The organism is Brevibacillus sp. MS2.2, from assembly GCF_013284345.1.
Classification (GTDB): domain Bacteria; phylum Bacillota; class Bacilli; order Brevibacillales; family Brevibacillaceae; genus Brevibacillus; species Brevibacillus brevis_C.
In genome coordinates this window covers 1-43,441 of record NZ_JABSUZ010000043.1, presented here as the reverse complement: position 1 = coordinate 43,441, position 43,441 = coordinate 1, and the positions used below count along the sequence as shown (strand labels likewise).

Below are 43,441 nucleotides of genomic sequence, written 5' to 3'. Positions count from 1 at the left end.
AATTTTTCCATTCGTCCAAATGATCGGGACCTTGACGTAGGCGTATTTCGCTCCGTTAACATCGAAGACACCGTCACTCGCTTTTCGATCAAAGATGGGCTTCGGTGCCGGGATTGGCTGCGTGCTGTCTACTTCCTGCGTGACGATGGCCCGCGATTGCTGATCGATAATCCGGATCATCCCGTTCGACGGCAAATACGGCTGCAAGAGCGTGGCCGGGTCGAAACTTTCTACACCGATCTGATTGAGTCCACTCTGGATGTGCAGGACTTCTCGTTGCAGACGATCCAGCTCTCCGTCTGTTGTCACTTTGTAGAACATGAAGTAAATGAAGCTGTTGACCATGAGCAACAAAAGCAAGAGTGCGACCGTGGAGAACAAATGAATTTTATTTTTGATTTTCATAATCTACCCCTTCAGCATATAACCAACGCCTCGAACTGTATGCAAAAGCGGGGTTTCATACCCTTGGTCCACCTTTTTACGCAAGTAACGGATATACACGTCAACGACATTTGTGTCTCCGAAATAATCAAATCCCCATACATGTGTAAGAATCTGTTCACGATTCAGAACTTGATTTTTATTCTGCATCAGATAAAGCAATAAATCGAATTCACGCGGTGTCAGCTCGATCTGACTGGAGCCTCTCGTCACTTCCCGCGATTTTTCATCCAGACTTAAATCCGCTACCTCTACTTTGGAGCTGGCTTCCACTTTCTTTGTCATTTGGGACAAGCGGAGGCAGGAACGGATGCGCGCCAGCAGCTCTTCGATTTCAAAAGGTTTCGTGATGTAGTCGTTCGCGCCTTGATCGAGTCCATTTACTTTGTCTACGACAGCATTTCTGGCCGTCAACAAAATGACTGGCGTCGCGGAGTCCTTTACCCGAATCCGACGAAGCACTTCTATACCTGACAAGCCTGGCAGCAGTACATCGAGCAAAATCAGGTTCCATCCGCCTTGATTGTATTGTTCCAGCGCCTCGAGCCCTGTTTTGGCGATCTCGCTTTCGTATCCTTCGTATTCCAGCTCTAATTGAATCACACGAGCAATTTTCTCTTCATCTTCCACAATTAATATTCGCTCCGACATGTAATCCTCCTAAACCTTGCATCCATTATCCAGATGAGTTTAGCAAATATTGGCTGTGGATCAAAGAGTAATCCGTACGAAAGATATAATTTTTTACTTATATTGATAACCCCACCCACTGCCAGTACGCGTAATAAAAGACAACCATCAGGATCGCGTGGGCCGCACCAGCATACAAGCTCAACCGCAGCAAATCCTTAGGCAAAAAGGTCTCCTTTCCGCTTTCCTGGAACATGAGCAATGCTTTGGAGCTGACAGGGAAGGTCAGGCAGTAGTTCATGCCGACGATTCCTACGAACAACACGGTCACTTCATTTAAATCGAGGCTACTCGCAAAGTAGAGAAGCGGCGGAACCAGAATGACGGCTCTCGTTGTATGCGATGTAATGTACAGATGGGAGGTCAGTGTGAGCAAAGTAATGACCACAATGATCAACAGCGACGATTCCCCTTCCAGTTGCTCGGTAATCGTGAACAGCTTTTTCATGATCCACTCTGCTGCGCCGCTCTCCAACAACGACTTTCCGAGTGCAATGGCTGCTCCTACAAACAGAATCAGGTTCCATGAGACAGACTGAACGCCATCCTTCCACTTCATGACGCCTACATTCGGGAGTGTCAAAAGAAAGGCGCCGACGACTGTCGTGGTAGCAATCTCGATTCCGTGAAAACGCTCTGTCAGCCAGAAAATGACCATCGCCCCGATCACAGCAAACGTATATTTTTCGTTGCGGGACAAGGTGAGAGAAAGCTTTTTGCTTGCGAGTGGGCGCTGCATCTCTTCTTTGGTGAGAAACAGAGCCAGCACAATCCGGCATGTAACGATACTGGCCACTACTCCGAACGGCAGTCCCCACAACAGCCACTCTGCGAAGCTAATCCCTTCCCCATTGAACTCCTTCAGCATATCGAGGGCGATAAAATGGGAACCCGCTCCGATCATGGTGGAGCTCGTCGTTACTAAAATAATCGTCGGAATCAGGATCGCCATGGCTTTCGTAATTTGCTTGTTCCCGATTTCTGAGGTCAGCGAGTGGAAAACAGGCAGAAGCACCGCTGCACGCCCAGAAGTAGACGGGATAAAGAATCCGAGAAATTGAACGACGACCGTCAAGAGCCAAAACAAGCTTTTGACATTCTTTGCCTTGCTTACGACCAGATCTGTGAGTTTGCCTGCCAAGCCTGTCACTTGAAGAGCGCCACCGAGAATGAATGAGCCAATCATTAACCAAATAACATCGGAGGCAAGCGAGTCGAACAAAATTTCCTGGTCAGCCGTACCTGTCACGACGAGGAGTAATACGGAGCCAATCGCTACATAGGCGGAGTTCAGCGAGGTGGTCGTCCACAGAATCACGGCGACACAGAAGCAGAACAAGCTCCATTTGGCTTCAAATGTCAGGGAGGACGGCAGCATAAGCAGTAATTCCACGAACATAATCAGGACAATCGGAAGGACCCAGGCAGGTCTTTCCTTTGCAACAGTCTGTGCAATCACGATACTTGCTCCTTCTCCATTAAACGATTTGCGAGTTGTAGGCCGACCATGATGGTTCTCATGGAGCTTTCCGAGCAATCGGTCAGCCATTTCTGCGCATGCATGAACGCTTCTTCCAACGTAGACGGCATCGGCAAAATACTTGTGTACGCATCAATTCCGTGCTCATAATTGAGTCGGGCACCTTTCCCAACAGTCCCCACCAAAGCCACTACTGGCAGGGCATGCTTCTTCGCTCTCTTTGCCACTTCCACTGGAATTTTTCCTCGCGGTGTTTGAAAATCAATACTGCCTTCCGCCGTAAATACAAGGTCTGTCTCTTGAAGCATCCGATCCAAATCAATGTACTTCATGATAATGTCGTAGCGTGGATACAGATTCGCACCCGTCAGCGCATGCAAACCAGCACCCAAGCCACCCGATGCACCACTGCCCGGCATTTCTCTGACATCGATACCGAAATCCCGCTCGATGATAGCCGCGAATTGTTCGAGTGCTTCTTCCAGCTCAACGACCTGCTCAGGCGTTGCTCCCTTTTGCGGGCCAAACACGCGAGCGACTCCGTTTTCCCCACACAGCTTGTTAAACCAGTTGCAAGCCACATCGATTTGCACCTGCTTGAGTCTTTTGTCCATGCCGGAAACATCGATTTTCGTTACGTTTGCCAACGAGATTCCGCCTTCAATACGGATTTCCCGACCGCTTGCATCCAAAAATTTAGCGCCAAGTGCTTGCGCCATGCCTGCCCCGCCATCGGAAGTACCGGAATCGCCGCAGCCTAGCAAAATACGATCTGCCCCCATGTCCAGCGCCGCTTTGATCAATTCACCGACGCCATGTGTCGTCGTTTTACGCGGGTCACGCAAGCTTCTTGGAACCAGTCGTAGTCCCGCTGCTGCCGCCATCTCAATCACAGCCGTTTGACCTGTCGTCTTTGATCCGAATATCCCGAAATGGGAAGGAACCTTTTCTCCTACGGGGCCCGTTACTTCCCTATCGATAATCGAACCATTCGAAATTTTCACAATCGCTTTTGTAAAGCCTTCTCCCCCGTCTACCATTGGCAGTGTCTGTACTTGGGAGAGCGGGAGTACGCGCAGGATTCCTTCTTTCATGCACTCTGCTGCTTGCTCGGCATCTAAACTTTCCTTAAAGCCTGAAGGCACAACGAGTATACGCATAAAAACAACATCCCTTCTCTTTATTTGAATTTGCTTTCGCATTAGTCTCACTTGAGTAAGACCAATACTAAGCTTCAAAAAAGAGAAGGGAATAATAGGAAGATGAGAAATTGATGAGAGAAAAGCGAGAAGAACGTTACGATTCTAAGCGTTTCGTTTTCTGCGCAGTTGATAATAGGTCACAGCCAATGCGAGCGCCAGTACCGTCCCCTTGATAATATCGTAAGCGTAGTACGGCAAATTGAGCATCGTCATCCCGTTAAGCAGCACCCCGATTAGGATCGCTCCCACAAATGTACCGAATACATTTGGCTTTCCTGCACCGAAAACGGAGAAGCCTACGAAAGCAGCCGCTACTGCATCCATCAGCATGGAGCCGCCACTACTCACCTGCCCGGTGCCGATCCGCGCTGCCAAGAGCATCCCGCCCAAGCCTGCAAAAAGAGCGGAGAGCACATAAGCCAGGGTACGATAGCGATTTACAGGAATCCCCGACAGACGGGCTGCTTCCAAATTACCGCCTGTCATGTACAGCATCCGCCCCTGTCTCGTATAGGTCAGGTACACATGCGTAATTGCGACAAGTAAAAAGGTCAGGATAACCGGAACCGGTACGGAGAGAATTTCTCCTTGGCCCAGCCACAGGAACCATTCCTGAAATTTTCCTGGAGCCTGTGAGCCGTCCTGCATCGGCATGTTTGCATAGATCGAGTAGCCTTGGGAATACGTCATATGAATGCCGTTAACGATGTAGAGCATCGCCAGAGTAGCCAGCAAATCAGGAATGCGGATTTTCACGACCAGGAAGGCGTTGACCAGCCCGACGAGCAAGCTGAGTACAACGGGAACAACCAAAGTCGTGAAGACTCCTTGTTCGTACCAAACCATCATCGAAGCAGAAACGACCGTGGTCAATGAAACCGTCGATCCTACAGACAAGTCAAAGCCTCCAACAATCAGCGAGAACGTAACGCCAATCGCGACAAATGTCACAATCGAGATGGAGCGAAGAATGTCCGTCAAGTTGTCGTACGTGAAGAAATACGGGTTGGTCAAACTGAATAACAACATGACAATGACAATAACTGCAACCGTTCCGTATTTATAAACAAAATCAAATAAGCTAAACTTTTTATCTGCCACGTTACTCACCTCCGCTTGCGTAGTACATAATCAGCTCTTGTGTTGCTTCCTCGCGACTCAATTCCTTCACGATCCTGCCCTCGAACATGACGAGAATCCGGTCAGCGATCCCGATAACTTCCTGAAACTCACAGGAGAAATACAGGACGCCCTTTTTCTGCTCGGCGAGATTTCCGATCAGGCGGTAAATATCGCTTTTCGCGCCGATATCCACCCCTTTTGTCGGCTCGTCAAACATAAAGAGGTGAGCGTTTGTGTCCAGCCATTTGCCGATAGCGACTTTTTGCTGGTTTCCGCCGCTGAGAAAACCAACCAATTGCTTGATATCGGCTGTTTTTACACCAAGACGCTGCACGAGCTCTCTTGCACTAGCCGCTTCCGCCCCTCTTTTGATAAAACCGAGCCAGGACTTCTTTTTCAATGAGGCGACAGACAGGTTGTTCTGTACCGACTCCTCTACGAAAATTCCTTCTTTGCGCCTTTCCTCCGGGACGAGCACGATTCCTGCATCGACGGCTTCCTTTGGCGAGCGCAGTTGGACACGTGTTCCATGCAATCGAACGGCTCCAGCCTTTGCCTCATCTGCACCGAAGAGCAATCGGGCGAGCTCAGTCTTTCCTGCCCCAACCAGACCGACGACACCCACGATCTCTCCCTCGCGAACCTGCAAGTCGACTCCGTGTACTTTGCCGCCAGCCACACCTGACGCCTCAAAAATCGTTTCGCCAATCGGCACTGCAAGCTTTGGGAACTCCTCGTCAAAGCTTTTGCCCAGCATGTTCGCGATCACTTCGTCCATATTGGTCTTCGCCGTGTCTGTGGTCACGACATGCTGTCCATCGCGCATAATGGTGATCCGATCACAGATTTCAAAGATTTCCGGCAACCTGTGGGAGATATAAATGATTCCGACCCCAGCTTTTTTCAACTGCGCAATGATTTGAAACAGCCGCTCGCTCTCCTTCGTGCTCAACGGCGCTGTCGGTTCATCGAAAATGACGTACTTCGCCTTTTGAACGGTCGCCCGTGCAATCAAAATCAATTGCTTTTCTGATAGCGTACATTCTTCAACGAGCATCCTCACTGGAATAGAGAAGCCGAAGTTTTTTAAAATCTGCTCTGATTCGTTGTACAAGCTCTGCCAGTTGATCAGTCCCTTGGTTTTCGCCTGGACGAGTTGATCGAGTAAAATATTCTCAGCGACGCTTAAATACGGGATCAAGGCGGTGTCCACTTCCTGATATACACATTGAATGCCCTGTGCTTTGGCGTCCTGCGGCGAATTGATCGTCACGACCTGTCCATCGATGGTGATCGTACCGCCATCTGCCTGATACGCTCCCGTGAGGATTTTCATCAGGGTACTCTTTCCCGCGCCATTGGCACCGAGGAGAGCGTGAACCTCTCCTGCGCGCACCTCGAAATCGACGGATCGCAGAGCAGGAACCCCAGAAAACTGCTTCGCCATCCCTTTCATCTGCAATGTGGACATTTTTCACACCTCCTGTTTACCTGCGTATTCCAACCTCTATAAGGAAAAATCCCGTTGACGGATACAGCTCAACGGGAAAAGCCAATTTGGTTCTTACTTGCCCCACTCTTGTACATATTGGGACAGGTCGCCCATCGTTACTTTTTTATCCTTCGGCAGGTCTTCCTGTTTCACCAGCACTGGATTCAGCTTCACGTTATCTGGTACTTGCTCGCCTTTGATTTTTTGGAACACGGTTTGCGCATGAATGCGTCCGATATTGGATGGGTCTACCGCTGCCGTCGCTGTCCACGGAGAGTTTTCCGCCTGGATCATTTGCAGATCCTCATCGCTCAAATCGATGGAGTATACTTTGATTTCCGTACGGCCTGCTTGCTGAATGGCACGTGTCGCCCCTTTGGCAAATTCATCCCAAGCCGCCCATACTGCTGTGATGTCGCCTTTGTTCGGATACTTTTTCAAGATCGCTTCCATCTGCGTTTGTGTATCGAGTGCCGTATTGTTGGTAGCAGAACCGAATGCCGCAATCTCTTTTATGTCCGGGTATTTCTTCTGGAAAGCTTCATACGTGACTTGGCGTTTTTCCATCGGCGCAAAGCCAGCTACCCAAATTTTTACGATGCTGCCTTTGCCGTTTGTATCTGCCGCCAGCTTCTCCAGGCTCAGCTCTGCCAATTTGTTGTCATCCTGCGCCACTACTGGCACGCCTGGAATGTTGATGTCTGTATCAAACAGAACGACCGGGATTTTTCTATCCACGGCTTTTTGCGTGCCCTGCTGCAACGCTTCTGCCGTACCATGGTCGATCAGAATGCCATCAAACTTTTGATTCACAGCCGCATCGAGGTTGGACGCCATTTTTGCCAGATCGGTATCTGCGTTGAATACAGTCAACTCGCCGCCATTTTTCTCCACCTCTGTCTTCACGCCATTAATGTATTGAGCGGAGAACGTCCCTACGTTTTGGCGCATGATCAATGCGATTCTCTTTGCGTTCTCTCCGCCCTGCTGGTTCGTGCTGCCGGTTCCGGTGCTTGTTCCTCCGCCGCATGCCGTCACGAGTACAGACGCAGCCACAACAAGTGAAGTCAGTAATCCCAGTTTCTTTTTCATCACAAATGTTCCCCCTTTTTCTTTTTGACAACAGATGACAAAAGCAAAAAATCCTCTTTCACAGAGAAAGAGGACAAAAATCGACAAGATTCTCGCCTCTTATCTGTCAGGTATTCTACCTGTTGGAGTTAGCACCTTGGCTCGAAAGAACGCATTCTCTCGTGCTAGGTTGCCGGGCTTCATAGGGCCATTCCCTCAGCCTTCTCTTGATAAGAGTAGTTTCTATTTTCAAAACGTTTGTATAAGTATATACAGAATATAATCTGGCAATTACCTATCTGTCAACTGGGTTTACCGAAAGAATTTTCTTGATAAATATTCCAGTTTCTTATGTAACATCAAGAGGGATTTTGTTGTGTCTTGTCGAATTATCGTAGATTGATACAAGCCTAGCAAATATTTGCGATGGGGATGCTACATGAGTCTATTAAAAGAAGTCATTCTTCAATGGTTTTTCGCCATTATCCCGTTTGTGTTTTTCAACATCTATTACCGTGACAAAATGAGGAACTACAGCCGTTCCTTTATTGTCATCACCAGCTCAGCCTGCATGTTTCTCGCGATGACCTTCGCCCCGAGCGTCACGAATGGCATGTTTTTTGATATCCGACACATCATCATTCTTTTCGGACTGGTTTATGGCGGAATCGAGATTGCCTTGCTCCTTCTGATTGAAGCCTTGGTTTATCGGTACTACCTAGGTGGCGAAGGAACATGGGTTGCCATGCTGATCCTTACAGTCAATTTTGTCTTGTCACTCTTTTTGTATCGACACTATAAAGCCAGTTATCGGAAAACACTGTATCTTTTTATGACGAGTGCGATTTTTTCAACGGTTGCTTTAGGGACTACTTATTACTTTTTTCCCACGTATGTAACTCAACACCTCGTTTACTACACCATAGTGATTCCTATTCAAAACTTTTTCGGCCTCTGGTTATTAATGTCGCTTTTCAGCAAATGCGTTTCGGATAAGGAGCTGTTTATTCGCCACGCGCAAAATGAAAAAATCCAGACGATGAGCCATGTTGCTGCATCGCTTGCACACGAGGTTCGCAATCCGCTGACAGCTGTCAAAGGCTTCTTGAAACTAATACAGGAACGTCCGGAAAATTTGGTAAAAGTCGATCAATACATTCGCATCAGTCTCGACGAAATCCAACGGACAGAAGCCATTTTGACCGAGTACCTTGCGATTTCCAAGCCACTCAAGGAACGGCATGAGATCATTAATGTGAGCGAACATCTCCATGCCATCCGCGAAGTGATGCTCCCCTTTGCCAATATGCATAACGTGGAGCTTACGCTGCAAGACTTTGAGAGACCTGTAACGATCAAGGCCAATCCAGACGAGTTCAAGCAAGTGTTGGTGAATTTCATCAAAAATGCCATCGAGGCGTGCTCGGATATTTCGGACGGAAAAGTCTCCCTGGACTTGCTCATCGAGCGAAACAAAGCCGTTTTGGTCATCAAGGATAACGGTATCGGTATGGATGCAGGACAGATCAGCCGCCTCGGAACGATTTACTTTTCTACGAAGACAACTGGGACCGGTCTTGGATTGACGTATTCCTATCATGTCATTCATGCGATTGGCGGAACGGTCAATGTATCAAGCAAACCACGAGTAGGAACCAAGTTCACCATTATGCTCCCGTATAAGGCACAGTAACTTCATGCAGGTTTTGCAGAGGAACTGTGCCTTTTTCCATTCGATCGATAATGATGCAACAGGGGGGAGTCTCCCCCTGGTGTCTCTCTTTCCCGGACGTCTGGGAAGATCGAGTTTTTTTATGCCGTTTGATGATTAAAAAACCCACGCCCATATCAGATCAATAGCCACAAAAGCTGTTACCACCATGAGCAATTTCGAAAAGCTAATCTTGCCTTCTTTATCCGTATCTTTTCGATAAGGTGGTTGAAATCCCAATATGTTTAAAAACCCATTTATGTAGGAAAACAAAATCGTAACTAGCCCTACGAGGATTGATTCCAATAGATTAGCCCCTTCCGTTACTCTTTGTTACACTCCCTTTGTAGAAATGACATTTTTTTCTACGTACTATCTTCACGGTTGGTTTCATCGAAATAAAAAAAGGCCAGTCAAGCCTTTGGCAGGCCGCCTAGCCGTTGCGAGGTTTTGTGAGCGACATCCTTTACCCGTTCAATCAAATACTGGAGCCGTTCTTCCTTCAAATCATACGTGACAATTCCAATGCTTAATGCCCCGATTACCTTTTGGGTGTAATCAATCACAGGTGCTGCGACGGACGCCGTATTTTCCGTCCGCTCCGCAAAACTGACCGCATGACCGGCTGCTCTGATCTCCTGGAGCTTCTCCATAAAAGCAGGCACCTGCTCTTCACCCACGAGCTGCACTACGGTTTGTCTGGCTTCTTCCACAGGCATGTGGGCCAGCACGACTTTATTAGCCGCACCGATATGCATCGGAATCCGCAAGCCCAACTGGTCGTAGATGCGGATATTGTGCTGACTGTCTACGCGATCGACGACAATAGATTCGAGTCCGCTAGGCTGACTGAAATAAACACTTTCGTTCACTTCTCTGGCAAGCTCCTCGATCATCGGCTTGATCACTTTGCGATAATCGATCCGATCGAGCACCCGCAAGCCGAACTCCATCCATTTAATCCCCAACGTATATTGCTTGGTCGCAGCATCCTGCTCTACCAGTCCATGCTTCATCAACGTGTACAACAGTCGATAGATGGTACTGACCGGGAGCTGGCATTCCTTCGCTAAATCATTGATCGTCCACCATTTTCTATGTTCATCCGACGAAAGTACCGTTGCAATCGCCATCGCTCGATCAAACGATTGAATCACGGTCATCCCCCCTTTTCTATCTATCTTCTCATATGAAACTATGTTAAACCATTTGCTCTAATTTTGTGAATCGCAAAAAAAACTCCAGGAAGAATCACAGATTGACAGTCAGAATTCAGAATGTGTAAACTAATGGTGAACATTTCGAAATATGAATAATATTCTGCAATGTGGAAAAAGGGAGGCAACTATGTTCCAAGGCAGCCAATCCATGGTCAAAAAGATGAAAACCGTCATCATCAAGCATCCCCATCAAGCATTTATCAGCCAAGAACATCTCGATCAATCGTGGAAAACCTTCAATTATACAGACCGACCTGACTGGGACCGCGCTCTGCATGAATACGACAAATTCGAGTCGATTTTGCGCGAGCATGTAGAAAACGTCCTGCACTTGCCACAATCCGATAAAACCGGACTGGATTCCATTTACGCCCACGACCCGGTGAAATTTACTTCCAAAGGGGCAATCATCCTCAAATCTGGCAAGGAGCTTCGTCAGGGAGAAGCAGAAATATACAAGACCTTTTTAGAAGAAAACAATATCCCGATTCTGGGACAGCTCACAGGCGATGCCTTGTCAGATGGCGGCGATCTCGTCTGGCTGGATGAAAAAACGCTCGCGATCGGACTTGGCTTCCGCACGAACGAAGCGGCAATCGCTCAAATTACGGAAATGGTCAAGGATTTCACGGATGAAATCATCGTTGTACAGCTCCCGTATGATCGCGGTCCTGCGGAATGTCTGCATCTGATGTCGATTATCAGCATGGTCGATCATGATTTGGCAGTCGTCTACTCCAAGCTGATGCCTGTATTTTTCCGCCAACTGCTCATCGACAGAGGCATACAGTTAATCGAGGTACCGGATCATGAGTACGATAATCTCGGTAGCAATGTTCTCGCCCTCGCGCCGCGTGTGTGCATGGTCGTGGCAGGCAATCCGATTACCAAGCAACGCCTTCTCGACGCAGGTGCGACTGTATACGAGTATGAGGGCGAGGAGATTTCTTACAAGGGAACTGGTGGGCCTACTTGCCTGACAAGCCCGGTGGAAAGAATCTAGCCGTTAGATAAACGCGATACACCATCAAGAATGAACTGTACCTCCATTGTTAGATACCATGAACAATTGGCGGTGCAGTTTTTCTATGACCAAAAAGTTTCCTTAAGCAAAAACTTTGTTGCCTAGGAAAGAATCTTACCTTAAACTAAAATCATGAAGATATTGACTACGTGTACTTTTTTTTACCTTCATTTTTGCCCTAAGCCAACAGTTTGTCCTTAACGAAAAAGGAGAGTGAACATCATGCCATCTATCAGCATTCCTTTGTCTGATGCCTTGATTGGTAGCCACATCTGTCTGGATCGTATTGACGTTCAGGGTATACTGCGCAGGCGATTGCTGGACCTCGGCTTCGTCCCCGGCAACATCGTGGAAGTCATGCAAAAAAGTCCGCTAGGCGATCCGATTGCCTTTCGGGTTAATAACACGATCATCGCCCTGCGCAAAGAAGAAAGCTCCCTCATATTCGGAGAGTACGTGGGGAGTGAAGAAAAGTGACTTCTTACACGATTGCCTTGGCAGGAAATCCGAATACCGGTAAGAGTACATTATTCAACACATTGACGGGACTTCGCCAACATACGGGAAACTGGGCAGGAAAGACAGTCGTAATAGCTGAGGGAGAATTCACTCGGGGAAATACGACTTTTCGAATCATCGATTTGCCAGGTACGTATTCCTTGTATTCCAACTCGGCGGATGAAGAAGTGGCGAGAGATTACATTATCTTCGAGCAGCCTGACGTCACCATTGTGGTACTGGATGCGACTTCATTGGAACGGAATCTCAATTTGGCCTTGCAGGTGTTGGAAATGACCCCCCGCGTCGTCGTATGCGTCAATTTGATCGATGAGGCGAAAAGGCTGGGCATTCGTATTGATCTGGAAAAAATCTCGCAAAGCTTAGGCGTTCCCTGTATCGCCATCTCCGCCAGAAATCATATCGGGATCGAGAATTTGCTCGATCAGGTGGAGAAAGTAGCAAACGGAACCAACGTGCCCAATCCTGTACAGATAACCTACAGTGAACAGATTGAATCCAAGCTGGCGCAGTTGGAGCCGCAAATCGAGAAAACCTTGGGCAGCCGTTTTCCGACAAGATGGATCGCTCTGCGGTTGTTGGATGGAGATGAAAGTTTGTTACGCACATTGAGAGAACGCATGCAAGATCCGGCTACAACGGCAAGAAAGGAGCCTTTGACCCATGGCCGAACCGTTTGCCACTAATCCGTCTGATTCCCTTGATGCACTTCTTTCCGCGGCCCAAAACTCAGTGGAAGGAAGTGCCATTCGAGACACGATTGTGAGTGACATTTACCGCACCAGTCGCAGTATTTGTAAGGAAGCTGTGACATACGAAGACAAGCAAAAGCTTTCTCGTGCATATAGGCTGGATAAAATTGTGACGTCAAAAATATGGGGCTACCCCATCATGCTGGCGATTTTAGGCGCAGTATTCTGGATCACGATCGCAGGTGCCAATGTTCCATCCGGAATGCTTGCCGATATGTTCGGTGTAGTCGAGGGTTATCTAACTGCTGGCTTTCAAGCTGTACACGCACCTGTTTGGCTGCACGGGATTCTGGTTCTCGGATTCTTTCGCGGTACCTCATGGGTTGTCAGCGTCATGCTGCCTCCGATGGCTATCTTTTTCCCAGTCTTTGCCCTGCTCGAGAACTTCGGATATCTGCCGCGTGTGGCATTCAACATGGATCGTCTGTTTAAAAACGCCGGCGGACATGGAAAACAGGCATTGACCATGTCGATGGGGTTTGGCTGTAACGCAGCAGCCATCCTTTCCACCCGGATCATCGAATCACCCCGGGAACGAATGCTGGCGATTCTGACCAATAATTTCGTCCCGTGCAATGGTCGCTGGCCCACATTGATTTTATTGTCTTCGCTATTTATGGCGACCAGCGCGACAAGTGGATGGCAATCTCTGACTACTGCTCTCATCGTAATGGGTATGGTAATTTTCGGAATCATTATCACTCTTACGGTTTCCTGGACGCTATCCAAAACAGCCTTGCGCGGGGTACCGACACACTATACGCTGGAGCTGCCTCCTTACCGCCGTCCGCAAATTTGGAAAACGATCCTGATCGCAAGTAAAGATAAATCGTGGAGCGTGCTGAAAAGGGCCGTCATTGTGGCCGCCCCCGCTGGTATTATCACTTGGATATTAGGCAATATCTATGTCGGTGGGGATAGCATCCTCGCCCATATGGCTGCCTTTTTTGATCCGTTTGCGCAAATCATTGGTCTCGATGGCTATATTCTCATGGCTTTTATTCTCGGTTTGCCTGCTAATGAAATCGTGCTGCCGATCCTTCTGATGGGGTACATGTCCTCCGGTGCCATGGTTGATGTGGAAGGCCTCGACAACATCAAGGATGTCTTCTTGCAGCACGGATGGACTTGGTTGACAGCACTCAATATGATGTTGTTCTCTCTGCTTCATTATCCTTGCGGCACAACCTTGTTCAATATTTTCAAGGAAACGAAAAGTGTAAAGTGGACGGTGCTTTCTGCACTCATTCCGCTAGCCATTGCGATCGGAGTAACGTTCTTGACTGCCCAGGTGGCAAGAGCACTCGGTTGGGTGTAAAAAACAGCAAAAAGCCTTTGCACAATACCAGACCTCCTGGTTCGTGCAAAGGCTTTTTCGTTAATCTTCCAGTGGAATCCTATTTATTTTGTAATGGGTATCACGCCATCCAAGGCGATTCTCTCAAACTCCAGTCCACTCATCTCTACTTTGTACGTATCCTGTTTGGGTACCTCGAAGACAATCGAAACGGTCTCCAGGTTATTTGCCACAATAAAATCCTTGTAGGCCTGGCCTTCTACGCGCAAGTTAATTTCTTCCGGTCCCTTGTTTGGAATGACAATAAAAAGCTTGCCTTTGTCGTAATAGACCTTTTCTATGTTCAACTGTTTCTTCTTGCCAAACGGAATGCTTTGCGGATATTTGGCATTCAGATCCAGCACAAAGTGATCATCTATGCTCTTGAAAGCAGACACCTCATCGAATCGAAGCCCCAGCTTTTCCGGTATGTCTCCAAAGAAAAGAGACGGCATAAACTGCATCGTATACTTGTCACTGCCTCGAACCCGTTCCAGATTCTCATTGATTCGGTCATCCATTGCCGGATATTCCTTTCCATTCCCATCTACCAGCTTCACATTCTCCAAGCGATGCAATTCGAACCCATCCTGCAAAGCAGCTTCCAGCTCCGCTTCCATCACAGTCGGAGAAGCTACAATCTGGTTTACTTTCAGACTCGTCAACAGGCTGTCTGTTTCTAGCACAGCATCTGCTTCTGCGTCCGGTTGGATGACTTTCTCTGCTACAGTGACGGACTTTGGCAGGGGCAGCAACAGTTCAGCTACCACTTCATCCGGTCCATTCTTGCGCATATCTACAATTTGCACAGGCAGGACGGGCTTCGTCTGATTCATGATCTCCCGCATTTTTTTCTCGTCAATTCGGTAATTCGGTTTGAAGATAAGATAATGCACACCATCGATTAATTGAAAATCCTTTTGAGCACCGCCTATTTCTTTCAGCTCCCCCAAATCTACACGAAGACTCCCATAGAGCATATCGCTTCTTTTCGATTCGTCCGGAATCCGTGCAATCTCCTCCATCTTTTCACCGGAAATCAACAGCGTAAACGTAATCCGTCTGTGATCCACCATGGCATCCCTGATCTGATAAACAAAACCGTCCTTCTCCAATTTCACCTCGGGCAAAATCGGATAGCCGTTCTTTAAAGCATGCATGAAACCTTCATCTGGTGTGATCCATTCAAATACTTCCTGGCCTCGCTCTGCACCAGTCAGTCCCCACAAGCTTTCATCAAAGGGCTGAACAATCTGGAAGCAAAAAGTAGCAGCAACAGCCAAACCGGCTGCCCAAGAGGTTACCTGCCAGCGACGGCGACGCTTCTCACGCTGAATTTTTGTGAGTACTTCCTGCTCGAATTTTTCCAAATGAAACGGATATTTTTCACGAACGGTTTGCTTTGCTGATTGACTCCATTCCCTCCACATGCGATCGTCGCTCATCCTTTTACCTCCTTCGACATGATCTCCTTCAATTGCTTCCTGGCGCGATGCAAACGTGTACGGACGACCTCCTGCGAAACCCCGAGAATGTCCGCCACTTCCGCAATCGACAGGTCTTCATAATAGTGCAGGAGAATAACCTGCCTGTACTTCGGTGCGAGGGATTGAATGTACGTGACGACCTCTTCCCGCTTCACCCGGTTTAAAATCTCTTCCTCAACCTGATTGTTTGCCTGCCGATCCATCAAGTCGCCCAGATGATCATCCATCGTCGGAAAAATGTTGCGGAACGACCACGACCGAAAATGCTTTTTGCTTTCATTCATCGCGATCTTGTAGAGCCAATGCTTGATCTGTCCGTCCCCGCGAAACTGATCGAGATGCCGATACGCTTTGATAAACACGTTTTGGGTTATATCGTCCGCCAAGGCATGATTCTTTACCGTGAGACTCACCAGATGAAAAATCTTCTCCCCGTATTGCTGCATCAGCCATTTCAGTCTGGCTTCCCGTGTTACCTCCAGACTCGCTGGCATTGTTTCTGCTTCGTTCAACCCGTTCACCTCATCCGTTGATTGCTTGCTATTAGGTATGATCCATCCCACGGCAAAAAGGTGACAGAAAATGCAAAAAGAAACCGCTGTGGTTACCACAACGGCTACTTCGCTGTTTGTTCTTCGCGCAATGCTTCGGCTCCACTGATGAAAACGTTGTCGCTCGGATGCCGTAATGGAGGCCATCAGGAGAACGAATTCCTGTTCGCTCTACAAAACATGCTGCATCCAAATATTCGGCTCGATATATACCACTTCGTCCTTTTCCACGTCAACCTGCACGGGAACTAATGCGTCTGGAATGATGTACGATCCGGACTCGGGGAATTTCATTCCTGTCCAGCTTTCCCAATCTTTCAGATTTCCTCTGATCAGCATGGATTCCGGCGCCACCTGCATGATCGTCGCTCCCAGTTTCCAATGCGTGCGCACCCACGGATCAAACGGAGCGTCATCGGCCGTTTTCCACTGAACATACTTGTCCATTGGCGTGAGCGGGTACTTGTGCTTGAGCGATGGACGTACAGGTGCCACCAAGTGCACCAAGCCACTTTCCTTGGCGATATCCTTCATCGCTGTAACCATCTGCTTGCTCAGACCGAGTCCGCGATAGTGGGGATCGATGGAGATGGAGAGTGCTGATAACGCGTTTGGCTGCTTTTCTTGGCGGTAGTCTTCAATCCCTTGCAGAAATACATCATCCCAGCCTTTTGGCAGCCCTTCCGCAGTGCCATCCCAATAAAATGGAATCGCATTTCCTACAGCCATCAGCTTGTCAGCCTCGTCCGTCAGCATGAATTGATAAGAAGAAAACCAGTCATACAGATGACCGTAATATTCATTAGCCACTTCGTCATTCAGCATGAAGGCAGACCAGCTTGCTTCGATTAGTTCATCAGCTTGATCGTTTAAATCCGATCTTTGTGCGAAAGTGTAGATGTTGTATGACATGCTTGGAATCCTCCTACGAACTCAGATGTCTAGCTTCCCATCATTCCCTATTCGATTTTCTTCGACATTTTCCTCTTGCGGCGTGTCACACAATCTCCCCCTACCTCGTTATATGGTCAATTCCAAACGAGGAGCTGATTGGCATGAAAGAACGAACATGTGTGATTGTCGGAGGCGGTTACGCAGGTATCCACGCACTAAAAACCGTTCGCGATACGTGCAAAGGACTTCCGATCCGCTTCATCTTAATCGATAGAGAGCCTCATCACCTTCGCAAAGTCCTGTTGTTCAAACCGGCTGCTGCCAAAACAGATATCTCGATTCCGCTAAAAAGCCTGTTTCCAGACGGCGTCGAATTCGTCCAAGGTACAGTCACATCGATCAATGGGAAGGCGAAGACCCTCTTATTCCAAAACAAAAACGGCCAAGAACAGGCTTTGCCCTACGACATGCTCATCCTGGCAGTAGGAAGCGTCATTCGCCAACCGGAGCCAGAACAAGGCGGCATCGCTTTGACAGGCGTCGAGGCGGCCGAGGCGATTCGGGATAAGTGGCTTGCCAACATGCGCCAAGCTGTTCATGAGAAGCAGCCATCCGAACGAGAGCGATTGTTGACGATCGCCGTTGCGGGAGCGGGTATCAGCGGGATGGAGACCGCTGCGGAGCTGGCTTTTGCTATGCGCGAGGAAGCGAAGAACCTCGGCATTCATCCTGATGAAGTCAAAGTCTATCTCATCAACGCCCAAAACCGATTGTTTACGGAAGGTTCTGCCAAAATGGGGCGCAAGCTGGAGCGTGCACTCACGGATGGCGGCGTAATCATTCTCCATGGTCAAAAGGCCCTTCATGAGCGGGACGGAATGCTGACGCTAGCCAGTGGTCGCACGCTTGCTGTCGGGCTGTGCGTCTGGTCGCTCGGACTCTTGCCGAATCCCGCATTGCGCAGCATGGGTTTGCCACTGACCACATACGGACAGGTGGTCGTCGATGAATCCTATCGTGTAGCGGGAATGCCGGGAGTGTACAGTATTGGCGATTGTGCACACATCGTTGATCCAGCCAGCGGGCAAGCGGACACGATGACATGCAGGGAAGCCTCCGGCCAAGCGATACGTTTGGGCAAAATTGTACTGGCTGACTTGGATGGAACCCCTGCCCCCACACACAAAAGCTTTATGGACATTTACTGCGTCGGACTCGGCCCTGAACGCGCAATGGTTTGGACGAGAAAATGGGGACTCGATATCATTTTGACAGGGAAATTGGGGTGGAAGCTTCGCCAGCTCACCTGGAATATTGCCAGCATGATAAAATAGGAAAAAATAGGGACGTACGAAGACACAAGAGGAAGTGACACAGCCATGGAGGCTCTGTACAAACAATACAAGGGGCTCATGTTCCGCCTCGCCTATCAGATGCTCGGCTCGGCCACGGATGCGGAGGATATCGTGCAGGACGTATTCGTGAAGGCCTATGATGTCTCGCTGGAACAGATGACCGAACCGAAGGCCTACCTGTGCAAAATGACCACAAACCGTTGCCTCGATTTGTTAAAATCGGCCCGCAAAAAACGAGAACGGTATACTGGGCCATGGCTACCAGAGCCCATCTCTACCCCTGATGCAGACAGCTATGATTCTGTCATTACCAAAGATTTACTATCTTACGCGATGCTCGTCCTGTTGGAGCGGCTATCTCCTCCAGAACGAGCGGTATTCGTCCTGCGGGAAGCCTTTGACTTCCAATATGACGAGATTGCCGAGCTGGTTGGAAAAACCGAAGCGAATTGCCGCAAGATCGTTAGTCGGGCTAAAAAGAAAATGGGGATTGACCCAGAGGAACCCAACTTCAACCAAGAAAAAGAGCTCGGCGAAGAATGGATCGGCCGTTTTCTGTCTGCGCTGGAGCACGGAAATGTCGAAACATTGCTTACTCTGCTTGCCACAGACGCAGTCATGCTCTCCGACGGCGGCGGCAAGGTCACCGCAGCCCTGCATCCGATCTTGTCTAGCGAACGAGTGGCTTCCTTCTTACTCGGCTTGATGCGCAGCTTCTCGAAGCGTTCAGATTTCTCTGTAGAGCTCGCACCTTTAAACAACCAGACCGGGTTTGTGATCAGACTGGACGGCAGAATCGACACCGTGGTGTTTTTGCATATCGAACAAGGAGTTATTCGTAATCTCTACTTTGTCAGAAACCCTGATAAGTTAAGATTCGTCGTGTCGTAATCGGCTCCTTCCCAGCAAACGAATCACACAAGAATCTCACAAACAAACCCTCTTTCATTTCATAGTGAAGGAGGGTTTTGTTTCGCTTCATTCGCGTTCTAAAAAAGTGTGGTCAAAATAAGTTTTGAAATTCGGATACAAAAAGATCAGTGATTCTTTCAATTCGTTGCGTTCTGTATTTTCTTCATCCATTTCAAACAAAATTTCATGGTCAATTTCATAGATTCCACACTTCTCTTCATCCGGACTTTCTTGTAAATCGATACATCGTAGTTTGCCGTACTCTGCATCCCATGAAAAAGGAAGGTAACCTAGCTTGCAAAGCAATGGATTGTACATATCCTTTATACGGTCGAATGGCTCATCCATCCCTTGTTCAGGAATGACGTCGAAATAATGATGGTAAGTAGAAATAAAGGCTTTATACCACTCTGGAAATTTTAGCCCAAATTCTTCTTCGAGCGCTGCGACATCATCGTGACTTACGCTAGAAGGAACCAGCTTCCATCTGGACCATTCTTCATCGACATCAGCTACCTTCATGACATCAGGGACGTCTGGTCGCATCCATCTGCAAAAGCCTTCCTCTGTCACTTGGTTATATCGGGCATAGTAAGCTTCAAAACCATTCTTGATATACTCTCCTATATCCATTAATAAAGCCTCCTTTTTCCTATAGCAAGTCTGTTCCCCATAAACGTTTTGTTTCTATGAGCACTTCATCCTGAAATTCCATTTTGTATATATCGGGCTTTGACGTCTCCAATAAAAACTCCAAGTCGTACTGACTATCAAAGTACCCCATCATCAATGTCATAACTGCGCCATGCGTTCCTATTACAACTTTCTGTCCGCGATATTGTTCCAAAATCTTTTGCATCGTTCTTACCACACGATTCTGGCAAATTCGAATAGATTCCCCCCCAGGCAGCGAAAAGTCTGGCTCAGAAAACATCTTCTTTACTAATGGGTACAATTCGTTATCGGACATAATCTGATCATTTTCAATAAAAACGAGCTCTCTCAACTCTTCAAAAACGACGATCTCTTTCCCTACGGACTGTGCGAATTCTTCTATTGTTGCCATTGCCCTTTTATACGGACTCGAAATGAACGCATCTATCCCCTCGTCTTTCAATATGTGAGTGATGATATGGGCATCTGACCTACCTTTTTCCGTCAGCCCGCGCGTTCTCTCGTCTCCTTCGGTTTTCAGTGATTCTCCGTGCCGAACCATATAAATAAAGGTTTTCATATTTATCCTCCCTTGGACTTCTATTAGTGATGTTCTATATATACGACGAAACCCCCTTTCCATTTTTCACTAGAAAGGGGGGCCACTCTTAGATTTTGAACCTGTGCACGATCTCTTCCATCATCTGCGTCAAGCCGACATTTCTCTCTGAAATAGCAGCGACCTGTTGGTTGTTATCCGCAATAATGCGAGATTGCTCTGTAATCGCCTCTACACTGTGGGCACTTTTCTCCATGGAGTTTGTCACTTGCTCTACGACAGAAACCACACTGCTGATTGTGGAATTCAACTCTTCAAAAGAGGCATTGAATTCAGCCAGCAACGTATAGAAACGGTGTGCATCCAAATTGTACTTCTCCGATGTTTCCATCATGCTATCATAGTCAGGACTAACCTGTGTATCGATGAAATCCAATACACTCGACGAATGAGTCGCCAGATTGTCTACGGATTCACGCGCGACCTGGATAATGCGTTGAATATCAATCACGACCTCAGACGATTGCGTCGCCAGTCTGCGTATCTCATCCGCTACGACAGAAAACCCTCTACCGCTGTCTCCCGCACGTGCAGCTTCAATCGCCGCATTCAATGCCAACAGATTCGTCTGCTCAGAGATTGTGAGTATCGCCTCGGCCAACAGGTTGATTTTTTCCATCGATTCCTTCGAGTCGGTGATCGCAACTTCTGTTTGTGCCTTTACATTCATATAGAGCTCTGTCGTCATTTTATCCGCAGCCAATGCATGTTCCCGCAAAGCAGTTGCTCGCGAGCTGACATCCTGTGCGGTCGCAGCCGCTACTTCTGTTCTTTTCGTAATCGAGTGAATGATGGTCTCCATATCATTCAAGGTCGCATTCATCTCTTCTGTGGCCGCCATCGTCTCCTGCATATGGGCGAGCAAGATGCCCGTAGCCTCCGCGGTTCCGCTGGACTGCTCGCTTACTTTGTTGGTAGATTTCTTCGCGCTTTGCGCATTTTCAGAGACCGAGTGAGACACGGCTGCCAGCTTGCTCACAACCTCTCTTAATTGCTCACGCATGACAATGATCGACTGTGCTGTCAATCCTATCTCATCCTGCGTGCCCTGCTCGTTTACCGCCATTTTTTCCCGCAAATCAAATTGGGCCGTCTGCGTAATGATCTCCCTCATTTGATCAATCGGGCGGGTAATCCAACGACTCAGCAGGAAGGAAAGAAGCAACGCTCCTGCCACGGAACATACCAGCTTCCAGACAACGGACTCCAGATTGTCCGCCAGCTTCTGGTTCAGCTCTGTATTGTCATACACAATCTTGATAACACGTGATCGGCTGAGATCATTGGGATCTTTGCCTAGCTTGTACGGTACGAGGCGATAAGTGAGATCTTTCTCTTCTGTTTTTTCATGAAACTCTCTGATCTCTTGAGATTGGTATGCTTCCGTAAAAATCGGCAAGTGACTTTCGATCACCCGCAAGGCTTTCCCGTCGCTCCCTGTTCTCCCCAAAGCATAACCATCATGAGAAAAGACCAGAATGTCTTTTACCATGTCATATTTCTCCGTGATCCCCTGCGACACTGCCAAGAAATTAAAGGTCTGGAAAAGAGCGCTGTCCTGCAAATTCACACTGACTTCAAACAGGTACTTCTGGTCAAACGTAGGGAGATAAGCGAACTTTTTAATTTGACCTGTATTGACGGAAACCTCCATGCCATCAGAAGAAAACTCAGTTCCATCGATCCGCTTTTTCAACAGCTCCGTAAATGCCCCGGCATTGCTGAAATCAAGTCCAATATCGGTTTTGACGCTGGAATGAACGACCTTGATATTTCGGTCAATGATGAAAATATCCATCCCATACTGCTCACGCAGGGCTGCATAGTCCCACGACCCCACCGCTGGATTTTGCCGATAGTTGTTCGTTAACACTTGCAGTGTTTGCTGCATGCGGGTTTCCATGTCTTTCTCAAAAACACCGTATGCCATATCCACATTTTTCACTGCATTCGTGACATGATCCTCTACCAGCTGGTACTGTATCGCTTGGTCAGAAATAATATTCGCCTTGAACTGAACATAGTCAATAATAGACAACACAATGGCTACCAGCATCGTAAATAAAGAAATCATCAAGGTAAGCTTAGTACGAAAAGACATCCACATTCGTTTCATAAGTCTGCTCCAAGAGGTTTTATTTTTTAACATAACTTAACATAATTTACCACATCTTAACTTGTCAATCCTTTCATGAATTTACTGTATTTTGGCAATATACACACTAGGATTTACCATTAACACCGTGCTTATAGTGTCAATGAACACCGTATGAACTTATGCCCAAAACCGCACTGCACCGCCATTTGTTATGTTAAAATCGGCTCGAACAAAGATGTGCAAAACGTATGTAGGAGGACACCCACATGCAAAATCGTCAAAATGAAATTATTATTCCTGAAAATCCTGTTTCACACTTCCTGTTCACCAGCACAAAATCGGCTGCGATCTGGTTACTCATCAGATTGTATGTCGGCTATGCATGGATTACTGCCGGATGGAAAAAAGTCCAGTCCGATAGCTGGACTGGAGATGCGGCTGGCGGCGCAATTCAAGGGTTCGTAAAAGGCTCCCTGGCAAAAGCAGCCGAAGGAAAGGACGTAACGGGGTGGTACGCCTGGTTCCTGGAAAATATGGTATTGCCAAATGCCAAGGTGTTCGGCTTCCTCGTTGCTTGGGGTGAGGTACTCGTCGGACTCGGCTTGATCCTCGGCTGCCTGACAGGGATCGCAGCGTTTTTCGGCGGCTTGATGAACGTCAGCTTTCTGTTCGCAGGAACGGTCAGCACCAACCCACTCCTTTTTGTTTTTGCCACTTGGCTCGTTCTGGCTTGGAAGGTTGCGGGCTGGTATGGTCTTGATCGCTGGGCGCTTTCTTATCTCGGAACACCTTGGACGAGAAAATCGCGCGATGGTGTTCTGCCGATGAACAAGTAATCCTTACTTTAACTCTCTAATGACAAAAGCCACCTTTTGCGGGTGGCTTTTGTCGTCCCTTCAGCTAGATAGTTAATGAAGTAACGGACAAATTGTATGAATTTATTCCGAAAGGTAACCGAGATTTCTAGTGAATATTTATACATTGTGTTGAATGACTGTCTGATTGCTGTGCATTATTCTTTTGAGGAACTGTAAATTTTCTTATTTTTCAAATAATTAAACAGGAGGACTGTATGAACAAGTGGCTACTAGGCATTTCCACTGCTGTTTTGTTGTTTAGTCTCTCAGTCGGCTGTAGTTCGAAGCCCGCCGATAATATCCAATCCCCTCCAGCGGAAACAACTGCAAAGCCTACTACTTCAGAGCCAATGGTCTTGCAATGGAGCATTACCGGGGAGCCATCTACGATGGATGCCGGCATCGCAACAGATTCGACCTCCATGGACATGATCAATCTCACCTTCGAAGGACTGACCAGCGTCGACCGTCAAGGCCAGATGATCAACGCCATCGCGGAGAGCTACACGCACACTCCTGACTTCACTCATTTTACTTTTACCATTCGAAAGGACGCGAAATGGAGCAATGGCGATCCCGTTACTGCTCACGATTTTGAGTACGCCATCAAGCGCAATCTCGACCCCAAAACCGCTTCCGGCTATGCGTATCAGCTCTTCTATATCAAAGGGGGCGAGGATTTTTATTCTGGAAAAGGCAAGCCAGAAGACGTCGGGGTAAAGGCAAAGGACGACTACACACTCGATTTCACCTTGCGCTCACCAACACCGTTTTTCCGTGAACTGACCTCATTTACTACCTACTACCCGCTTCATAAAAAGACCATCGAGAGCAACCCCCAGTGGGCAACAGAAGCTAAAACAATTGTCGGCAATGGCCCGTTTATCATGGATACGTGGGAGCATAAATCCAAGCTCTCCTTCAGTAAAAGCCCTACTTATTGGGACAGCGCCAACGTCAAGCTAGACCAGATCCATATTGTCATCATCGAGGATAACAACACCGCCCTGTCCATGTTTGAAAATGGCGACCTGGATTGGGGAGGCTACCCTTCCTTTGGCTTGTCGCCGGATGCGGTCGGTCAGATCAAGGCAGAGGGTAAGCTGCTCGTCGCAGATAACCCCGGCACCAAAGCCGTCATCTTCAATACAGAGAAGCCCCCGTTCACGAACAAAAAAATTCGCCAGGCGTTTTCGTATTCGATCAACCGACAGCAATTGGTGGATAACATCCTACAGACTGGTGTTCCGCCCGCTTATGGCTGGGTTCCCGTTTCCATGGGATTGAATCCGGACGGCTACTTTAAAGAGGATGTGGAGAAGGCGAAGCAGCTTTTGGCGGAGGGCATGAAAGAGCTCGGGCTGACTCAATTCCCTAAAGTCACGTACTACTACGACACCGGAGAAACGGACAAGAAGCTGGCTCAAGCACTCCAGGACGAATGGAAGAAAACATTGGGGGTCGACATTGACATTCGCACCTCAGAATGGAAAGTGTTCAACGAGGATGTCCAAAATGGTAAATACGACTTCGGCATCTGGCTATGGGGAGCCGATTTCAACGACCCAATCAATTTCCTCGAAATGTACAAGGACTTGGGTGGCAACAACGTCGTTCGCTTCGAGCACAAGGAATACCGCGATTTGCTCAATAAGAGCTACTATGAGACCGACGAGCAAAAGCGCAAGCAACTGTTGTTTTACGCTGAAAGAATTCTCATGGAAGAAATGCCGCTGGCACCGCTGCACTTCCGCGGTAATGCTTATGTGAAAAACGACAAGGTGAAGGACTTTGTGATCCTCCCTCTCGGCGGTTCCTACTTTAAATACGCGTATATTGAAAAATAATAAAGCGCGGGCATCGTCTCTATGCGAAACAGATAGAGAGATGCCCGCTTCTTCAATCACAGATACCTAGCGATAATTTGAACTAACTTTGCAGGGAACTCATGTAAATTGGTAATATCCAAAAATCTTTCATTCCCATAGATTTCACTTATCACATCCTTGTCTTGACCAATTGCTGCCGCTAGAAAGGTAACTCCTTTTCGTTCATATTCCTGTATGGTCTGTTTCATATCTGTAACCGCATAACTTCCGGTATAGTCATCCATTGCTTTCGGTTGTCCGTCACTTATGCTAATCAACAGTTTTGTCTTTTGGGGGGAAGCGGCTAATCGTTCCGCCATAATTCTAAGCGCCATGCCATCGCGATTATTACTTCTCGCATGAATCCTCATTAACCTGAAGCGATCATTGGCATCCGCTTTATCGTAGTCGGCATAGGCAAAGATCGACATTTGCTCCAATCTGGAAACATCCGCCGTATCACCGTAGATTAAAATGGGGATATGACAAAGCTGACAATATTCATATACGGCGATCACTGCTCGTTTTGCAGCTTCTAATCTCCCGTAAGCTGACATCGATGCGGATTCATCGACCCTAAGACCAACCACAAGAGAAGGGGATTCCGTTGGAGGACGTTTCTTGGCAAAATACTTGTAATCCCTGTAAGCAACGCTGTCTGCTTGAAATTTGCTGCCATAGTAACGATTCCTCGCAAAGTCGGAAGAGATCTCATGTTCCAGGTACGGAAGTGTCTTTCTGGAAATCTCTTGCACGATCGGCATGAGTCCCTGACAAAGACGAACATATTCCTGTTGGTTTTCCTCATCGTAGTCTGGACGGTGAACAAGGAGCTTTACTTTTTTATGAATCGAATCAGAAATGACCTCTCTTGCCTCTCGATTCAGCTTTTTACGGAAATCGCGTTCCTTTTGTTTCGCTTCCTCTGACATGGATTCAGGATTTGCCTGATGATATTTGGGAGAGCCATCTTCTCCCAAGCCTGAGCGTTCCATATGGGTAGCATCATCAGAGACACGGGAAGAGCTCTCGTCACTATCGGCAGACTTCTTCAATGCGATTCCCTTTTCCTCTCCATGGTTGTCTTTGCCAAAATCAGTGTCGTCTATATCTCCCCATGCCCTGATCTCTACGGCGTCGTCAGATTTTCGTTTTTTTTTAACTCAATCTCGGCTTCTTCCAAGCTGGCAAACAAACCATGATTTTTTAGTGCTTCTTCCAAAAGCTTTATTTCTTCCGAGTCGGTTGTTATCTTGTAGATGACCTTATGATAAAGGGATTCTTTTGCGGAAGCTCCTCCGGCAATCGCATCTGCCCAGTAGAAAAAGGAACGCATTCCAGCCACGCCCTTGATCGCATTGGCCCGCGCTGTTCTGTCTAAAACCATAATCATGTCCGCTAAAATACCCAGCACCTTTCCATCTTGAAAACCGGTTTTGGCCATGACACGTTCGATCATGATTTCTTTGGTCGGCAGGTCCATCTTTTCCGTATGCTGAACCCTGTCGCGTAGCGCTTCGTTTAACGGTCTGGTTCCCGCATAACTGCGGTTTGTTGTGATAACCGCGATGAAGTCTGGGTGCCTGCGTATGATCTCGGTGGGAAGATTGATGCTGCCATCCAGCTCCAGGGCAGAGTTTAATGCCATTAACACCGCAGCATCGCGAATTACGTTTGGTTCCTGGATTTCCAGAAGATAACCCTTTTGATAAGCTCTGACGATTTCCGAAGGGTAAAAACGGTACTCAATCGCTTCGCCATCGGTGTTTTCCGTTGCTGCAAGCTTCAGTAATTGCTTCATCTTTAAAGCTGCCTGTTCCTGTGTAATTCCCAGTGCGTCCATTACAATTTCAGCTATGCTTTGAAGCCCATCGCTTTCATATAAAGCTTTCCATACCGCTTGCTCGGCAGGCTCCATTTCCTCTAGACGTTCAGAAGAAATGACCGGCAAAATAGCGCCAATAATATCCGATTTATCCATATCGGCAAAACAAGTCACTTTCGTATACGGCAGCCCGAAATTAGCCGATAATGCTTTGGCTAGTTGTGTTTTCCCAGAGCCGGCGTCACCTTCTAACAGTATATTGGCGATTTTCATTTCCCCGCGATGCCAGTTGCGTTTGATTTCTTTACTAATGCGCTGTTCTTCTTCACTGACCTTATGAGTGGATGGCTTTTTCCAAACAAGCTTTTTTTCTGCATCCGTCAACTGTCTTTCGGGTGACAAATCATATTTTTCATTTTCCGTCATCACATTTCTACTCCCCTCATAGCGCTGGGCCACTCTGATCTTTGCTCTTTTTCTCAACAAGAAGAGGAAGCAGCAAAAACGCACCGATTATAATCAAAACACCGCTCACCACATATACCGCAACCAGCGAGAACGTCTCCTTCAGATAGCCGGATATAAACATGCCAATCACCATCATTCCCATAAAAACAGGCATGATCGTACCAGATACCCGACCAATAAATGCCCCTTCTGTGTTCCGTACAAGCAGCGTCTGGATTCCGCTTTGAATACAAGGAAAAAAGAAACCGCTGATCACTAATAGAGCGATGGTTAGCCAAATCATAGTAGACGCGCCTATTCCCATCGTACAAACGGCCGAGACAAGTAAGCCTATCATGAGCAACATCTGTGGCCTCACCTTTTTCGCTATCCCGATTATGATAGCTCCTCCTGCCAGCATGGCTGCCCCATTGGCCATAACCAGCCACTGCAAAAATTGTTTGTCCTGTCCCAAATTCTCGATGACAAGGAAGATTTGAAGCGGCTGCGTCAGACCTGACGCCAATCCGACAGCGGAGAAAGTCAAACAGAGTGTTCGTAAGGAGTGATTGGACCCGATATAGCGCAGTCCGGCCTTCAGTTCCTTGATGAAGCCGCCGGCATCGTCAGACTTCGGTTCCTCCGCGTCACGGGGAAGCGTCGCTAAGATAAGAGAAGACCCCAGGAACAGAACGGCAGTCAAAATCAGAGAGACTGTAATTCCAAACTGGATGAAAATAAACGTGCCGATGACCGGACCTAATACCGTAAAGACAGCGACAAGTGTTTGGGACATTGCCATCGCGCCTTGCAGTTGTTCAGTTGGTACATGACGCTTGTACAGTTTCATGGCCGAGGGTTGGGAAAATTGAGACAGGCTGGCGGAAATAAATGTTCCGATGAGAAGTGCCATCCATCCACCATTCATGAGCGCAAGCAGCACAGCCCCGACGGACAGGGCAGACAGCAGATCGCTCCAAACCATCGTCCGCTTCGGCCGCCATCGGTCGGCAAAGGTTCCGCCAATCAGGCCGAATAGAAAAATAGGTGCGAATTCCGCAACCGAAATCAGTGATACATAAACCGAATTGTTATTCGTCAATTCGCTAACGAAAAGAAGAACGGCATAATTCCGGGTCCAAATCCCCAAATGCAGCAGCACGCGGGAGAGGACAATCGTTCGAACATAAACATTGGAAAACATTTCAATACCCCATATCCTTTAATAGTTTTGATAATGTGCGCAGACGTTCGCTGATCATCTCATCGTCATAGCTCAGCGCTTGGCTGAACAGCTTGATATCTTCATGAAGAGTCTCGTTATCCGTACATATCGCCACGTTCATTGCATCCCCTTGCAGAGCAACCCGGTCGATGACGGGCTCTTGCGGGTCATAATAATGCTCATATCTGTATGCGTCGCGAAAATGGGCCAAAGACCGACAAATCAGTATGGACATGTCAAGAACGCGATGGAGCGGCATTTCCTCCGATTGTTTTGACCATTCTTCTCCTGTGTATCTCCATACCTTGGCAGATAGATCAACCTTTCTTCTGGAGCTGCCCTCTGCCACTCCCAGAGAAAGTGCTTTTGCATCTGTGTTCCTAGCTAATCGGCCATCAACGCGCTCATAGTTATCCGACACGACAACAGGCTTATGGTTCAAGTTCGTCGATATTTTCATTTTCTTTCCCTCTTTTCGTTTGATTATTGTTCTTTCTTTTTTTCCTGGTGGTATCCGCGCTCTCCGTACGGCTGGAGCTGGTCGAGCCATTTTTGTTCCAATTTTTTCAGCGCATCTTTTTCATCAAAGAATCCGTCTTCCTTCTTTTTCAAAACCTCCAACACTTCAAAGACGAATGCCTCTTCTCCGTACTCATTCCATTCCCGTTGAAGCTGCTTGTTTATATGCGAACCCATTTTGAGAGTGAACAGCTTTCCGTTCATCGTCTTGAGGTTGCGGGTGCCACTGATCCAGATTTTTTGATTTTCGGTGTTTTTGATCTGATACACCCCTGCCTGCGTTTCCGATTCTTTATACAGTTGTTTCAGTTCTTCTCGATTCATCGTTTCTCCCCCACTTTTCAGCAACCGAACTAAATAGACAAAATCAGTTTTTGTTTATTATTTAATAAACATAATGATCTATCGTCTTTTATTTGTCAAGCACACAAAAAAAACACCGGAACATGTCCGGTGCCTAATTTGGGTTGGGTTACAACGAGTACAAGGCCAATGAATCTCCAACAAACAATAGATAGAAATGTCTATACTTATGCTTGTTAGCGAATTCCCTTCTATAACGTTTTCACCATATAGTAGCGATCGTTTCCACTTCCATATTCCGCAATCCGTGTCTCGATAACCGCAAAGCCTGCTTTTTGATAAAGTCCGACTGCTCCAGTATTATCAGGGCTTACGGTTAGGCAAATCTGACGAAACCCATCCTCACGTAGCTGCTCCAGCAAATGGTTCAAGAAAGAGAACCCATACCCCATCCCTTTACGATCTGCTCGGATGTAATACCCATACATGTAGCACTTGTCCGGCTGACGGAAATCCCTCAAGAGCTGGCATACCCCGACAGGACACTCCTCCTCCGCTTCCATGAAAAGTGCAACGCAGCCATGTCTCGCGAGTGGCACGAGCACCCATTCATCAATCGCTCCATGTACGCCAAAAGCCTCCTGCTCCATAGCCTTGATCATCTGAAGCTGGCTTTCTGTCAATGCCTCGACGATTTCTACGCGCGTATTTTGCATTCCAGTCATCTCCCTATACGGGTTGCCGCCTCGCTCCGATGACTTGTTCTGACTTAACCGTTATGTCGGCAAGCACCGCTTCATCTAGCTCTACACCTAAGCCTGGCTGATCTGACACGACAATCTGACTTCCGTGAATCGCAAGCTGAGCCACATCCCGCGAAATGATCGTAGGTCCTGCCAGCTCGTTGGAAATGATGTTTTTCTTCGCCAGAGACAAATGTGCACCAGCTGCACTGCCAATCGAGGACTCCAGCATCGAACCGATCTGGCACTCCATCCCAGCCATTTCCGCCTGATTCACCAATTTGAGAGCAGGATAAATCCCTCCACTTTTCATCAGTTTGATGTTTACTTTATCTGCCGCTTTCTTCGCGATGACTTCCCGCATTTCCTTCGTGCCATGCAGTCCCTCGTCTACCATAATGGGAATCGTTGTTTGCCTGCGGATTTCCGCCAGCGCATCAAGATCATCTGCCAAGACAGGCTGCTCCATCCAATCAATGTGACAATCCTCGAGCTGTTTCAAAACAAGCAAGGAGTTCGCACGGTTCTCCCACCCTTGGTTGGCGTCCACCCGCAGCCCTACGTCAGGGCCAACTGCTTCTCGAACTGCCCGGATTCGCTGGATATCTGTCTGAAGATCCGCTCCCACTTTTATTTTGATCGTGTCATACCCGGCTGCCACTGCTTGCCTAGCTTCCGCAGCCATGACCCCTGGCTCCAAAATGCTTAACACATAGGGGAAGGAAAGAGTCGTGTGATATTTTCCTCCCAAGAAATGATAAACAGGTTGACCAGCCGCCTTGCCCATCAGATCATAGCAGGCGATATCAATGGCGGCTTTTGCTGCTGGTGCTCCCCAAACAGCCTGGTTCATCTTCTCATGGATTCTCTCGATATCAAACGGATTCTCACCGATCATGACAGACGCCAGGTTATGAACGAGCATCGTATAGGTAGACTCCCACGTCTCTCCGGTCACATTTTGGTCCGGTACCGCTTCCCCTAGTCCAACCAAGCCATTGTCGGTCTCCACTTTTACAATAATGGACGGCATATCCTCATAAGAGGCGTACGCGATAATAAATGGGCGTTTTAGCGGCAACCTTATGGCATGAACCTTTACAGACGTTATTTTCATACTCGACTACCCTCCGTAGCTACTACTCGTGGAATGATTCGATAATAAAGGGACATGGCATTCACAGAGCCATCTTCGCCTTTTACAAAGCCAACTGTCAGCTCGCTTCCCTCTCTATCGGTGATAAATTGATGCTCCCCAATTGGTCGCAATAGATAGTTTAGTTGTTTTCCACCAAACGCATCCGACGTTTTATCTATCATCATCAGGACATCCTCTACCATATATACGATGATATCCACTCCTTCCCCACTAACGTATCGACCGACATACTCTTCTAATTGGCCAAGAGGGACACTGTATGTCTCGAATTGGTACTGTGGCGTATTCAATGGACGCCCTTCTACGGCATGAAGTGCTGTCAGAGTGGCTTTTTCGACGGGGCTTCCGATCAAATTGGCCAAGGCCATAGATGTAATACCCCGTTCGGGAACAATCGCTAAATGGGCAGCGACACCTTTGATCGCTCCACCGTGCTTGATCAAGGTACCCCCATAGTAGTCGGGTTGAATGGATAAGCCATACCCGTAATACCTGCTGTAGCTGTTCTGGACATGCGGATAGATCATTTGTTTGACGCTCTCCTCGGATAAAATCCGTTCCTTGCCCACACATCCGCCCGTACGGAAAATTTCAGCGTAGTTCAACATGTCATTCACTGTTGAATTCAAATGCCCCGATGCCGCTACGAGTAACCCATCCTCCCAATTTGGATCAGGGTAAATCTCAGATACGCCATTGCTCTCTTTAAAATGATAGATGGTCGTTACATCCGGTAGGTGTGGCAGATCGCTCAGAAGGAAGGTGCTGCTCTTCATGTCTGCTGGTTCCAAAATATGCTCTTTGACATAAACGTCATACGATTTCCCACTCACTCTGGCAATGACCGCTCCCAGGAGAGAATAGCAATCATTCGAATAGCTGAACAATTGTCCTGGAGAGCCCACCAGCTCATATTCCGCCAGGGCAAGAGCTTCCATCAGCTCTTCGAACGTGTAGATTGGTTTCTGGTACTCCTTTTTCAAGTAACGGTGTATCGGGTTATCCTCGTCAGCCATGTCTTCGAGCATGGAGTTGCGAATCGCCAAGTTATCAATGGGCAGCGGCGGTATGCCCGTCGTGTGCGTCATAAAATGATGAATCGTCATCTGCTCCGTCTTTTGACGATCCGGAGTACGAAACTCAGGGAGGTACTTGATCACCGGATCATGAACAGAGAGCTTTTTCGCTTCTTGTAGCTGCATGATCGCCATGCATGTAAAGGACTTCGTAACGGAGGCCAAACCCATCACGGTATCGGGAGTGATTTCGAGTTCCTTTTCCCGATCCCGGTAGCCAAAGCTTTTGCGAAACAGGCTCTGCCCATTCAGATTCACACCCATGACGAAGCCCGGAACTCTGCCTTCCTTCATTTCTCTTTCAACCAGTTGTTCCCACTCTACTGACCAGCCTTGCTGTCTCATTTCTTCCACCTCTTTCGAATGTTGTCATACCACGCCCTACTCGTTCACCCACATGTCCTGAATAATCAAGGATGCTAATGGATTTGGCTTGACGCCTTGAATCCGGTTACTGACGACCATGAATGTCTTTGCGGAATAGAGCGGAATCCAATAGGCCTGTTCCACGACTCTTTTTTGAATGTCTGCAAAAACCTGCTGCCGTAGCGCTTGATCTGTTGTCGTTCGTCCTTTATCTAGCAGGCTATCGAGCTGTTGATCACTGAGACGAAAGAAATTCAAGCCCCCGATCTGACTCGAATGCAATAACAAGTGCAAAATATCTGGATCGACGCTGCCATGACTCATTGAAAACAAATCGAACTCGCCCTTCAGTGCCTGTTCAAGAGCTGTCGCTGATTCATACTTTTGGATATGCAATTCCACACCAATCTCTTTGAACATGCTTTGCACCAACTGATGTCCGGGATTTGTATCTTCGATGAGCATCGTCAGGCTGAACGTTTTCCCATCCTTTTCCCTTATCCCTTGCGCGTTTGGCTTCCATCCTGCCTCTTCCAGCAGTTGTCTGGCTTGATCAGCATTGTACCTGTAGCCGTACTGCTCTACTGCCGCATCGTATCCGATCATCGTTGGCGGGATCGGTCCGTAGACAGGCACCCCCTCTCCTTGCAGATCTGCCATGATCAATGCATCTTTGTTGATCGCCAGGTTCAGTGCTTTTCTCACGCGGACATCCTGCAAGATTTCATTTTCCAGATTCATCCCAATGAAGTACTCTGCAGGCTGCATTCCTTCCAACACCGTAAAATCTTTGTGATCCTTGTATTTCTTCGCGTCTTTCGGGGGTACAGTGGCAATATCAATCGTCCCACTGTCGAGAGCAGCCATCATGGTCTGGTTGTCTTGAATAAATTTAAGAACGAACTTGTCTGGTCTCACTGGTCCTTGATTCTCAGCAAAAGGAGATGCCCACTTATACTCGTCGTTTCGTACCAGTGTGATCGATTCGCCTGTTTTCCAGCTCTCGAATTTCCACGGACCTACCCCGACAGGATTGCGCCCCAGCTCATTTCCGTATTTGTTTCGTGCCTCTATGGAAATGGGTTGCTGGTAGCCGCCATATGATAAGTTAGAAAGTAATGAAGCGGAGGGCTTATCCAAATGAAAGATCAATGTGGAATCATCAGGAGCTGAAATGGATTTGATCGAAGATACGTCCGGTCCCGTAACCGGTGAGGCTGTTTTCGGATCGAGTGCACGTTCATAGCTTTGCTTAAAAACTTCCGCAGTGAGCGGTGTTCCATCATGGAACTTCACGCCAGGGCGTATCTTGAACGTCATGGTCTTGCCGTCTTCCGAGATCGTGTACGATTCAGCCAGATGCGGCTTCAACTCAAACGTAAAGGGATCGAGGATCAGCAGAGCTCCCCCCAATAGGCCCCCGACAAAATTTCCCGCTGGCAACGACGTCTTTTGCGGGTCCAGCGTATCTGGCTCCATCTGGTAGCCCATGGTGATCGTCCCTCCCTTTTTGGGCTGGGAGTTTTTTGCTGGTTGATTTGCTTGCTTCTCGTCTGGAGCTGGAGCAGAACTGCAACCAACAATGGAAAAGACGAGTACACACATAAGTAAAACGCTGCGTATTTGGCCCTTTAACCGTTCTGGTAGCATGTCGGGACCTCCTTTTTCGAGTCATTTCCATTCGACGTCCATTCTCGTCGTTATATAGTCGCTAATTAGGTCGGATTGCTTCTAGGATGAGGGATGTGGGGGTCCCGGACTTCCTTCACAAACGGAAAAGCCGGGACAGGTTGATGTTACATGAGGAGAATCATGGATGATTAAGGCGATACACAGCCCGCGGGCGTCCTTGCTGATACGGCTGTTCTTCTCCGACGACCTCTACGACCTGATGCTCGATCAGCTTTTTCAAGGTTCTTTCTGAGCTGCGGCGACTGATTTGGAGGTACTCGGCTAAATCGGAAGCGGTGAAGCGGTTATCGCGGCGAAGCTTGACAAACTGCATGATTTTCGTGATGGTAGCGACACTTGCGCCAGTCTTCTCCGCGATTTCCAGCACTTCCTTGTTCTCACTTTTTAATCGGAACGTCTTCGATTCGGTATTTAACGGACCAATCACTTCTTTTTCATCCGTTACCAGATAGGCACTGCTTTCCTTTGCTTTCTGGGCATGATAAATCGCAATGCGTGCGTTGGCTTCGGCCTCTTTCGCGGTTAGGCCAAAACCAAACCCGATGACAATCGTCACTTTGGCAAGCAGATCGACATTACCCAATACTTGCATGATCTTCCCAGATTCAATCATTTGCTCGATGCTGCCTCTCGTGCCATAGATGATGAATTGATCCAGTCCCCATTTTTGAATGGAAGCATCAGTCTCTTTGACGAGCTCCAGCAGCTCTTGCAGCAAAATAATCGTCGCATCCTGCCATTGTGTCTCTACTGGCGGACCATCATTTTGCTGGATCGCTACAATTCCCACAGCGATCTGCGAATTTTTGCTAATTTTCAATTGACCATAAGCAACGGCTTGATTGACAGCATCGCGAATATTCTTATCGGGACTGACGAGCGATGCGGAAGGGATGTTCATCTCACGCAATCGACTGTATACGTAGTCAACGCCAGTCAGAGCAAAATGGCTCTTTTTCTGTTCCCAGCGCTCCTTGTGGAACTGGATAATCGCCTCTACGTCAAATCTCGTCCCGCCTTCTTCAATAATCTCACTGTAGTCTTTTACATACCAAGGCGTAGAAGTAATGCCCAATTCTTCAGCCACCTTCTCAATATACGCCGCTTTTGGCAAATCTATCGAGATGCGGTCCAGTCCTCCCGGTACGTTTAGTAAGGTATGAAACAAAGAGAGGGAAATGGTATATTCATCGATCGGGATGTACACAGCAGGCAGCTTCTTTTGCTCTACCTTTTCCTTGGCAAAAAAATAAGGAAGTGGGCCAGCAAAAAGCAGCACGTCGCAGTCATGGATTTGATCAAGCAACGCAGCGCTCTCTTTGGGGTTTTGGTATGTATACGAAGTCAGTTGAATGTAATCGATGGATTGGGTATGCTTCAAGATCCTTGGCAAAAATTCTTCCGAAGAGATTACTGCTATCGTAATGGTCAATGTTCCACTCCCTCATCTCTCTATGATTTCCACACGTCCTTGAACACGCGGATGAAGTTTTTGCCCAAAATACGCTCAATCGCTTCATCCTTGTACCCTCTTTTGGCAAGGGCACGCACAAGCTCTGGAACCTTGGTATGTCCTTTTACGACATCAAAATCTTTGCGTCCTGCTTGGATAAACACATTGGGAGAATCATATTTCATGAATGGCTCGATGATGTCCAGACCCAGTCCGACGTGTTCAACTCCAACCAGCTTCACGATGTGATCGACGTGGTTGATCAAGTGCTCGATATCAGCCTGGTCGTCTGTGTCCGCTACGAACAGATTGACGCCATTGATGCCGATTACGCCGTTGGTGAATGCGATCGCCCTGATTTGTTCATCCGTCAGATTGCGCATGGAGCTGGCTAATGTCCGACAGTTGGAATGAGAAGCGATGATGGGCTTACGCGCTACCTCGATCAGATCCCAGAAGCCTTCGTCATTCAGATGGCTGACATCAATGATGATGCCCAGTGCTTCTGCCTCTTCGACGACGCGGATGCCGAACTCCGTGAGCCCTCCCTTACGCCCTTCCCGTACCGGACTAAAATGACTGCCATCTCCAACGAAGTTCCGTCTGCTCCACACAAGACCCATAAGGCGCACGCCCAGCTCGTAAAAAACACGGAGCATACTCAGATCATTATATAACGGTTCCGCACCTTCCAGAGAGAGCACAAAACCAATTTTCCCCATTCGCTTCGCGGTCTCGATGTCACTCACACTTTTGCAAACCATGATTTTCTCAGGCGATTCATCTGCCTCCGCGTGCAACGCGCTGATTTGTTGCAGTGCTTTTCTCAAGCCCATCTCCGGCAGGAATTTGTTGTCGATATAAATCGCTGCGACAACTGTATGCACCCCACCCGCGACGAAATCAGGTAAATAATCCGTTTCAATCACTTTTCGTCTTCCATGCTCCCGCTGAATGGCAACATCCAGCAAAAGGTCAAAATGCCCGTCGATTCCATGTGTCATGCCTCATGCTCCCCCTGTTATTTCAGGTTTTCCGGGTTAAGTGGTGCAAGCTCCGGTAAAAGAAAGCGTCCGTCTCTGCGAATCAAGTGGTCATCGAACCAAATCTCACCGCCACCGTACTCCGGGCGTTGAATCATGACCATGTCCCAATGGATGTTTGACTTGTTGCCATTGGATGCCTCGTCATAGCATCGTCCCGGGGTAAAGTGGAAGCTCCCGTCGATTTTTTCATCGAATAAAATATCCTGCATAGGCTCCCGAATGACCGGGTGAACCCCCAAAGCAAATTCCCCAATGTACCGGGCACCTTCATCCGTATCCAAAATGTTGTTCAAACGCTCTGTGTCATTGGCTGTGGCGTTAACAATCTTCCCGTCCACAAACTCCAAGCGCACCTTTTCAAAGGTAAAGCCTTGGTAAGGCGAGGGCGTGTTAAACGATAGGACACCGTTCACCGAATCGCGAACAGGGGCCGTAAACACTTCACCGTCTGGTATGTTATAGTGCCCCGGACACGGAATCGCTGGAATGCCTTTGATGGAGAAGGTCAGCTCTGTGCCAGGTCCCGTGATTTTTACGCGGTCAGTTCGCTCCATCAGCTCCTTGAGCGGCTGCATGGCTTTTGCCATTTTGGCGTAATCCATTGTGCAGACATCAAAGTAAAACTGTTCGAACGCTTCTGTACTCTTATTCGCCAACTGCGCCATGGAAGGCGTCGGATAACGGAGATAGACCCATTTCTTTTTGAGACGCACAATACTTACCTCTTTGAAAAAGGACGTAGCCAGCTTCATCTGCTCATCAGGGACATCAGACATTTCGTTGATGTTCAGCCCACCCTCGATGATGATGCACGCTTGCATTTTTTCCATTCGTTCTTTGTCCAGCTCTGCCCCTAAACGGAATTGCTCCTCTGTTCCCGCCAGCAATAACTGACGGCTAATCGAGGATTCACGCAGGTTCACAAAAGAATGTCCACCTGCTCGCGAAACCGCTTTGATTAGCTCCTTTATCAGAGCGGTGTCCACCTCCATCGCATCAATCAGCACGTTATCTCCCGGCTGAACATTCGTAGAGTAATTCACCAAAACATTCGCCAGCTTCGTAAGACGTGGGTCCAACATCTATCTATCACTCCTGCTCCTTTATTTTTCATAAAGATGACAGGCAACCAGTCTGCCATCTGTTTCTGTAAATGGAGGGGCTTCTGTCTTGCACACGTCCATGCACGCCCAACAACGCGGGTGAAACTTGCAGCCCTGCGGCGGATTAGACGGAGACGGCAGATCCCCAGTTAACATGATCCGTTCTTTTTTCTCGTCAGGATCGGTGATAGGAATGGCGGAGAGAAGCGACTGTGTGTAGGGATGCATCGGACGTTGAAACAGCTCTTCTTTTTTCGCCAGCTCAATCACTTCTCCCAAGTACATCACCGCTACTCGATCGGCGATATGCTCGACGACACTCAAGTCATGCGAGATAAAAAGATACGTGAGCGAAAACTGCTCCTGCAAATCCTGAAGCAAATTGAGAATTTGCGATTGGATCGATACATCCAGAGCGGACACAGGCTCGTCAGCTATGATGAGCTTTGGCCTGAGCATCAAGGCGCGAGCGATCCCGATTCTTTGCCTTTGTCCTCCGGAAAACTCATGGGCGTATCGCGACAAATGATTTTTGTTCAAACCGACGATTTCCATCGTTTCTTCGATCATGGCTGTACGCTCGCGCTTTGGGATACCATGGGCAATCAATGGCTCTGACAAAATGTGCTGGATCGTCAGCTTTGGATTGAGGGTATCAAATGGATTTTGAAACACCATTTGCATATCACGCCGCAGCTTCTGCATGTCTGCCTTCTGTAAGCTGCGGATATTTTGACCCTCGAACACGATCTCGCCGTCTGTCGGCTCGATCAAACGCAAAATGCATCTGCCCAGTGTTGACTTGCCACAGCCTGACTCTCCCACGATTCCCAACGTTTCACCTGCGTTGACAGTCACGTTCACTCCATGGACGGCATGCACGTAACTCGGCTGCTGGAACCACCCTTTGCGGACAAGGAACTTCTTATTCAGGTTCTTCACTTGCAAAAGAGGCGTCTTCATCCATTCACCGCCGTGCTTTCCCTATTCTCTCGATACAGCCAACAACGGCACTCCGACTGTTGATCCACATCCAGCAACGGGGGATTTAGTTCCAAACAGACAGGCATCGCCTTCTCACATCGCGGAGCAAAACGACATCCCTGCGGATAATTATCGGGAGTCGGCACACTTCCCGCGATACTGTGCAATCTCTTCTGGCCTTTGGCATTATGTGGCGTCGATTTGATCAAGCCCATGGTGTACGGATGCTTGGGGCTGCGCAGCAGTGTGCGAACATCAGCCGCTTCAATGACCTGCCCGGCATACATCACCAGTACCCGGTCACATGTCTCGGCGACGACGCCCAAATCATGCGTGATCATGATGAGCGACATGCCCAGCTCTCTTTGGATTTTTTTCATGACATCCAATATTTGCGCCTGAATCGTTACGTCTAGTGCAGTCGTCGGTTCGTCCGCTATCAACAGCTTTGGATGACAAGCAATCGCCATCGCGATCATCACGCGCTGTCGCATCCCCCCTGACAGACGATGCGGGTACTCGTGATAGATTTCATTGGCACGTGAAATGCCTACCTGCGTCAACAGCTCGAGCACTCTTTGTCTCGATTGGACTCGGTTCATGCCCTCGTGCTTTTCCAGTCCTTCGCTTAATTGCTTGCCGATGGTCAGTACGGGATTCAGCGAAGTCATTGGCTCCTGAAAGATCATGGCGATCTCTTTTCCTCTGATCTTCTGCATCTCTTTTTCGCTATAGCGCAAGAGATCGGCTCCGTTCAGTTGAATACGGCCTGCAATGCTTCCGTTTTTACCGAGCAAGCGCATCATGGATAGAGAGGCAACGCTTTTTCCACACCCTGATTCTCCAACGATCCCGACCGATTCACCTTTTTTGACCTGCAAGCAAAGATTGTCCACCACCCTGAAAGCCCTTTCATTTTTCAAAAACGTGGTAGTCAATCCCGTCACTTCCAACACGTTTGTCACGTTACTCACTCCTTTTTTGGGAACGGAAGCTCGAAAACTATGATTTGGGATCAAAGATATCGCGCAATGCATCCCCGAGCAGATACACCGTAAAGACGACCGCCGTAATCGCAAGACCGGGAAAAGTAGCAAGCCACCAAGCTTCTCGCAAGTAATTTTTCCCTTCATTCAGCATCGTTCCCCACTCAGGTGTAGGAGGCTGGGCACCCAAACCGATAAAACCCAGTGCCGAGGTTCCCAAAATGGCACTCCCTATGAACATAGTCGTATAGACGATCAGCACGTTGGAGATGTTCGGAATGAACTGGCGCGTAATGATCCACCAATTCGAGCTGCCGATGGAGCGGCTTGCTTCCACATAGCCGGATTGCTTAATCGAGAGTGCTGCACCACGAATCAGAATCGAAAAGGCCGGAATCGATGATATTCCGATCGCGATCATCGCATTTTCCTGACTCGGTCCGAGCACAGCTACAATAGCTAGAGCAAGCACAATGCCGGGCAACGCCAGCATGATGTCCATGATTCTCATAATCAAATTATCAACAATTCCTCCGAGGTAAGCACAAGTCACACCAATCAGCGTTCCTGCTACAAACGTCATGACAGACGCCAGCACAGCTACGGTCATTGTCACTCTTGTTCCGTACAGCATCCGGGATAAAATATCGCGGCCAATCGCATCTGTCCCTAGCCAGAAGTCTTTCGACGGTCCTTGCATAAATGCTTCGTAGTACGTTTTCGTTGGATCATGCGGAGCGATCCACGGCCCGATAATTCCCAGTAAAACAATGCAGAGCATCATCAGGAAGCTGTATTTCGCTTTCTTTTGCTGCATGATCTTCTCCCATAATTCGAAACGAGGCATAGACCATTGCTTGCTCCAAAACACGTTACGCCCCCTCCTTCGCGGCGTAGTCAATGCGCGGATCGAGAACCGCGTACAGGACATCAATCAAAATGACAACGAGGACATACACAGCCCCTATAAACAGTGTCGTTCCTTGAATCATCGGAAAATCCCGCGAGCTAATCGCTTGAATCGCCAAAGTCCCCACTCCTGGCCAGCCAAAAACCTGCTCGACAATCACAGCCCCGCCCAGCAAGCCAGCCAGTTCCAGGCCAATGACAGCCACAATCGGAATCATCACATTGCGAAAAGCGTGCCGCAGCAGCACAATTCGTTCATTCATCCCTTTCGCGCGTGCTGTTCGGATATAGTCATTGGACAAAACCTCCACCATGCCCGCACGAGTGAGTCGGCTGAGTGCGGTCGCCGTCAATATCCCCAAGGTAAACGCTGGAAGAACCATGTCTTTTAGTCCCGTCCCTCCCGCAATCGGAAACCAGCCCAGATGGACGGAGAACACAAGGATGACGAGTAAGCCCAACCAAAAGCCGGGTATGGACATCCCAAAGGTGGAAAAGGTCATGATCGCTCCGTCGATGGGTGTATCCTTGTATTTCGCCGCTAGGACACCCAGCCCGATACCAATCACAACTGCCACCACGAGGCTGGCGACTGCCATTTTTGCTGTCGCGGGAAAACGATCGGCAATTTCTGTGCTGACAGGTCGACCCGTTTTCAGGGAAGTGCCGAGATCCCCTTTCAAAACACCAGAAGCATAGTCGAGATACTGGACAACCAAAGGTTTGTTCAAGCCCAGCTCTCCGCGAAGCGACTCGATTTGTTCTACAGTCGCCCGCTGCCCCAGCATGATCCGCACAGGATCGCCGGGGATGAGATGAATGAGCAAAAACGTAAAAACGGAGAGTCCAAACAGGACAAGGATGCCCGACAATAGGCGCTTCACAATATACTGCTTCATGAGGTCTTCACCCAGATGAGTGAAACCGTATAAACTAGCTTCTTCTTGTTGCGTTCCTGCACTTTGCTCTCCTCCCTCTTTCTTCACTAACGACACTTGTCGTTATAGTGTCGTTATTAATTAAAGATAGTCTATTCCAAATTTACAGAAAGTTCAACTCGTTTTTTCTCGCCCCATTCAAAAAGAGCATGGTCCCTTTTACCATGCCCCTTCTGAAGTATCGTTCCGTCGTCATTCCTTGCCGTGCCTCATCTGTAGCAATACGTTTGCCGTTAGCTGTGGATGACTGAGGGGAAAATGATGAGCAACGGAGAGCCTTTCAATCTCTACATTCGCTTTCCTGAATGCATCCTCTGCTCCTTTTGTCAGCTGATACGTTTTATCCTGAGTTCCCCATACGATCTGGGCTGGAAAAGGGAAAGGCTGTGTTGCTGCCGCCATTTGCCGGAATTCGTTCATAAAGTAGCGCAGCACTTCTGTATGCGTCTTGCTGATGCGCGGGGATTGCAGGAGCTTCCCTGCCTTTTCTACATAGCCTTTTGGCATTTCCTCCGTAGACTGAAATACCCCTTGCTCAAGCATTGCTTTTTCCAATTTGGCTGGCGTTAACTGCTTTTGCAAAAAAAGCTGAAGGAGGGCTGGACTTTTCCCCAATCCTGCCAGCAGCAGAGAATACTTCGGTGCATGCAGGGGCGGCTGCAAAAGGTATAGCTTCTCGATTTTTTCTGGTACTCGCTTTGCTGCCTCCCATGCCAAAAACCCGCCAAATGAATGTCCTGCAAGATGAACCGGAGACGGCAGCTGTCGCAATGCCTCGGCCACTGCCTCGATAAAGCCCTCAACCGGTTTTTCGTGATGGTGATAGGGCGATCTGCCAAACCCGGGCAAATCCAATAACCATACTTCCTGTTCACCCAGCTGTTCAGCGAGCGGGAGTAAATCGCTCATCTCACTGAAAAGCCCGTGCACGAGCAGCCACGGAGTACCCGAGCCTTCTTTCTTGTACGCGGCCATGCCTGCGATTTGCTCTCGGTGAAAGCTAGGAGGTATTTTCTGATCCTTGACCGACAAACGGTAGTCCAGATCGGCAATCACACTGGGAAGATACGCCGCTACGTCGTATGCATCGATGCCTTTTTTCGCTTTCATTTGCTGAAAGGGAGTGAGCGGGAAGTCTTTCTTTACGAGAAAATCCATCGAATTGGCAGGTACCCCGAGCAAGCCGCTGCCGCCGTTATGCAAGATTTTTTTCAAGACCGATACCGGGAAAGGAATGGTTGGTGGCTTCATCCGTAATTCTTTAGCCATCAACGAAATCAGCTCTGAAAAAGCTGGCGTGGCACTCCGC

39 protein-coding genes, 1 pseudogene and 1 riboswitch are annotated in these 43,441 nt (G+C 48.2%); of the genes and pseudogenes, 9 read left to right on the top strand and 31 right to left on the bottom strand.

All coding sequences use genetic code 11. From position 1 onward, the window contains the following. The 7 genes and pseudogenes from HP568_RS26070 to HP568_RS26040 all read right to left on the bottom strand — a co-directional run. Nucleotides 1–405: pseudogene (locus tag HP568_RS26070) on the bottom strand (two-component sensor histidine kinase); the annotation flags it as partial. Between the two features lie 3 nt (nt 406–408). After that, nucleotides 409–1,095, bottom strand: coding sequence for a response regulator transcription factor (locus tag HP568_RS26065; RefSeq protein WP_056495505.1), 687 nt, complete (start codon nt 1,093–1,095; stop codon nt 409–411). Between the two features lie 97 nt (nt 1,096–1,192). After that, on the bottom strand, nt 1,193–2,533 hold the full coding sequence (locus HP568_RS26060; protein ID WP_217366789.1) for an SLC13 family permease: 1,341 nt from the start codon (nt 2,531–2,533) through the stop codon (nt 1,193–1,195). A 56-nt stretch (nt 2,534–2,589) separates the two neighbouring features. Continuing rightward, complete coding sequence (locus HP568_RS26055; RefSeq protein WP_173630638.1) at nt 2,590–3,774, bottom strand: glycerate kinase family protein; 1,185 nt, start codon at nt 3,772–3,774, stop codon at nt 2,590–2,592. A gap of 144 nt (nt 3,775–3,918) precedes the next feature. Next, nucleotides 3,919–4,917, bottom strand: a complete 999-nt coding sequence (locus HP568_RS26050; RefSeq protein ID WP_173630637.1) for an ABC transporter permease — start codon at nt 4,915–4,917, stop codon at nt 3,919–3,921. Between the two features lies 1 nt (nt 4,918). Beyond that, a complete protein-coding gene (locus tag HP568_RS26045) occupies nt 4,919–6,409 on the bottom strand; it encodes a sugar ABC transporter ATP-binding protein (protein WP_173630636.1) in 1,491 nt (496 codons plus the stop codon). 93 nt (nt 6,410–6,502) lie between these two features. Then, nucleotides 6,503–7,522, bottom strand: coding sequence for a sugar ABC transporter substrate-binding protein (locus HP568_RS26040; protein WP_173630635.1), 1,020 nt, complete (start codon nt 7,520–7,522; stop codon nt 6,503–6,505). A gap of 96 nt (nt 7,523–7,618) precedes the next feature. Then, nucleotides 7,619–7,738: riboswitch (SAM riboswitch) on the bottom strand. Nucleotides 7,739–7,940: 202 nt separating this feature from the next. Here HP568_RS26040 and HP568_RS26035 point away from each other — a divergent pair. Further along, nucleotides 7,941–9,194, top strand: a complete 1,254-nt coding sequence (locus HP568_RS26035) for an ATP-binding protein (protein WP_048034833.1) — start codon at nt 7,941–7,943, stop codon at nt 9,192–9,194. 431 nt (nt 9,195–9,625) lie between these two features. Here HP568_RS26035 and HP568_RS26030 read toward each other — a convergent pair whose 3' ends face one another. Beyond that, nucleotides 9,626–10,369 carry an IclR family transcriptional regulator gene (locus HP568_RS26030; protein ID WP_173630634.1) on the bottom strand — a complete coding sequence of 248 codons (744 nt, stop codon included), beginning with the start codon at nt 10,367–10,369 and terminating at the stop codon, nt 9,626–9,628. A gap of 190 nt (nt 10,370–10,559) precedes the next feature. Here HP568_RS26030 and HP568_RS26025 point away from each other — a divergent pair, with 190 nt between their 5' ends. The 4 genes from HP568_RS26025 to HP568_RS26010 all read left to right on the top strand — a co-directional run bounded on the left by HP568_RS26025 (nt 10,560) and on the right by HP568_RS26010 (nt 14,045). Beyond that, a complete protein-coding gene (locus HP568_RS26025; protein WP_173630633.1) occupies nt 10,560–11,435 on the top strand; it encodes a dimethylarginine dimethylaminohydrolase family protein in 876 nt (291 codons plus the stop codon). Between the two features lie 243 nt (nt 11,436–11,678). Continuing rightward, the gene (locus HP568_RS26020) at nt 11,679–11,933 is read left to right on the top strand and encodes a FeoA family protein (protein WP_048034840.1); all 255 of its coding nucleotides are present in this window, start codon (nt 11,679–11,681) and stop codon (nt 11,931–11,933) included. Continuing rightward, nucleotides 11,930–12,661, top strand: coding sequence for a FeoB small GTPase domain-containing protein (locus HP568_RS26015; RefSeq protein WP_173630632.1), 732 nt, complete (start codon nt 11,930–11,932; stop codon nt 12,659–12,661). Before HP568_RS26020 ends, HP568_RS26015 begins: the two co-directional genes overlap by 4 nt. Continuing rightward, complete coding sequence (locus HP568_RS26010; RefSeq protein WP_173630631.1) at nt 12,639–14,045, top strand: nucleoside recognition domain-containing protein; 1,407 nt, start codon at nt 12,639–12,641, stop codon at nt 14,043–14,045. The genes HP568_RS26015 and HP568_RS26010 overlap by 23 nt, the downstream gene beginning before the upstream one ends. 83 nt (nt 14,046–14,128) lie before the next feature. On the opposite strand, the gene HP568_RS26005 is transcribed toward HP568_RS26010, so the two are convergent. From HP568_RS26005 to HP568_RS25995, 3 genes are all read right to left on the bottom strand, one after another. Beyond that, entirely contained in the window at nt 14,129–15,508 is a 1,380-nt protein-coding gene (locus HP568_RS26005; RefSeq protein ID WP_173630630.1) for a hypothetical protein, read from the bottom strand. Next, nucleotides 15,505–16,062 carry a sigma-70 family RNA polymerase sigma factor gene (locus tag HP568_RS26000; protein WP_173630641.1) on the bottom strand — a complete coding sequence of 186 codons (558 nt, stop codon included), beginning with the start codon at nt 16,060–16,062 and terminating at the stop codon, nt 15,505–15,507. The genes HP568_RS26005 and HP568_RS26000 overlap by 4 nt, the downstream gene beginning before the upstream one ends. Nucleotides 16,063–16,272: 210 nt before the next feature. Further along, nucleotides 16,273–17,013, bottom strand: coding sequence for a GNAT family N-acetyltransferase (locus tag HP568_RS25995; RefSeq protein ID WP_048034844.1), 741 nt, complete (start codon nt 17,011–17,013; stop codon nt 16,273–16,275). Nucleotides 17,014–17,156: 143 nt separating this feature from the next. On the opposite strand from HP568_RS25995, the gene HP568_RS25990 reads away from it, so the two are divergent. Both HP568_RS25990 and HP568_RS25985 read left to right on the top strand, forming a co-directional pair. Next, on the top strand, nt 17,157–18,329 hold the full coding sequence (locus tag HP568_RS25990) for an NAD(P)/FAD-dependent oxidoreductase (RefSeq protein ID WP_173630629.1): 1,173 nt from the start codon (nt 17,157–17,159) through the stop codon (nt 18,327–18,329). A 45-nt stretch (nt 18,330–18,374) separates the two neighbouring features. After that, entirely contained in the window at nt 18,375–19,241 is an 867-nt protein-coding gene (locus HP568_RS25985) for an RNA polymerase sigma-70 factor (RefSeq protein WP_173630628.1), read from the top strand. 87 nt (nt 19,242–19,328) lie between these two features. Here HP568_RS25985 and HP568_RS25980 read toward each other — a convergent pair whose 3' ends face one another. The 3 genes from HP568_RS25980 to HP568_RS25970 all read right to left on the bottom strand — a co-directional run bounded on the left by HP568_RS25980 (nt 19,329) and on the right by HP568_RS25970 (nt 22,651). Next, nucleotides 19,329–19,895 (bottom strand): SMI1/KNR4 family protein, encoded by a 567-nt coding sequence (locus HP568_RS25980; protein WP_048034847.1) that lies wholly within the window; start codon nt 19,893–19,895, stop codon nt 19,329–19,331. 19 nt (nt 19,896–19,914) lie between these two features. Next, nucleotides 19,915–20,496 carry a histidine phosphatase family protein gene (locus tag HP568_RS25975; RefSeq protein WP_173630627.1) on the bottom strand — a complete coding sequence of 194 codons (582 nt, stop codon included), beginning with the start codon at nt 20,494–20,496 and terminating at the stop codon, nt 19,915–19,917. An 88-nt stretch (nt 20,497–20,584) separates the two neighbouring features. Next, nucleotides 20,585–22,651, bottom strand: a complete 2,067-nt coding sequence (locus tag HP568_RS25970) for a methyl-accepting chemotaxis protein (RefSeq protein WP_173630626.1) — start codon at nt 22,649–22,651, stop codon at nt 20,585–20,587. A gap of 248 nt (nt 22,652–22,899) precedes the next feature. On the opposite strand from HP568_RS25970, the gene HP568_RS25965 reads away from it, so the two are divergent. Both HP568_RS25965 and HP568_RS25960 read left to right on the top strand, forming a co-directional pair. Continuing rightward, nucleotides 22,900–23,469: a DoxX family protein gene (locus HP568_RS25965; protein ID WP_048034850.1), complete on the top strand. Its 570-nt coding sequence runs from the start codon at nt 22,900–22,902 to the stop codon at nt 23,467–23,469. Between the two features lie 236 nt (nt 23,470–23,705). Further along, a complete protein-coding gene (locus HP568_RS25960) occupies nt 23,706–25,337 on the top strand; it encodes a peptide ABC transporter substrate-binding protein (protein WP_048034851.1) in 1,632 nt (543 codons plus the stop codon). A gap of 56 nt (nt 25,338–25,393) precedes the next feature. Here the strand turns inward: HP568_RS25960 and HP568_RS25955 are convergent, their stop codons facing one another. The 17 genes from HP568_RS25955 to HP568_RS25875 form a co-directional block, all read right to left on the bottom strand. Next, nucleotides 25,394–26,413, bottom strand: a complete 1,020-nt coding sequence (locus HP568_RS25955) for a vWA domain-containing protein (protein WP_173630625.1) — start codon at nt 26,411–26,413, stop codon at nt 25,394–25,396. Between the two features lie 74 nt (nt 26,414–26,487). Then, a complete protein-coding gene (locus HP568_RS25950; RefSeq protein ID WP_173630624.1) occupies nt 26,488–27,609 on the bottom strand; it encodes an AAA family ATPase in 1,122 nt (373 codons plus the stop codon). A gap of 16 nt (nt 27,610–27,625) precedes the next feature. Next, the gene (locus HP568_RS25945; RefSeq protein ID WP_173630623.1) at nt 27,626–28,834 is read right to left on the bottom strand and encodes an MFS transporter; all 1,209 of its coding nucleotides are present in this window, start codon (nt 28,832–28,834) and stop codon (nt 27,626–27,628) included. 1 nt (nt 28,835) lies between these two features. Continuing rightward, nucleotides 28,836–29,315 carry a DUF6530 family protein gene (locus tag HP568_RS25940; RefSeq protein ID WP_048034855.1) on the bottom strand — a complete coding sequence of 160 codons (480 nt, stop codon included), beginning with the start codon at nt 29,313–29,315 and terminating at the stop codon, nt 28,836–28,838. Nucleotides 29,316–29,338: 23 nt separating this feature from the next. Next, on the bottom strand, nt 29,339–29,698 hold the full coding sequence (locus HP568_RS25935) for a GIY-YIG nuclease family protein (RefSeq protein WP_048034856.1): 360 nt from the start codon (nt 29,696–29,698) through the stop codon (nt 29,339–29,341). Nucleotides 29,699–29,928: 230 nt separating this feature from the next. Beyond that, entirely contained in the window at nt 29,929–30,393 is a 465-nt protein-coding gene (locus HP568_RS25930; protein ID WP_048034857.1) for a GNAT family N-acetyltransferase, read from the bottom strand. A gap of 13 nt (nt 30,394–30,406) precedes the next feature. Continuing rightward, the gene (locus HP568_RS25925; protein WP_173630622.1) at nt 30,407–31,537 is read right to left on the bottom strand and encodes a mandelate racemase/muconate lactonizing enzyme family protein; all 1,131 of its coding nucleotides are present in this window, start codon (nt 31,535–31,537) and stop codon (nt 30,407–30,409) included. After that, a complete protein-coding gene (locus HP568_RS25920; protein ID WP_048034859.1) occupies nt 31,534–33,000 on the bottom strand; it encodes a serine hydrolase domain-containing protein in 1,467 nt (488 codons plus the stop codon). Before HP568_RS25920 ends, HP568_RS25925 begins: the two co-directional genes overlap by 4 nt. 36 nt (nt 33,001–33,036) lie before the next feature. Continuing rightward, nucleotides 33,037–34,671: an ABC transporter substrate-binding protein gene (locus tag HP568_RS25915; RefSeq protein ID WP_173630621.1), complete on the bottom strand. Its 1,635-nt coding sequence runs from the start codon at nt 34,669–34,671 to the stop codon at nt 33,037–33,039. Nucleotides 34,672–34,831: 160 nt separating this feature from the next. After that, on the bottom strand, nt 34,832–36,145 hold the full coding sequence (locus HP568_RS25910) for a helix-turn-helix domain-containing protein (protein WP_173630620.1): 1,314 nt from the start codon (nt 36,143–36,145) through the stop codon (nt 34,832–34,834). Between the two features lie 20 nt (nt 36,146–36,165). Next, on the bottom strand, nt 36,166–37,170 hold the full coding sequence (locus HP568_RS25905) for a dipeptidase (RefSeq protein WP_173630619.1): 1,005 nt from the start codon (nt 37,168–37,170) through the stop codon (nt 36,166–36,168). Between the two features lie 17 nt (nt 37,171–37,187). Next, entirely contained in the window at nt 37,188–38,294 is a 1,107-nt protein-coding gene (locus HP568_RS25900) for an aminopeptidase (protein WP_173630618.1), read from the bottom strand. A 21-nt stretch (nt 38,295–38,315) separates the two neighbouring features. Next, the gene (locus HP568_RS25895) at nt 38,316–39,278 is read right to left on the bottom strand and encodes an ABC transporter ATP-binding protein (protein ID WP_173630617.1); all 963 of its coding nucleotides are present in this window, start codon (nt 39,276–39,278) and stop codon (nt 38,316–38,318) included. Beyond that, nucleotides 39,275–40,264: an ABC transporter ATP-binding protein gene (locus HP568_RS25890; RefSeq protein WP_173630616.1), complete on the bottom strand. Its 990-nt coding sequence runs from the start codon at nt 40,262–40,264 to the stop codon at nt 39,275–39,277. The genes HP568_RS25895 and HP568_RS25890 overlap by 4 nt, the downstream gene beginning before the upstream one ends. A gap of 37 nt (nt 40,265–40,301) precedes the next feature. Next, complete coding sequence (locus HP568_RS25885) at nt 40,302–41,156, bottom strand: ABC transporter permease (RefSeq protein ID WP_048034866.1); 855 nt, start codon at nt 41,154–41,156, stop codon at nt 40,302–40,304. A gap of 1 nt (nt 41,157) precedes the next feature. Then, nucleotides 41,158–42,180 carry a nickel ABC transporter permease gene (gene nikB, locus HP568_RS25880; protein ID WP_309142240.1) on the bottom strand — a complete coding sequence of 341 codons (1,023 nt, stop codon included), beginning with the start codon at nt 42,178–42,180 and terminating at the stop codon, nt 41,158–41,160. Nucleotides 42,181–42,324: 144 nt separating this feature from the next. After that, nucleotides 42,325–43,441, bottom strand: a 1,117-nt coding sequence (locus HP568_RS25875; protein ID WP_173630615.1) for an alpha/beta hydrolase, incomplete at its 5' end; no start/stop codon positions are given.

Bases quoted from the DNA above. Each gene is read 5' to 3' on its own strand.
- HP568_RS25980 (WP_048034847.1), bottom strand. From the start codon at position 19,895: ATGGATATAGGAGAGTATATCAAGAATGGTTTTGAAGCTTACTATGCC.
- HP568_RS25935 (WP_048034856.1), bottom strand. From the start codon at position 29,698: ATGAATCGAGAAGAACTGAAACAACTGTATAAAGAATCGGAAACGCAG.
- HP568_RS25970 (WP_173630626.1), bottom strand. From the start codon at position 22,651: ATGAAACGAATGTGGATGTCTTTTCGTACTAAGCTTACCTTGATGATT.
- HP568_RS25930 (WP_048034857.1), bottom strand. From the start codon at position 30,393: ATGCAAAATACGCGCGTAGAAATCGTCGAGGCATTGACAGAAAGCCAG.
- HP568_RS26040 (WP_173630635.1), bottom strand. From the start codon at position 7,522: ATGAAAAAGAAACTGGGATTACTGACTTCACTTGTTGTGGCTGCGTCT.
- HP568_RS25895 (WP_173630617.1), bottom strand. From the start codon at position 39,278: ATGAAGACGCCTCTTTTGCAAGTGAAGAACCTGAATAAGAAGTTCCTT.
- HP568_RS26020 (WP_048034840.1), top strand. From the start codon at position 11,679: ATGCCATCTATCAGCATTCCTTTGTCTGATGCCTTGATTGGTAGCCAC.
- HP568_RS25920 (WP_048034859.1), bottom strand. From the start codon at position 33,000: ATGAGACAGCAAGGCTGGTCAGTAGAGTGGGAACAACTGGTTGAAAGA.
- HP568_RS25995 (WP_048034844.1), bottom strand. From the start codon at position 17,013: ATGTCATACAACATCTACACTTTCGCACAAAGATCGGATTTAAACGAT.
- HP568_RS26010 (WP_173630631.1), top strand. From the start codon at position 12,639: ATGGCCGAACCGTTTGCCACTAATCCGTCTGATTCCCTTGATGCACTT.
- HP568_RS26060 (WP_217366789.1), bottom strand. From the start codon at position 2,533: ATGTTCGTGGAATTACTGCTTATGCTGCCGTCCTCCCTGACATTTGAA.
- HP568_RS26025 (WP_173630633.1), top strand. From the start codon at position 10,560: ATGTTCCAAGGCAGCCAATCCATGGTCAAAAAGATGAAAACCGTCATC.
- HP568_RS26045 (WP_173630636.1), bottom strand. From the start codon at position 6,409: ATGTCCACATTGCAGATGAAAGGGATGGCGAAGCAGTTTTCTGGGGTT.
- HP568_RS25915 (WP_173630621.1), bottom strand. From the start codon at position 34,671: ATGCTACCAGAACGGTTAAAGGGCCAAATACGCAGCGTTTTACTTATG.
- HP568_RS25905 (WP_173630619.1), bottom strand. From the start codon at position 37,170: ATGACACATGGAATCGACGGGCATTTTGACCTTTTGCTGGATGTTGCC.
- HP568_RS25900 (WP_173630618.1), bottom strand. From the start codon at position 38,294: ATGTTGGACCCACGTCTTACGAAGCTGGCGAATGTTTTGGTGAATTAC.
- HP568_RS25950 (WP_173630624.1), bottom strand. From the start codon at position 27,609: ATGACGGAAAATGAAAAATATGATTTGTCACCCGAAAGACAGTTGACG.
- HP568_RS26035 (WP_048034833.1), top strand. From the start codon at position 7,941: ATGAGTCTATTAAAAGAAGTCATTCTTCAATGGTTTTTCGCCATTATC.
- HP568_RS25925 (WP_173630622.1), bottom strand. From the start codon at position 31,537: ATGAAAATAACGTCTGTAAAGGTTCATGCCATAAGGTTGCCGCTAAAA.
- HP568_RS25975 (WP_173630627.1), bottom strand. From the start codon at position 20,496: ATGAAAACCTTTATTTATATGGTTCGGCACGGAGAATCACTGAAAACC.
- HP568_RS26055 (WP_173630638.1), bottom strand. From the start codon at position 3,774: ATGCGTATACTCGTTGTGCCTTCAGGCTTTAAGGAAAGTTTAGATGCC.
- HP568_RS25945 (WP_173630623.1), bottom strand. From the start codon at position 28,834: ATGTTTTCCAATGTTTATGTTCGAACGATTGTCCTCTCCCGCGTGCTG.
- HP568_RS25965 (WP_048034850.1), top strand. From the start codon at position 22,900: ATGCAAAATCGTCAAAATGAAATTATTATTCCTGAAAATCCTGTTTCA.
- HP568_RS25985 (WP_173630628.1), top strand. From the start codon at position 18,375: ATGGAGGCTCTGTACAAACAATACAAGGGGCTCATGTTCCGCCTCGCC.
- HP568_RS26005 (WP_173630630.1), bottom strand. From the start codon at position 15,508: ATGAGCGACGATCGCATGTGGAGGGAATGGAGTCAATCAGCAAAGCAA.
- HP568_RS25940 (WP_048034855.1), bottom strand. From the start codon at position 29,315: ATGAAAATATCGACGAACTTGAACCATAAGCCTGTTGTCGTGTCGGAT.
- HP568_RS25990 (WP_173630629.1), top strand. From the start codon at position 17,157: ATGAAAGAACGAACATGTGTGATTGTCGGAGGCGGTTACGCAGGTATC.
- HP568_RS25960 (WP_048034851.1), top strand. From the start codon at position 23,706: ATGAACAAGTGGCTACTAGGCATTTCCACTGCTGTTTTGTTGTTTAGT.
- HP568_RS26065 (WP_056495505.1), bottom strand. From the start codon at position 1,095: ATGTCGGAGCGAATATTAATTGTGGAAGATGAAGAGAAAATTGCTCGT.